Genomic DNA, 57,184 nt, shown 5'->3' with positions numbered 1-57,184 from the left:
TGGCGAGACGGATCTCTGGTGGTACCGCATCGATCTCGCCCCGTGCGGTGGCGAACACCTGAAGATCAACGGCACGCCGTTCCTGCACGGCCACACATACAAGTTCGACACGGACACCCTGCGCTCGATCAAGGAAATGGTCGCGCGCACCTGGGTCCACGAGAACGACATCAATGGCCACGCATTCAATCCGTATCGGCAAGCACAGAACAAGGTGCTCGGAGGCGGACCTGTGCCGGCTTGGGCACGATCGTAATTCACCACTCAGAAAGGAAGACCATGTCGCAAGCCTCTCAGGAAGTTACGGCTGCAACGGTGATCGGAAACTTCACGATCACTCTCCCGGCGCCAAACCAGGCGCAACTCTCGGCCAGCGGATATCTGGTCGAGGGCGAATCGAAGGATTCCCTCGACGGCCGTATGGACATGGTGCGTGAAGCGCTCCAACGTCAACAGCGCATGCTCGAAATCCCGATCCTCGAAGCTCATATCGAACAGTGGGAAAAGGCGCGCGATGATGTCGCACGCTCGTATGCGGATCTGCTCGAACGGCAGAACGCGAAGAGCACCGGAAAGCCCGGCGCGAAGGCGCTGTCCAGCCAGGAGCAGGCGAACCTGAAAAACGCTCCGCAACAGCTGAAGGGCATCGAGACCGAACTCGAAAAGGCGCGCAAGAAGATTGCGGACGCGCGCGCAGGTGCCTGATCATGGCCTACCTCCAGGCCCAACAAATCGTCGCGCGCGCATGCGCGATTGCAAAAGCTCCTGGTTGGCTCTTGCAAGGCGGCGTCTATCTGAACATGGTCCTGGAGGATCTCTGGCTACATCGTGACCTGAAGATCAATCGGATCGTCGAGTTCGTGACGGTGCAAGCGAACAACTACGGTCCGTTCATGTTGCCGTTGAACTACCTGAGAACGTACGACCTGTTCTTCCAACAGAACAATCTGCCGTATTTCCTGCACCCGATTTCTCCGGAAGAGTGGGACCAGGAATTCAAAGACCCCTCGATCGCGAACTACCCATACGAGTTCATGACGCTGCTGAACGACGAGACGACAGCGCAGGCTAACAACTCGGCGGGGCAGCTCTTCATCTATCCGCAGTCGTCCGGTCAGATCGTTCTGACTCACCGGTACATGGTGAAGCAGCCGGATATCACGACGCCTGAAACGTCGACGGTGATCCCGTGGTTCCCGGACCAGAATTACCTGATCAAGGCCACAGCAGCCGAGCTGATGAGCGAGACTGACGACGTCCGTCAGGAATCGTTCCGCGCTCAGTGCGAGGCAATGCTACGCACGCACCTGATCATGGAGGGCGACGAACAACAAGTCGTCAAGTCGGTACGGCTCGATCCGCGGCGTTTCCACACGAACCGCACGCTGAAGCCGACGAAGATCACGGACTAGCGCCATGGCGATCCGCAACGCGAAGCCGATCCGCTTCACGCCGAAGGGCCTTTGCGATGCGTTCGACGCAACGGACGCTTTCGCTGGCGCGTGCCAGCTTCTGACGAATCTCGTATTCGATCAAGGGAACCCCGAAATCATTGTCGGCAGGCCTGGAGTAGGCGCCGCTGTTACGAATTTCAGTGGCTTTACGGCGCCTACATTCGTCTCGGTTTATACCGTGATTGGCAACGTAGCGTACGGTATGGTATCGAGCGGACGCAACGCCGGATTCGATGAACCGTTCGCGTACAACGTCGCAACGAACTCGTTCATTACGATTAGTGGCGTGACATCGGGAAACGTCCCGTCATCTCCAACGACCAGTGGCGTCTGGACGCCGCCCACCATTGCAGTTGTAGGCACGAAGATTTTGATTACGCACCCAGGTTTTAGCGGAACGGGATCGAACTTCTTTGGCGTGATTGACATTGCAACGCCAGCTACGCCCGCGTGGTCCTCGTCGAATTTGGCTACCAATCCGCTGACAGCGGTGCCGACGTCGGTTGCGAATTTCAACAATCGCGCATGGTTTGCGGTTGGAAATACGCTCGGATTCAGTGACCCACTGAATCCTCTGACTCGCACGAACGCAACTCAAGCCGTGACGGTTGGCGACACGACACCGATTACCGCACAGTCGGGCCTGCCGATTCAGACCACGACTGCCGGCGTAATCGGCGCCTTGGTCGTGTTCAAGGCGAGTCAGGTCTGGCAGATTACGGGCGACCCGACGACGAACAATCTGGCATTGAACTACATTTCGCTGACGACTGGCTGTATCGCGCCGCGCAGCATTGTGCAGGGCCCATTCGGCATCTTCTTTGCTGGCGTCGACGCTCCATACATCCTGAATTTTCTCGGCACGCTGGTGCCGCTGTCGAGCCGGCCTGGAACGGATTTTCCAGCCGATCTGCAGGTGCCGTTCCAGAATGCGACCCAGGCTTCTCGAATCAGCGCATCGTTTGCCGGAAACATCTATCGGGTGTGCGTACCCACGTTGATTCAGGGCATCCAACAGACGAACGACTACTGGTACGACATTCGGCGTAAGCGCTGGACCGGTCCCCATTCATTCGCCTATGACTGTGCCTCGCAATATGGAGAGTCGTTCGTATTGTCGAGCGCGTCTCAGGGTGCTGCGTTGTTTGTCAGCACGACAATCCCCTCGTCTAACTCGAGTTATCTGGATGCCGGTGCGCCATTCATGTGCCACTTGCGGTCGAGCGATTTCCCGAAGACCGGCCACATGCAACAGATACAGGTCGTCGAATCGACGATCGAACTCGGAGCGACTGGTAATCCGATCGTCTTCAATCTGACTGCGCTGAACGACCAGAACAACACGATTACGTCTACGTTTGTGAAAACCCCGTCATCGGGAGCGGTGTGGAACGCGTTCCAGTGGGGGCAGGCGAACTGGTCATCGAACGCCAACATCGCTCATGTGTATTCGGTTCCGTGGCCGATCGCTCTTGTCTTTCAGAAAATGTCCCTGGATGTGACGGTCACGCCAGTCAACGAAATCCTAATCGGCACTTTCTTCGCCCGGTATCAGGACGCCGGCTACACGAATCAGGGGTGACCATGTCCAACATCATCGGGACTCTTCCCGCCAACCTACAGAACGGAACGAACGCAGATGCGTCGCAGGTCATGGCGAACCTGAACTTCATCGTCAATCAGGTCAACGCAAACGCGACGCCGAACGGAACTACCTCGCCCGGTTCTTTCTTGAAGGTCCAGATTTTTACGGCGTCCGGATCCTATACACCGACTGCCGGCGCGACCAAAGCCATCGTCGAAGCGGTCGGTGGGGGCGGTGGTGGCGGCGCGGCCGCGGCTACGAATTCGGCTCAATGGTCATGCGGTGGCGGTGGTTCATCCGGTTCCTACGGAAAGATCTATATCTCGTCCGGCCTCGCTGCGCAAACCGTCACGGTTGGTGCTGGGGGCGTCGGCGCAGTGGGTGCGAATGGCGGCGCGGGTGGACAAACGAGCTTTGGAGCGTTGTTGGTTTGCCCGGGGGGGCCGGGTGGAGGCCAGAGCGCGACTGGCGGTGCGGGCGGCCCCGGAATCTTTGTAGCCCAAGCCGCCGCCGCCGCCGGCCCTTCGGGAAGCGGGTTGTTTCTGGTTTCGACAACCGGCGGGAGTGGATTGGCATCTTTTGCGTTGCCGAATTACACCATCGGTGGCGATGGCGGATCCAATCCATTGGGGCAAGGAGGATCAGGGAATTTTGGATCTTCTGCCACTGGGTACGGGGCGGGCGGCGCCGGCGCCAACAATTTCGCATCACAACCAGCGCGCGCCGGGCTAAACGGAGCCGGAGGTGTGGTCTTCGTCTTCGAATTCGAGTAGCGATGGGAAACAGAACCACAATTCCACCACCACTTGGGGAAACCATGGGAAACCGGACTCTTACCGAAGACGACGTCAAGGCGATTGCCGCGCAGATCGAAAGCGGCATCACCCAGCGTTTCCAGCTCAATGTCGGACGCGGAATTCTCGGTCTGGCGTGGCGCGTTTTCATGTACGCCTTGGTTGCCGTCGCCGCCTATGGAGCGGGTGGCGGCCTGAAGAAATTCTTCTAGGAGATGGGCATGCTCGAATCGATCAAATCCGCCGTTGAGGCACGTTTCCAGGCGCTCGCGAATGAAGGCCGTGCTTTTGTCGACAAGGTCGAGGAAATCGTGGGTCTCGGCAACGCTGCAAGGGAACTCAGCGATCTCGAATTGCGCATGACGACGATCGTCAACGATACCGAGGCCACCGCTGAGCAGAAGGTCGAACAGATCTTGCGCGCGGTAGGCAAGCTGTGAGCAGCTTCGACGACGCTTTCGAAGCCCTGATGGGTAACGAAGGCGGGTATTCGAACAACCCCGCCGACCCTGGCGGAGAGACGATGTGGGGCATCACGGCCCGCGTCGCTCGCGCGAACGGATACGGTGGGGACATGCACGCACTGGCGCAGGCGACCGCGAAGCAGATCGCGAAGCGGGTCTACTGGGATCCGTACTACTGCGACCAGTTTGACCCACGTGTGGCCTTCCAGGTATTCGACGCCGCATATAACGGGGGCTTGCCGGTGACGTGGCTGCAGCGTGCTGCAGGTCTGGAACCGGACGGTCGTATCGGACCGGTCACGATCGCGAAAGTGAACGCGACTGAGCCTCTGCGCATCGTCTCGCGTTTCCTTGCTTACCGGCTGAAGTATCTCGCTGACCTGCACAACTGGCCGGCGTTCAGCCATGGGTGGGCGAACCGCATCGCCAACAACCTTTTGAAGGGAGCCGCGTGATGGGATTCCTCGATCCGATTTCCGCAGTCTCCGACGTCGTCGGGAAGATCATCGATCGCGTCTGGCCGGATCCGGCGCAGGCTGCCGCGGCGAAACTTCAGTTGCTTCAACTTCAACAGACGGGCGAGCTCGCACAGATCACCGGCCAGATGCAGATCAATCAGGCCGAAGCGCAGAGCACCGATCCGCTACAACATTGGCGCGGCGGAATGGGCTGGGTGTGCGTATGTGGATACGCCTGGAACTTCGTTCTGCGCCCGGCGATGAGTGACATTTCTGCGCTTTTCGGGCATCACATCGTTCTGACGGAAATGGATCTGACGCAGCTCGCCACGATCACGATCGGCATGCTCGGTCTTGGTGGCATGCACGTTTATCAGCAGGTCAAAGGCAAATGAACAATCTCGTCCGGATCGCCGCTGGCATTGACACCGCGCCGCTGTTGCTTGCCATCGCTCGGCAGCCAGGCCTTTGGAATCGCCATACCGCACGTACTACAGCGGAGGGCAGTCCGCACGCCGACGTGTCGGATATCTGGCTGCGCTACAACGACGAGAAGCCGTACAAGGCGGCGGGCGACTATACCGGGTTCAACGACGCGCACGATGCGATCTTCTACCCGGAGTGGTACGCGCTTCCGCAGGTGCGCCCGATTGTGTTCGGTCTGATGACGCGCGTCGAAGGTACACGCCTGGGCGGAATCCTCATCACGAAAGTGCCGGCCGGGAAGCGCATCCTTCCCCATGCAGATGATAGCTGGCATGTGAAGCACTACAACACGAAGCTATATGTGCCGCTGCAGACGAACCCGAAATGCATGAACCGTGTCGAGGATGACGTCGTCGTGATGGCTCCGGGTGACGTCTGGTACTTCGACAACACGAAGGAGCACGAGGTGGTGAACGATGGCGACGATGATCGAATCACGCTGATCGTGTCGATTCGGTGCGAGAAATGACCATCAAACATCACTTCACTGCCGGCGGCGTGTACGCGCGTGAGCAGACGCTGCGCGCGGGCGAAGAAGTGCGGAAGCACGTGCACGACTACGACCATTTGAGCTACCTCGCGCATGGAACGGCGATGCTCGACGTCGACGGCGAATTGAGCGTGCTGCATGGCCCATGCATGCTTGAAGTGAAAGCAGGTCGAGAGCATCGCATCTCCGCTCTGACTGATCTGACGTGGCTCTGCATTCACGCTGAGAGCGCGGCGGATCCCGAAACCTTGATGAAGGGGTGAACCATGCCATTTGCTGCGGTTGCTGGCGGTCTGGCCGCAGGCGTTGGCGGCTCGCTCGTCTCCGGACTGATGTCCCCCGGTACGTCGGGGGGTAACAGCGGAGGTAGCTATTACGTCCCGACGGGATTGACCAGCGCCGATCAAACGTGGCAGAGCCTGCTCTCCAATCTCAACTGGTATTCCCAGAACACACCGTTGAATCAGTACGGACTCGACTCGCTGCAGGACGGAATGACTGCATTGAGCCGGTACGCTCCTGGGTACCAGAACGCAGCGAATGCTGCGGGCGCCGGCTATACCAACGCCGGGAACGCGCTAACGAATCTCGGGAATCTCGATCTCGCAACACAGCGGCAACTGCTTGGTGCAGGGCAGAACGTCTACAACCTGGGATTGGATCCGCAGAACGCTCTCTATGCCCGCACGGTGCAGCAATTGCAGGATCAAACGGGAGTGACGAACTCAATGTATGGTCTGGGTTCGTCCGCCGCAGGCGCCGGCGTGGCGAATCAGGCGCTGTCGAATTTCAATATCGACTGGCAGAACAACCAGCTGTCGCGTGCTTTGCAGGGCTTGCAGGGCTACACCGGCGCGGCGAATACGGCGGGCAGCTACGGGCAGGCCGGTGCCAATGCGCTCACGCAAGCACCGCAATACACGCTGGCCGGCGGGGCTTTGCCGTTCAACGTCTCGCAATCTCTCGCCGCGGTACCGGGGCAACTCGCCGATACGTACGGTTCGTTCATGAATCGGAACATCTACGGTCCGGCGGAAGGAATCATGTCGTCGATCATTCCGTACATGAACTACGGGCAGGGCGCACAGCAGGTGCCGTTCCAAAGCCAGGCGCAAGGGGCTGGCGCCGCCGGGAGTCTCGTATCCCAAGGGATTCAGGGAATTGGAAACGCCATCCAGAACGCAGGCGGCTTCGGCAACTTCTTCAATGGGACGACGGGTTCTTTCGGTGGTGGTGATTTCAGCGGCGCATTCAATGCGAACCCGTACTACTCGGGCGGCGGGAATTCGTACGGTTTCACGATGGGGTAAGCCATGGCCGGACTCGCAGGGCTTCCATATTTCCTTCAATACCAGAAGCAGGCTCAGGACGAAGCGTTGCAGCGTCAGTATGCGCAGATTCAGCTCGCCCAGTTCCAACAGGCGCAGCAAGATCGGCAGCGGCAGCAGGCCGCACTGACAGCTGCGGGCAATGCACTACCGCAGCTGATCGCAGGTCAGCAGCAGCCAGCGCAGATGACGCCCCCGCCACAAGCGCCGAATCCGGGCCAACCTTCCGCGCCGGCGCAGTCGGTCGCTGCGGGCGGAACTTCGGGCCAGGTGCCGCCGCTTCCCCCAGGGATGCCTCCGGGCATGAGTACTGGCGCGCCCGGCAAACCGCCGCTGCTCCCTTTCCAGCCCATGCCGACGGCAGGAGGGCCTGCTCAGCCCGCGCCGTCCCAGATCCCCGCACCACCGGCAGCGCCGTCCATCCCTCAGCAACTGGGGGGGCCGCTTACGCTCGACAGTGCGATCAAGGTCCTGAAGGACCAAGGCTTATCCGGTGCAGATCTGATGATGGGCTTGCAGCAGCTGACACCCATCCTCGACTCGCAAGCAAAAGGGCAGGCGGCGCAGATCCAGCAACAGTTCACGCGTCAGTTGCAGCTTGCGCAATTGCAGGAGCGCTATGACTCGCTGCATCAGCGTGCCGAGGACAACGCGCTGAATCGTGAAGACCGTCGACAGGCGCGCGCCGAGTCGAATGCCCTACGCGCAGAATCCATCGCCCTCCGCCGGCAGTCGATCGCCATGGCAAACGGAGACGATGCGAAATTCTCGGCGGAAGACCTGAAGTTCCTGGCCGAACAGGCGCGCGCCGGTGATACATCCGTCTACCAGAACCTCGGTCGCGGTGCGCAGGGCGCGAAGAACATCATCGCGCTGCGTCGTGAAGTGATGCGGCAGGAGCGCGAAGCGGGCGGAACCGGCGCGGATATCGCCGCCGCGAACGCCGGCTTCCAGGGCGAGAAGGCGGCCGCGCGGACGGGCGCCACGCGCGCAGCGAACATCGGCATGGCCGTCGCGGAAGCGCAGAAGACTTTCCCGCTCGTGCGCGAAGCGTCAGCCGCACTGCCGCGCACCGAATTTCCGGGCGTGAACCGCGCGATGCAGGCGGCCCAAACGGGCACCGGCGACCCCCGTATCGTTGCGCTCGGCACCGCACTGAACACGTCGGTGAACGCCTACGCTCGCGCGATCAGCCCGACCGGCGTGCCCACGGTGTCCGACAAGGAGCATGCGCGTGAACTGCTGTCTACCGCCAGCACGCCCGAGCAACTCAACGCGGTGCTGTCGATGATGGAAAAGGAAATGTCCGCGGCGCGCCAGGCGCCGACCGAAGTGCAGGCACAGCAGAAGGCGCGCATCTCGGGTCGCGGCGAGGGCGCTCCCGCTGTCGGCACGGTCGAGGGCGGATACCGGTTCAAGGGCGGCGATCCGTCTAAACAAAGCAACTGGGAGAAGATGTAATGGCCGGCCCGTGGGAAAAATACGCGCAGGACACGGCCGCATCCGCTACGGGGCCGTGGGATAGGTACGGCGCCGCACCGGCGCCGCGCGACCCCGTCTCGCCTCTCGAGCGCCTTCCGCCTGATAGCGCGACACCGATCACGATGCCGCAGCATGCCGACACCATCGCGGAGCGCCTGCTCGGACTGGGTAAGAGCGCAGTCGGGCTCGGGGAGGCCGGGCTGTCGGCCGCAACCGGCGCATTGGCCGCGCCGGTGGGTGCTGCATACGGCATCCGCAAGACTCTGACGAGCGGCAAGTACGGCACGCAGCAGGGCATCGAGGAAGGTGACCGGGCGGGCGCCGCGCTGGCCAGCAAGCTGACGTATCAGCCGCGCACCGAGGCCGGCCGGAACGACGTCGAGGCGCTCGGCCAGATGATGGATGCCAGCAAGCTCGCGGGTCTGCCCGTGGAAGGGCCGATGCTCTCGCGGATCCCGGAAGTGCCGCGCGGCGTACTGGCGACCGGGGAAGGCGCGAGTGGCGCCGCACGTGCCGGCACGCAGGCAGCTGGCCGAGGCGCCGCGCGTGCCGCTGCTCGCGCGTTTCCGGAAGTCGATCCGGAAACGCTGCGGCTCGCACGCGAGGCCCACCAGATGGGCTTCCGCTTCCGGCCGGACCAGATGTACGAGAATAAATTCGGGCGCATCGCCGGGCAGCTCTCGTCGGACGTGCCGTTCTCTGGCGAGACGTCGGGCGCGAATCAGCGCGTGTTCAACCAGCGCTTGATCCAGGCGATCGGGGGCGAAGGCGACAAGCTGACGCGCTCGGTGTACGCCAACGCGATGAAGAAGTCGGGAACCGAGATCGACGCGATCACGGCCGCGCACAGCATCCCCGTCGACAACGCATTCCTGAACCGTCTGCAGCGCGCCAAGGGAAACCAGCTGCCGGAAGTGCAGGGCGTCGTGCAGGGGTATATCGACGACCTGGAGGCGCTGGCCGGTTCTCGCCAGACGCTCGCGGGCGGCGGAGCGACGTCAGCCGCTCGGCAGCTGCCTGGCGCGAAGCTGCGCCCGTTCCTGACCAAGCTGAAGTCGACGATCCGTAGCACGTCGAACGGCGATTTGCGGCATGCGCTGAGCGACCTGCAGGGCGAAATCGAAGATGCATTCCTGCCGCAGTTGTCGCCGGACGAGGCTGCACGCTACGCGAACGCGCGCCGACAGTATGCGATCGGGAAGACGATCGAGCCACTCGTGGCGAAATCCCCGGGCGGCAACATCAGCCCGAAGGCGCTGATGGGCGCGGCCACGTCGAACGCATTTGGCAAGCGGGCGATGGCAATGGGCCAGGGCGGTGAGCTCGGCAAGCTGGCGGACATCGGCTCGCTGTTCCTGCGTGAGCCGGGTACGTCGAACACGGCCGAGCGCGGCATCGTGGCCGGTCTGCTCGGCGGTGCCGGTTTCGGGGTCAACCCCGCCGCAGCGGCCGTGCCTTGGGCCGCTGCGAATCTGTACAACCGCGCCGGCCCATCCATCACCGAGCAACTTCTACAGCGACCGCCTGCCCAATGAGAATTCTCGCGATCGACGTCGGTTCGAACTGCCTTGATTGGCTGATGCGCTGCCAGGAGTGGGGGCACCAGGTTCTCTGGTACGACAAGCCGCGCGCGGACGGTACTGATCGGCATGCGGGAGAGGGCTTCGTACCGAAGATTCGCGACTACGACGAGTTGCGCCGGAAGTGGCTCGGCTGGGCTGACCTGATCTACACGCCCGACAACGTGTCGTATCTCGAGATGCTCGAGCCGTACCGCCGGATCGGATACCCGATCTATGGCTGCAACCTGGCCGCCGTGGAGTGGGAGCTGGACCGTGAGGCTGGGCAGAAGGTCATGGAGGAGTGCGGGATGCGCATCATCCCGGGCAAAACGTTCCACGACTACGATTCTGCGATCGCCTACGTGAAGAAACAGGGCAAGGCGTTTGTGTCGAAGCCGTCCGGCGACGGCGAGCGTGCGATGTCCTACGTCGCTGACAGCGCGGCCGACATGGTCTACATGCTCGGCCGGTGGAACAAAATCGACAAGTACCGGTCGGCGGCACGCAAGGACGGCTTCATCCTGCAGGAGAAGATCAGCGGCATCGAGATGGCCGTGGGCGGCTTCTTCGGTCCGGACGGCTGGTCGCGCGGCTGGGTCGAGAACTGGGAAAACAAGAAGCTGATGAATGGCGACCTCGGTGTGAACACCGGTGAGATGGGCACCACGGTGCGAGTCGTCCGACAGTCGAAGCTGGCCGACGAGGTGCTGAAGCCCGCCACGGAGCACCTGAAGCGAATCGGGTACGTCGGGTACGTCGACGTGAACTGCATGATCCCGGCCGACGGGAAGGGCCCGTATCCGCTCGAGTGGACGATGCGCGATGGCTGGCCGATCCGACACAACCTGACCGCGCTGATCGAGGGCGACCCGGCTCAGTGGATGGCCGACAAAATCCAGGGCCGCGACACGCTGAAGATCCGCGTGGACGAGGTGTGCATCTCGGTCCTGATGGCGCTGCCCGACTTTCCGTACTCGAAGATCACGAACAAGGAGCTGTGCGGAATCCCGATCTACGGGGCCGAGGACATGGAGCACCTGCACTTCTCCGAGGTCATGATGGGCACGGCGCCGCGCGAGGTGAACGGCAAGGTGGTCGATCTCCCGGGCCCGGTGACGGCCGGCGACTACGTGCTGATCGCGACGGGTACCGGCGAGACGATCACCGGCGCTCGCCGGTCTGCGTATAGTGCGATCAAGAAGGTGAAGATCCCGAATAGCCCGTTCTACCGGACGGACATCGGTGTCGGCAGGTTGAAGAAGCAACTGCCCGAACTACAGCAGATGGGTTACGCGAAAGGGCTGAGCTACTGAAATGAGACGATCTATGCGTGCCGGTTTGATCTCTGAGGATACGATCAAGATCGCCTTGACAGAGGCTAAGGGGGACATATTCTTAGCTGCGTCGACGCTCGACTGCACAGCTCATGAGCTCGATGGATACATCCGTGCTTCAGCCGAACTCCAGGGATTTGCCGCAGCGATCGAAAAGGTCAAGATCGATCCAGCGTACTCGCGCATGAGTAGCGAGCAGTTCGACGCTCGAGTAGCGGATCTCACGCGCGCATACAAGGTTGTCGGCCTCGAGGAGCTTCACGGTCTAGCCACCATTGACCATAAGGACAGTGCGGCGATGGCCAAGGTCAAGCTGCAGGCTGCGATCGCATTGCGTGGCGGCGAACAACGCGCCGTCGGTGATCGAGAGATCGAGCACGCTCTGTCTGAGCTCAACCAGCTGTATCACGCAAATGCCCCTCGCATCAAAGAAATCCGCCAGACTGTCGTTAAGCTTGAAGATGGTCGGGAAGCGACTCAACAAGTGATCGAACTTCAGCAAGATGCTCAATAGCGGCTGTACGTTTGCGTTCGAGCACGTCCCAATCAGGTTCTTCGCGTCGATAGACCTGCCACTTTGTCATTGAGATGTGTCCCAGGCGCGCCATCTCCTTGACAGCGGCTTTGTGACCTTCCTCCCGGATGTTCTTCTTGAGCTCGGTACGTCCGCTTGCAATCCAGTTCCAGGCGGGCAACAAACCAGGCGCGTCAGGGGCGAGCCGCGGACGCATTTCCCATTCCTCGGCTGGCTTCAGACTCTTGCGCATGTAGGTCACCCGCTGGCGAGCGATGCCGGTCTCGGATTCGAGTTGTTCATCGGTCAGCCGCCGCCCGTGGCATGCGTTCCAAATCGCGCGAAGATCTGCCGCACTCGGTGTGCGCAGATCGATGCATTCCTCGTGTACGCGCCACGTATGGGGGACAGGAATCACCGTGTATTCCGATGTATTGGAGTGAGAGCGGATCAATCGCTCCATTGTCATCGGACATTCCACGAATACGAGCACATCGGCTGGACCAGCTCGGTCGGAATACGTGTACCGATCCAGAAGTACGCCTCCGCTGTCTTGCCACCTTGCCAACTGTCCATCGCTCGCGCGGTCCCACCACGCCCACATGTAGACTGGGAGATCAGCAATGGTGGCACTGTTGAAAAACACGGGCTTGATCGTCGTATACCCTCGATTTACGAGGATGTGCGTATAGCCATTGAACGCTTTGCGGATCGATTGGCCGACGTCACTGGTCGCTAGGTATCGCACGTGCGCACCCGTTAAATCGACTCGCGCTGCAAGCTGCGGACGAGTATGGCGGCGTCACGACGGATCTCGATCGGGATGTGCTTGTTTGCGACCAATTCGCGAACGAACTTCCCGAGGAGAATGACGGCCGACACGTCACTTCGAATCGGCTCAGTGCTACATGTTGGTTCGCCACCACACTGCTTTTCGTTTCGCATATGATTTCCCCACACATTGAGTCGGATCACGGTCCTGAATTACAGTTAAATTGTCTGGGGGCATATATGGGGGCATTCGTATAATACGAACTCGCTGAATCCCTTCGAAATCAAGGCAAGATGCGACTAATGTGGATCCGGCCTCAGCACCAGAAGTCGAACATGCACTCGTCAGGGTGCTGTTCCCGAAAAAGCGCTGCCGGTCGGCTGACCGGCAGCGCTTTTTTGTTGATGCCTGTCTTGTTCGCGGACGTGCAGCCCGTACGAGGAGCGCACCCTCAAATTCGGCCGCATGTAATATCGTCAGCGCGATCGAATACAGGAAGTACGACAACACCGAGGGGCCGCCGATGAAAAACACCGTACGCATCACGATTTCCGTTCTGGCGCTGATGCTGGCCGCGCCGGCTTTTGCCAATACACCTGCCGACAACGTCGCATGGAGCGCCAGGCCGCTGCACGCGGCTGCATCGACGTCGGCGTGCTCTGCGTACTCGGGGCGGGTGATGTCGGGCGGCGAGTCGCTGTCGACCGAAAACGTGCTGAAAGCGCTCGGCACGTCGCTGGCCGGCGCCGTGCTGGGCGCCGTCACCGGAGGGTATCAGGGCGCGGTCTCCAATCCGTGCCCGCGTCCCGGCCTGTGACCGGCGCGCAGGCGAGTCGAGGGGCTCGCCGCGTTTTCCAGAACAAGCCCGACGAAGCGCCGCGCGTCACCCGACTCGCGGCGCTTCGCCGTTTCAGGCGCGTCTACTCCCAGAAACTCCGGATCGCGACCGCCACGATCACCGGCACCGAAAAAACCAGCGGGATCGCGAAATACTGCGCTTCGCGATCGACGATCCAGCTATAGATCACCCACGCCGCGCCGAGCGCGAACGTGATGAGGCCGACCGTCACGGCGGCGATGTTCAGGGCCAGCTTCGAAGGCTGGCGGCGCGTCTTGGCATCGTCATTGTTGTCGCGCGGGGACGATTTCATCGGAAGAGTACGGCTTCGGGCCGGAACGGGGATAAAGGCACAGGAGACCCCATCCGCTCCGATCGCGCAAGAGGGCCGCCGCCCGCCGGCCCCGGCGCATTCGTCAGCGCGCATTACAACCCGAACGACGCCGCCAGCTCGTCGAGCAGCCCGCGCTGGAACGCGATGAACCGCTCGCCCGGCTGCTGCGCGATCGCGAGGTCGAGCATCGGATCGGCGACGTCGGTACGAATGCCGGCCAGTTCCTCGACGATCGCGAGCCCGCAGAACGGCACGTATGCCTCCGAATAGCCGCCTTCGTGAACGATCACGAGCCGCCCGCCGCAATGGCGCTGCGCGGCATCCTTCACCGCACGCGTCATGAACCGGTAGCTGTCGGTATGCAACTGCATGCGCGCGAGCGGATCGACCGCGCTCGCGTCGAGGCCGCTGGCGACGACGATCAGCTCGGGCCGGAAACGCGCGAGCGCCGGCAGCACGATCCGCTCGAACGCGTAGCGATAGGCATCGTCGCCGCTGCCCGCGAGCAGCGGCACGTTCAGGTTCGCGCCGACGCCCGCGCCTTCGCCGCGATCGTCCGCGCCGCTATAGCCGGGCGGGAAACAGCGGTCCTGGTGCAGCGAGATCGTCAGCGTGTCCGGATCGTCGTAGTAGATCGACTGCGTGCCGTTGCCGTGATGCACGTCCCAGTCGATCACCGCGACGCGCTCGATGCCGTGTTTCGCGCGGGCGGCCTCGATCGCGATCGGGATGTTCGCCAGCATGCAGAAGCCCATCGGGCGATCGCGCAGGCAGTGGTGACCGGGCGGCCGCGACAGCGAGAACGCGTTGGCCGCGCGCTCGCCGACGACCGTATCGACGGCCGCGATCGCAAGGCCGGCAGACAGCGCGGCGATCTCGTAGCTACCTTTGCCGAATGGCGCGAGATCGCCGAGGTCGCCGCCGTTCGCGTCGCTCAGTGCGCGGAACGCATCGAGATAGTGCGCGGGATGAATGCGCAGCAGGTCGGCGGTCGTTGCCGGTTCGGCGCCGCGCAGGTCGAGCTGCGCGGCCAGGCCCGAGGCCTGCACGAGCGACAGGAAACGGCGCTTCGAATCGGGCGATTCCGCGTAGCCCGCGCTCGACGGCGGCTGGACCCAGCCGCCGACCGGGAAGAACAGCGCATGCGTGCCGCCGGTGTGCCAGAAAGTGCGTTCGTCGGTGAAAAAGGCAGTGCGATTCATGGATGTGCGAGACCTGTCACGGTTGGGAGGAAACGGAGGCGTGCGTGCGGCGATCGATGTGGCGCAGCGCGGCGAAAGACACGATCGCGACGGCCGTCGCGGCCGTGAACAGCGCGTGCATCGTGCCGCCGGCGTCGAGCATCAGCCCGGCGAGCAACGGGCCGGCAGCAAGGCCGGCACCGATCACGAAATTGAGCGTGGCCACGAGGCGGCCCGACGTATCGATCTGCGCGACGGTCGCGAGGATGAACGGCAGGACGAACGTCCACGCGAACTTGAACGCGAAGATCGCCGCGCTGTAACCGCCGGCTTGCCGCATCACGGCGAGCGCGACGAGCGAGGCCGCCAGCAGCGCGTAACCGGCCGTCAGCATGGCGCGCCGCGCGAGCCGGCCGCCCGCGCACGACGCGAGCGCCGCGCCGGCGATGCCCATCACGCTCGCGATCGCGAGCACGTTGCCGGTCGACTGCGGATCGAGCCCGGCTTCGGCCGCGGCACGGCTTGCGAACGTCCACACGCTGCCGATCGCGAGATAGAACGTCAGCACCGCGCCGATCGCGAGCACGATCGAGCCTTGCGGCGTCCGTGCCGCCGCGCCGCGCGCGTGTTGCGCAGGCGCGGTTCGCGCGCCCAGCGACGACGGGAAGCCGCGCGACAGCGGCGCCGCGAGCAGCGCGAGCCCGGCGAGCGCGACGTACAGCGCGCGCAGCCCGAATGCCGCGAACACATGCGGCAGCACGAACAGGCCGATCGCGCCCGCGATCAACTGGCCGACGACCCACAGGCCGTACACGCGGTCGCTGTTCTCGCTCGTTGCGGCGCTCGTCATGCAGAGCACCATCAGCGAACCGCCGCCGAGCGCGGTCACGGCGCGCAGTGCGAGCAGCGCGACGAAGCCCGGCATCCACAGCGCGGTCAGCAGGTTGCCCGCGCCGAACAGCGCGATGGCGAACGCGGCCACGCGGCGTGCGTCGATGCGACCGAGCCACAGGTACGACGGCACGGTCGCGAGGCTGAACGCGCCGAGTTCGACGAAGAAGTAGGTGCCGATCTGCGAGGCGGACAGCCCGAGCTGCGTCGCGAGCTGGCCGGCGACGGCGGGCGCCACGAGCAGCAGCAGCGGCGTGATGGCCGCGAACACGACGAGCGCGACGAGCGTCGAGCGCGCGAAGGTCGATGCGCGGCCGTCGGGCGGGAGTGCGGCATCCGGGGACAGGGTTTTCATGGCGGGGTCTCGTGTGGGGAATCAGAACAGGTGGTACATGCCGACCATCGCGCCGAACTGCGATGCGCCGGCGAGCGGCGTCGGGTCGTATTCGTAGACGGTCTGCGAACTCTGGCCGCTGTTGCGTGCATAGCCGAGGTTCACGTAGGCGACGGTGCGTTTCGACAGCGCATACGTGGTGCTCGCGATGAACAGCGTCGGGTGGCCGATGGCCGGCGCGCGCGAGTCGGTGTGGTAGACGCCGGCGTTCAGGCCGATCCCGTTCGGTGTCAGGTAGCGCGCACCGCCCCAGACGATCGTGCGCGCGGCGTCGAGGTCGCCGGTCAGTCGTTCGACACCTGCGTAGACGGTGAGCGGCAGCGTGGCGAACGCATAGCGCGCGGCGAGCGTGCCGAGTTCGCGGCGGTGCGCCGACGTGTTGTCGGCCGCCGATACATCGCCGTATGCCTGATGCAGCACCGCGCTGACCGACAGGCCGTTGCTCGTGTACTGGCCGCCGAGTTCGAGCACGCGTCCGGCGCGCGTATTGCCGGCGACGCCGGACGTCGCGGCAAGCGCCTCGACGTCGAAGCCGGCGAAGGTCGGCGACTGGTACTTGACGGAGTGGTCGATGAAGTTCGCGTTCATCGGCACGATGACGCCCTGGCCGCTGTACGACGCGTACCAGAGCGGGTCGTAGAACAGCGTCTTGTCGAACAGCACGCTGAACTGACGGCCGAGCGTGACGGTGCCCACGGGCCCGGCGATGCCGACGTACGCGCCGCGGAAGAACGCGTAGCCGGGCGCGGTCGCGGTGCCGTCGTTGAGGTTGAGGCCCTGTTCGAGCTTGAACAGCGCACGCCAGCCGCCGCCGAGATCCTCGTTGCCCTTCAGGCCGACCTGAGAGGGCAGGATGCCGTAGTTCTGCAACTGCACGGCCGAATGGCGCCCGTCGGCATGCGTCAGGTATTGCACGCCGGCATCGAGCGCGCCGTACAGCGTGAGGGTCGACTGCGCATGCGCGGCGGCGCCGCACGCGGCAAGCGTCGCGACGGCCGCGGCCGTGCGGATGAAGCGGGGTTTCGTCACGTGGGGTTCTCCATACCGTCCTGCATCGGTTTGTCGTTGGTGTTGTCGCGATGCAGTGTCCGCAGCGGGAAAACCTTCGAACAGTCGTACAGATGAACGGTGCGGAAAACCCGAGGTGCGCGGCATGGTCGCGACGCGCTGGCGTCGCGCGGCGTGCTGCGGAGCAGCAACGTGCCGCGCACCGTTCAAATGGATGGGGCTGGTGCCGGTTCCGGCACCGGGGCCCGTCAAAAAAGCCGGTCGCTATAATCGGCCGGTGTCGTTGGGCACGTCAGCAGCCCGATCGGGCAGGGGAGCGGAAGGTGAGGATCACGACGGATATCGGGCAGGATCTCGAAGCGCTGCGTGACGTGCCGGCAGCCATCGTGCTCGACGACTTCGCCTGGCCGCCGCTGCCGTCCCGGCGTGCGGATTTCGACGGCGTCACGCGCGGCGACGCATCGCAGCGCGAACTCGGGTTGATGCTGCTCGACCTGTACGCGGTTGCCGCGCGGTCCGGCATCGGCGAATTCGAATACCGCTTCTTTTCGCTGCTGCAGGCGCTCATTCCGTTCGACGCCGCGTGGACAGGCGTCGCGACGCATGTGCCGACCGGCCCGGTGATGCACAACAGCTTCCTGTACCGTCTGCCGCACGCGTTCTTCAGCGACTGGAAGCGCGTGCGCGATTGCGACCCGCTCGCGCACCGCACGCTGCACGGCGCGCACGGCCACGCGGTGCGGCTGTCGGTCGTCGAGCCGGGGCTCGATGCACGGTTTCGCGACTGGTGCGTGAAGTACGGGCTCGCGCAACTGATGTGCGTGTGCACGCTCGATCGCCGTTTCGGCCTGACGACGTTCATGTCGATCTACCGACAGGGCCTGAACCGTCCGTTCAGCGATGACGATGCGCGCCGTTTCGAGGAAGTGATTCCGCATCTCGCGGCGGCGCTGACCATCAATCGCGCCGCGCAGCTCACGCGCGAGCGCGGCGATGCGGTTGCGCCGGCCGCCCGCGCGTTGTGCGACAACTTCGGTGTGCTGCATCACGCCGATCATGGTTTCGACGACGTGCTGCGCACCGAATGGCCGGCATGGGCCGGTGCACGCGTGCCGGAGCCGCTCGTTGCGCACCTGCGGCGCCAGCCGGCCCAGCCGTTCGTCGGCGATGCGTTGCGGATCCAGTGCGTGCCGGTTGCGGGGCTGTTCCAGATCGAGGCGCGGCCGCGCTCGCTGCTCGACCGCCTGAGCCCGCGCGAGCTCGCGGCGATCCGCCATTACGGCGCCGGGCGCTCGCACAAGGAAGTCGCGCAACAGATGGCGATTTCTCCGACGACCGTGCGCCATTACCTGCGCTGCGCATACCGCAAGCTCGGCATGCACGACAAGAGCCAGATCGCCGGCGTGCTCGGCGCGACGGGCGGCGCGGCCGATGACGAACCGGTGGAAGCCGGCGGCGAGCCGCGCTGATGCATGCGAACGCCGTGCGTCGCACGGCGGCGCGTGAATGGTTGTGCCCGCAACCATTGGGCGTTATGCTCGTCAGCTCCCAGGAGACGGAATTCCATCATGAACGACACGAATTCAGGGTCGGTGCGCGCGGCGGTGGTCGGGGTCGGCGCGATCGGCGGATTGCTCGCGGCCGCGTTGTCGCGAGCCGGGATGACCGTGAGCGCGTACGCGCGCGGCGCGACGCTCGACGCGCTGAATGCGCACGGCGTGCGCGTGATCGACGAGGCGGGCACGACGTCGTCGGTTCCGATGCGAGCGAGTGACGATGCGGCAGCGCTCGGCGTGCAGGATTACGTGGTGATCGCGCTGAAGGCACAGGCACTGCCGGCATTGGCCGCGCGCATCGCGCCGCTGGTCGGGCCGGACACCGTGATCGTCGCGGCGATGAACGGGCTGCCGTGGTGGTTCACGCACGGGCTCGAAGGGGCGCTCGACGGCGTGCCGCTCGACGCGGTCGACCCGGCCGGTGCGGTGTCGGCGGCGTTGCCGCCCGGACAGGCGATCGGATGCGTCGTCCACCTGTCGTCGAGTACCGATGCGCCGGGCATCGTGCGCCGCGGGCGCGGCAACCGGCTGATCGTCGGGGCGCCCGATGCGCGGCTCGATACGGCTACTGCCCGGTTCGCCGCGGCGCTCGCGGCGGGCGGTTTCGACGTCGAGTCGACGCCGGCGATCCGGGCCGAGATCTGGACGAAGCTGTGGGGCAACATGAACATGAATCCGCTGAGCGCGCTGACGGGGTCGACGGCCGAGCAGCTGCTCGACGATCCGTTCACGCAGGGTCTCGCGCTGCGGATGATGGAGGAGGCGGCCGCGATCGGCGCGAAGCTCGGCCTGTCGACGGGGATGAGCGGGCCCGAGCGGATCGCGGTCACGCGCAAGCTCGGTGCGTTCAAGACGTCGATGCTGCAGGATTTCGAAGCGGGCCGCGCGCTCGAGATCGGGCCGATCCTCGGTGTGTTTCCCGAGCTCGGGCGCAAGCTCGACGTGCCGACTCCGTATTGCGACGCGGTGCTCGGGCTGCTGCGCCAGCGGGCGACGAACAGCGGGCTATAAGTGCGGGCGGGGCCGCTGCATGCGCGATGCCGGCGAGGTGGCGCGCTGCAATCCGGTTGCCGCGCGCAACGCATCACGCAAAGCGGGCCGCCCGCGTCGCTGGTGTGGCGACCGGGGCGGCCCGTCGAATTCATCGGATCAATACTGCGGGCGTCGTGCCCGCGTGCCGGTCAGTCGTCCCGCTCGATCGCGTGCGCGACGACCTTGTCGAGCAGCCGCTCGAATGTCTGGCGTTCGCTGTCGGACAGGCATGCGAGCAAGCCATCGTTCCACTTGCGCACGATCGGCATGATCTTGCGATGCAGCGCGCGGCCGTCGGCGGTCAGCGCGATCAACACGATCCGGCCATCCTCCTCGCTTGCGCTACGTTCGAGCAGCCCCTGGCGCAGCAGCGCCTCGGCTGCCCGGCTCGCCTGGCTCTTGTCGAGATTGGTGTGGCGCGCCAGATCCATGATCGAGAACGGGCCGAAGGCGCCGACGGCAGCGATCACGCGCGCCTCGGGCAGCGAGATGTCGAGCTTGTGCCGGTACACCTCGCCGATCCCGCGGTCGGATCGCTTCGTGAGCGCGTGGAGGCGATAGGTCAGAAACTGATCGAGCCCGGCTTGACGGCCTTTCATGTCGAATCCTGAAGAAAAAGGGCGGGCCCGATTGTTCCTGTATCGCGCGCTCGGGTCAACGGTCAGTGTGCGCCGTACTTCAGGCGTGTCAATTGCTCCGCTTCGTTCGCGAGCAGATTGGCCGCGTCGCGGATCGCGACGTCGAGCGTGATCGGCCCGGGAGCCGGCGAGAAGCAGCCGGAAAAATGTTCGGACAGGCGTGGCAGCGCGGCCGGGTCGACCGCACCGGACAGCAGCGACGCGGGTACGCCCGCGGCTTGCGCGTGGCGGCACGCGATGAACGGCGCCTTGCCGTGCAGCGTCTGTACGTCGGAGCGGCCTTCGCCGGTGATCAGCCAGCCCGCGCCGGCGAGCGCCGCGTCGAGCCCGACCTGCCGCGCGACCACCTCGGCCCCCGCTTCGAATTGCGCGCCGAGCATGTGCAGCGCGAATCCGAGGCCGCCCGCGGCACCGGCGCCCGGCAGGTCGCGGCCGCGACGGTCGAGCGCGCCTTCGAGCAGGTCGGCGAAGCGGGCGAGTGCGGCGTCGAGGGTGGCGACCTGCTCGGGCGTCACGCCCTTTTGCGGACCGAACACGGCGGTTGCGCCGTGCGCGCCCGTCAACGGGTTGTCGACGTCGGACATGCCGATGAATTCGGTTTCCTTCAGCCGCGGGTCGAGCCCCGACGCGTCGACGCGCGCGATGTCGGCGAGCCGCGACGGCACGGGATCGACCGGCTGGCCGCCCGCGTCGAAGCACTGCAGGCCGAGGCCGGCGAGCAGCCCGGCGCCCGCGTCGTTGGTGCTGCTGCCGCCCAGCGCGACGAAGAAGCGGCGCACGCCTTCGTCGAGCAGCGTGCGGATCGCCTCGCCCATCCCGCGCGTGCTGCGCGCGTCGACCGGCACGCTCATGCCGACTGGATCCGTGATGCCGACGATCTCGGCCGTTTCGACGATCGCGGTGCGCGCGTCGATCACGCCGACCGCCGCGTCGCGTGCCGCGAGCGACGCACCGGCCACCCGCAGCGTGCGCCGCGTGCCGCCGCCTGCCAGCATCGCGTCGAGCGTGCCTTCGCCACCGTCGGCCATCGGGCAGCAGCGCACGACGGCGTCGGGCCGGGCGCGGCGGATGCCGGTGGCGATCGCGTCCGCGACCTGCTCGGCGGAAAGCGAGCCTTTGAACGAATCGGGCGCGATGACGACGACAGGCGCGGACGGGTGTTGCGGCATGGTGTCTCCGGAAGGCGTGATTGGTGTGAAGAATATTGGGGCGCGACGGCGGCGCACCCTCATTCGGAGCTTACAGGATGGCGGGCCCGTGGTGGATACGGCATGCGGCATAGCGGCGATCCGCGCGCATTGCCGTGCGAAGGGCTGCCGGCGCGGTGCGGACGCACGCGCGTCGCGCCGATCTGGCGGTGTGAGGAAAATTGTTTGCTAGAATAGTCGATTCTTCCGGCCAAAGCCGTGCTCCGAGCCGCTTGCGCTAGCCATCCGGCGCGTGCAGGGATGGCGTGGCGCTCCGGCGCGGCGAGTGTATGTGACGCACATCACGCCGCAGGCAGGCACGGCAAGGAAAACCCGATTCGCTCGAATAATTTTAGGACGATTGAAGCCATGGCTAACGTTGTTGAGAACCTCGGCAAGCTTGAACGCCGCGTGACGATTTCCCTGCCGAAAGACACCGTGCAGAAGGAAATCGACGCCCGTATCCAGAAACTCGCGAAGAACGTGCGCATGCCGGGTTTCCGCCCGGGCAAGGTGCCGCTGAAGATGGTCGCGCAACAGTACGCGGGTCAGGTCGAAGCGGAAGTGCTGAGCGACAAGATCGGCCAGGAATTCTTCACGATCAGCCGCGCGGAAAACCTGCGCGTCGCCGGCCAGCCGAGCTTCGAGCCGAAGCAGGAGCAGGCTGAAGATGCATACGCGTTCGACGCGACGTTCGAGGTCTACCCGGAAGTCAAGATCGGCGATCTGGCGACGGCTGAAGTCGAGCGCTCGACGACGTCGATCGGCGACGCTGAAATCGACCGCACGCTGGACATCCTGCGCAAGCAGCGCGTGCACTTCCACGCACGCGGCGAAGCCGGCGAGCACGGCGACGGCGGCGCGGACACCGCAGCGAAGAACGGCGACCGCGTGACGGTCGACTTCGTCGGCAAGATCGACGACGTCGCGTTCCAGGGCGGCACGGCCGAAGATTTCCCGTTCGTGCTCGGCGAAGGCCGCATGCTGCCGGAATTCGAAACCGCGGCGCTGGGCCTGAAGGTCGGCGAAGCGCGCACGTTCGACCTGAAGTTCCCGGACGACTACCACGGCAAGGACGTGGCAGGCAAAACGGCCCAGTTCACGGTCACGATGAAGAAGATCGAGTGGCCGCACCTGCCGGAAATCGACGGTGAATTCGCGAAGTCGCTCGGCATCGAAGACGGCGATCTCGCGAAGATGCGCGCCGAGATCAAGGAAAACCTCGAGCGTGAAGCGAAGCGCCGCACGCAATCGATCGTCAAGAACCAGGTGATGGACGCGCTGCTGAAGATCTCCGAACTCGACGTGCCGAAGGCGCTGATCGAGCAGGACCAGCAACGCCTCGTCGAAATGGCTCGCCAGGATCTGGCGCAGCGCGGCGTGCCGAACGCGAAAGACGCACCGATCCCGGCCGAGATGTTCACCGAGCAGGCAGAGCGCCGCGTGAAGCTGGGTCTCGTGCTGGCCGAGCTGGTGAAGTCGAACGGCCTCGAAGCGAAGCCGGAACAGATCCGCGCGGAAGTCGACGAGTTCGCGAAGAGCTACGAAGACCCGAAGGAAGTGGTCCGCTGGTATTATTCGAACCAGCAGCGCCTCGCCGAGATGGAAGCGTTCGTCGTTGAAAGCAACGTCGTCGATTTCGTGCTGGGCAAGGCGAAGGTGACGGACAAGGAAGTGAGCTTCGAAGCACTCGCGAGCGCATCGGCGCAAGCGTAAGTGTTGCTCTAGCGGCGTGCCGGCTGTCGGAGCGACGGCCCGCACGCCGTTTTTACGTCAAGCGCACGGTTGCCATTAATATGGCGATTGAGCGGGCGGCTTCCTTCCGTTCAATTTTCCATTCGAACAAGGTTCATTGAATGATCACTCGCGCTGAATTGCTGGACATGCTTGCTTCGAACGCGCCGCAAGGTTTCGAGGCGCAAGCGCTGGGGCTGGTGCCGATCGTCGTCGAAACGAGCGGCCGCGGCGAGCGTTCGTACGATATCTATTCGCGTCTCCTGAAGGAGCGCCTGGTGTTCATGGTCGGTGAAGTGAACGACCAGACCGCCAACCTCGTGGTCGCGCAGTTGCTGTTCCTCGAGAGCGAGAATCCCGACAAGGACATCAGCCTGTACATCAACAGCCCGGGCGGGTCGGTGTCGGCCGGCATGGCGATCTACGACACGATGCAGTTCATCAAGCCGGACGTGTCGACGCTGTGCATGGGCCTCGCGGCCAGCATGGGCGCGTTCCTGCTCGCGTCGGGCGCGAAGGGCAAGCGTTTCGCGCTGCCGAACTCGCGCGTGATGATTCACCAGCCGCTCGGCGGCGCACGCGGCCAGGCATCGGACATCGAGATCCAGGCGCGCGAAATCCTCTACCTGAAGGAGCGGCTGAACCAGTTGCTCGCGCAGCACACGGGCCAGGACGTCGAACGCATCGCGCGCGACACCGACCGTGATAACTTCATGTCGAGCGAGGATGCGAAGGCGTACGGGCTGATCGACCAGGTGCTGCTGAAGCGCCCGTGAGCTTAAGTGGGGTGCCGCCCCGATTCGTGCGGCGCCCCTGCGACTTCCCGAACGCCCAGAGCATCTGCGGCAAGCGCATCCGGTCGGCTCCGGTCGCGCCCTAGGCGCGGTGCCCGGAGCATTCGGCGTATCATGTCATTTACCTGTCCGGAGGCTCTACATTCATGGCGGACAAAAAAGGTTCGAACAGCGAGAAGCTGTTGTATTGCTCGTTTTGCGGAAAAAGCCAGCATGAGGTGAAAAAACTCATCGCGGGCCCGTCGGTGTTCATCTGCGATGAATGTATCGACCTCTGCAACGAAATCATTCGCGACGAGGCGGCTGCCGCCGGCGTCGAGGCCAGCCTGTCCCGGTCGGATCTGCCGAGCCCGCAGGAAATTCGCGACATCCTCGATCAGTACGTGATCGGCCAGGAGCGCGCGAAGAAGATCCTCGCGGTGGCCGTGTACAACCATTACAAGCGCCTGAAGCATCTCGACAAGAAGGACGACGTCGAGCTGTCGAAGAGCAACATCCTGCTGATCGGCCCGACGGGCTCCGGCAAGACGCTGCTCGCGCAGACGCTCGCGCGGTTGCTCAACGTGCCGTTCGTGATCGCCGATGCGACGACGCTGACCGAAGCCGGCTACGTCGGCGAGGACGTCGAGAACATCATCCAGAAGCTGTTGCAGAACTGCAACTACGAGGTCGACAAGGCCCAGCGCGGGATCGTCTACATCGACGAAATCGACAAGATCAGCCGCAAGTCGGACAACCCGTCGATCACGCGCGACGTGTCGGGCGAGGGCGTCCAGCAGGCACTGCTGAAGCTCGTCGAGGGTACGATGGCGTCGGTGCCGCCGCAGGGCGGCCGCAAGCACCCGAACCAGGATTTCATCCAGGTCGACACGACCAACATCCTGTTCATCTGCGGCGGTGCATTCGACGGCCTCGAAAAGGTGATCACCGATCGTACCGAGAAAACCGGTATCGGCTTCGGTGCGACGGTCAAGAGCAAGCAGGAGCGTGACGCGGGCGAAGTGCTGCGCGAAACGGAGCCGGAAGACCTGATCAAATTCGGTCTGATCCCCGAATTGATCGGCCGCCTGCCGGTGGTCGCGACGCTCGGCAAGCTCGATGAAGCGGCGCTGATGAAGATCCTGGTCGAGCCGAAGAATGCGCTCGTCAAGCAGTATCACAAGCTGTTCGCGATGGAGCGCGTCGAGCTGGAGATCCGGCCGGGCGCGCTGCAGGCAGTCGCCCGCAAGGCGATCCGCCGCAAGACCGGCGCGCGCGGTTTGCGTTCGATCATCGAACAGGCATTGCTCGACGTGATGTACGAGCTGCCGACGATGAAAGGGGTCAGCAAGGTCATCATCGACGAAAACGTCATCGATGGCGACGGCAAGCCTTTGCTGATCTACGAGGACACGCCGAAGGTGGCGGGTTCGAACTGACCGGCTTGCCGACGATGTTCTGCGAAAAAGGCCGTTCATGAGTCCGTGGGCGGCTTTTTTTCGTTTATCTTGTGGGTAACTCTGACTCGACTCGCGGTGGTTACTTTCTTACCGAATATTTCCCGCACTTGAAGGCTTGCAATTCGTTGTGGCGGCCTCAATTACCGAACAATTGATTCCACTCATGGGGAAATGAAATGTCAGGCACCCAACTTCTTCCGCCGGAACGCATCACGCTCCCGCTGCTGCCGCTGCGGGATGTCGTCGTTTTCCCGCACATGGTCATTCCGCTCTTCGTGGGCCGGCCGAAATCGATCAAGGCCCTCGAAGCAGCGATGGAAGGCGGCAAGCACATCATGCTTGTCGCCCAGAAAACCGCGGCCAAGGACGAACCGACCGAAAAGGACATGTACGAGGTCGGTTGTATCGCCAACATCCTGCAGATGCTGAAGCTGCCGGACGGCACCGTGAAGGTGCTCGTCGAGGGCCTGCAGCGTGCGAAGGCGTTGTCGATCGAAGAGCAGGAAACGCAATTCTCCTGCGAAGTGATGCCGCTCGAGCCCGATCACGCCGACAGCGCTGAAACGGAAGCGCTGCGCCGCGCGATCGTGTCGCAGTTCGACCAGTACGTGAAGCTGAACAAGAAGATCCCGCCGGAGATCCTCACGTCGCTGTCGGGCATCGACGAAGCGGGCCGCCTCGCCGACATGATCGCCGAGCGCCTGCCGCTGAAGCTCGACCAGAAGCAGCACATCCTCGAGATGTTCCCGGTCATCGAGCGCCTCGAGCACCTGCTCGCGCAGCTCGAAGCCGAGATCGACATCCTGCAGGTCGAAAAGCGCATCCGCGGGCGCGTGAAGCGCCAGATGGAAAAGAGCCAGCGCGAGTACTACCTGAACGAGCAGGTCAAGGCGATCCAGAAGGAACTGGGCGAAGGCGAAGAGGGTGCGGACCTCGAGGAACTCGAGAAGCGCATCAACGCCGCGCGCATGCCGAAGGAAGCGAAGAAGAAGGCCGACGCCGAGCTGAAGAAGCTGAAGCTGATGTCGCCGATGTCGGCGGAAGCCACCGTCGTGCGCAACTACATCGACACGCTGATCGGCCTGCCGTGGCGCAAGAAGAGCAAGGTCAACAACGACCTGTCGAACGCCGAGCAGGTGCTCGACGAAGATCACTTCGGCCTCGAGAAGGTGAAGGAACGCATCCTCGAGTATCTCGCGGTGCAACAGCGCGTGGACAAGGTCAAGGCGCCGATCCTGTGCCTCGTCGGGCCCCCGGGCGTCGGCAAGACCTCGCTCGGCCAGTCGATCGCCCGTGCGACGAACCGCAAGTTCGTCCGGATGGCGCTCGGCGGCGTGCGTGACGAAGCCGAGATCCGCGGCCACCGTCGCACGTATATCGGTTCGATGCCGGGCAAGATCCTGCAGAGCCTCACGAAGGTCGGCGTGCGCAATCCGCTCTTCCTGCTCGACGAAGTCGACAAGATGGGCATGGATTTCCGCGGGGATCCGTCGTCGGCGCTGCTCGAGGTGCTCGATCCGGAACAGAACCACACGTTCGCCGACCACTACATCGAAGTCGACTTCGACCTGTCGGACGTGATGTTCGTCGCGACGTCGAACTCGCTGAACATCCCGCCGCCGCTGCTCGACCGGATGGAAGTGATCCGTCTGTCGGGCTACACGGAAGACGAGAAGGTCAGCATTGCCCAGCGTTACCTGCTGCCGAAGCAGAAGAAGAACAACGGGCTGAAGGAAGGCGAGATCGAGGTCACCGAGCAGGCGATCCGCGACATCATCCGCTACTACACGCGCGAAGCTGGTGTGCGTTCGCTCGAGCGGGAAGTGTCGAAGATCTGCCGCAAGGTCGTGAAGATGCTGCTGCTGAAGAAGGCATCGGGCGCGATCAAGGTCGACGGCGAGAACCTCGATACCTTCCTCGGCGTGCGCAAGTACGACTTCGGCCTCGCGGCGAAGGAAAACCAGGTCGGTCAGGTGACGGGCCTCGCGTGGACGGAAGTCGGTGGCGATCTGCTGACGATCGAAGCCGCGGTGATGCCGGGCAAGGGCAACGTGATCCGCACGGGTTCGCTCGGTGACGTGATGAAGGAGTCGGTCGAGGCGGCACGTTCGGTCGTGCGCTCGCGTTCGCGGCGTCTGGGCATCAAGGACGAAGCGTTCGAGAAGCAGGACATCCACATCCACGTGCCGGAAGGCGCGACGCCGAAGGACGGTCCGTCCGCCGGCGGTGCGATGACGACCGCGCTGGTGTCGGTGCTGACGGGTATCCCGGTGCGTGCCGATGTCGCGATGACGGGCGAAATCACGCTGCGTGGTGAAGTCCTGCCGATCGGCGGCCTGAAGGAGAAGCTGCTCGCAGCGCATCGCGGTGGCATCAAGCTCGTGCTGATCCCGGAAGAGAACGTCAAGGATCTCGCCGAGATTCCGGACAACGTGAAGAACGCGATCGAGATCGTGCCGGTCCGCTGGATCGACAAGGTGCTTGAACTCGCGCTCGAGCGTTCGCCGACCCCGCTGCCGCCGGAAGAAGAGGCGAAGGCGGCGGCACCGGTCGCCGATGCGGCGAAGGATGCCGGCTCGACGGAATTCGTCAAGCACTGAGCATCGGAGCGCCGTTCGTTCTGACGGTTGTTCACGAAACCCGCGGCCTGGCCGCGGGTTTTTTTATGCGTCCCGGAATCGTATGCACGAGCGTGGAAAATATTCGCGTCGGGGCTTTGCAAAATGATCGGGGATGAATTAAACTTGCGGGCTCGCTGGTTGTTGATGCCGAAACGCAGATCGCAGCCAGAACGAATCGGAAACGGGTGCTTAGCTCAGCTGGTAGAGCGGCGCCCTTACAAGGCGTAGGTCGGGGGTTCGAACCCCTCAGCACCCACCAGTTTCCTGATTCAGCCAGACCAAGGAGCGGTAGTTCAGTCGGTTAGAATACCGGCCTGTCACGCCGGGGGTCGCGGGTTCGAGTCCCGTCCGCTCCGCCAGAAAATGAGAAAGCCCGCCTTGTGCGGGCTTTTTCATTTGTATCGCCGATTGCGCCCGCTGGCGGGCGCGTGACCGCGGAGCGGAGGAAGCCGCCTGCGCGGCTTCCGGCGGGGCTCGAAGGGATGCGCGTGCACGCGCATCCGCGGCCTGCAGGATGTAGGCGAGTCCCGTCCGCTCCGCCAAACAAACAACAATGCCCGCCTTGTGCGGGCATTGTTGTTTGTGCGTCCGGTTTGCGCCCGGGATCTGGCGCAAACCGGACGCACAAACGGCGGGAGAAATCGTCTGCGCAGCTTCCGGCGGAGCGCGACCTTGCGATGCCGGGCGGGCGGTATGGCAGCAGGCAATACGACAGGAAATGCCTCTGGGGCGCGCAGCCGTCGGAACGGAAAACCCGCGACGGCTCGAACGCGGTCGCGGGTTTTTCATGCTTTCTCGCCGCGGAGGCGCCGGTTTTTCCGGCTCGCGCGGAGCGGTATTACTGAACGCGTATTACCGGCGGCAACTTGTAGGTTGCGTTCAGGAGCGGGGCGTCCGGCAAGTAGGTGCGCAGCGTCAGATTGAACGCGCCGGCAGGGGCCGGCAGCCAGTTGCTGGCGGGTACACCCGCGGGTCGCACATGGCTGATGGTGAGCACGAGCGAGCCGTCGCTCGCGAACTGAAAGTTCGACGCCGGATAGGACAGCGCATAGATTCCATCGGGATTCGGATAAAAGAAAGCCTGCGCCTGGTTCGTGCCGGCGTACAGCGTCAATGACCAGAAGGCGCGCGCCGGAGGAAGCTGTCCCGCCGGGAACGTCATCTGATAGACGCCGCTGCCGTCGTAATTCGCCCCCGACGTGTTCGCCGCTCCCGTACTGGTGTAGTAGATCGCTTCGCTGCCGGGCAGTGCACCGAGGCCGTTCAGCGCAACGCGCGCCCGTAGCGTGTACTGGGTTCCGTAGTTGCCGACGTTGGCCGGGCCGCCTGTCCAGCCATTCGAGCCGGTACTCGCCTGGGCGGCGGCTTGCTGCGTTCCGCCGCCCGTCAGGCTCGCCAGCGCCCGGGCCGCGCCCGCGTCGATCGATGCGACGTCGGCGGACGACGCGTTGAAGGTCTGCGCCGGGCCTATACCTATCACGTCGAGCGCGTTCGTCGCCTCGGCCGTATCCTGCGGCGTCGGCGGACTCTTTTTCAAGAGCCGGTTCACGTACTGAAAATACGCCGGCCAGTTGGCATAACCGGGCGGCTTTTGCGTGTCCACGCTGTCCCACGCAGCGACACCGGTTCCAGCGGGGCGCGACACGACCAGTTGATTCTGAACGGCCCACGCGGCGGGATAGTCGTTCGCATCGCTCACGTAAGTCCGCGCCAACGCCCACACCGCGTTGGTCGACGAGTGGAGTACGGTGACGCCTGCCGGGGCGGTTCCCTGCCAGTTCGGCCCCACGACCCAAAAGACCTTCGCGACACCGTTGTCGGCGCTCGTGCCGCGAATCGCGAAGTTGTTCGTATAGGCGTCCATCAGCGCGAGGGAGAAGTAGCGGGTGCCGCTGGCGGGCGTGTCGATCTGAATTGGGCCCGCGTCCAGTTGAAGCATGGCGATGGAGTACAGCGTGTCGTGATTGGGCTTCGTCACCGAGGTGGACGAAGCATCGGACAGCTGGCGATTGTGTAGAAACGTATTCGGCGCAAGGCCTTGGGCGATGTAGCTCTGTCGGGTTGCGTAGAACTGGTACAGCGCAATCGTGAATTGCGTGGCACTGTTTGCGGCATTTTCCGTCGCGACGGGCGAAACGCCCGAGCTATCGACACTTTCCCCATTGCAGCCCGCCAGAAGGCCGACGGAGGCAGCGAATGCGACGAGGCGCGCGTGGTGAAGAAAACTCATCGAGTGGTGCGGTAGGGTTGAATGGTCGAATGGGCCGCACCCGTTCATCGTTCCGTCGATGAGCGTGGCACGGATTGCACGGCGCGAAAAGCGTATCCGGCTTGCGATGCGGCACGAACGATCTATTTTCGATATGCAAAGTCCGACGACTCGTTAGGGCGGTGTCGACCGATCGGCATCGTGCGGTTGATCCTTGTCGTCTTTCCGGCCGTCACGTTTCTCGCGGCCTATGCCGGGACGTACAGGCCAGGCTTGTGCCGTGTGCTCCCGTGTCGGGCAACCTTCCATTGGCTCGATTCGCTGCCCCGGCGGTGCCGTGCGGTCGCCGGTGCGAATGACGCCAGCGCCGCATCGGGCAAGCCGCTCGGCGAACGAATGGATCCTATGCTGCCGCGAGCCTGGGCGGCCGCGATGGGGGCGATCATTGGGCGAGCTGCTTTCGGAACTTCGCGAGGAGGGGCGGGTGACGGCGTGTGCCCGGTTCTGGAAGACCGGTATTTTTGCCTGTCCTTCCGGTGGTGATCGCCGCGGGCGGCGCCGCTTTTCTCCCGTCCCACCCCGTATGTTGTAATATCGGGCGTTTTGTCCAATTTTCCCGTCACGCATGCTCGATTTCTTCCGTAATCACCAGCGCCTGATGATGGCGCTCCTGCTCCTGATCGTGTTGCCGGGGCTGGGTTTCGTCGGGATCCAAGGCTTCCGCGGCTTCTTCGACGATAGCGCGAACGTCGCGGCAGTCAACGGGCACAAGATCACGCGGGTCGAATTCGACGGCGCGTTCCGCCAGCAGATCGACCAGGCGCGCCAGGCACTCGGCGGGCAGTTCGACATCAAGATGTTCGATACGCCCGAGCATCGCAAGCAGGTGCTCGACGGCCTGATCCAGCAACGCGTGCTGGCCGACGAGACCCAACGCCTGCACCTGACCGCATCGGACAACGCCGTGCGCGATGCACTGATGAGCGACCCGATGATCGCGTCGCTGAAGAAGCCCGACGGGTCGATCGACGTCGAGCGCTATGCGCAGCTGCTGTCGTTCCAGGGGATGACGCCCGAGCAGTACCAGGAGCGCGTGCGCTACAGCCTCGCGCTGCAGCAGATTCCGGCCAGCATCGTGTCGAGCGCATTCACGCCGAAGAGCCTCGCGCAACGTCTGTCCGAACTCGCCGCGCAGCAGCGCGAAGTGCAGGCGCTCGTGCTGAAGACGAGCGACTTCGCCGCGAAGGTCCAGCCGACCGACGCGCAGCTCACCGCGTATTACGACGCGCACAAGCAGAGCTTCGCGACGCCCGAGACCGCGACGATCCAGTACCTCGTCTATTCGCCGGCGGCAGCGGCCGCGAGCGCGCAGCCGACCGACGCGGACATCAAGAAGTTCTACGACGACAACCCCACGCACTTCCGCACCGAAGCGCAGGTGCGCGTGAGCCACATCTTCATCGCCGCACCGGGCAGCGCAAGCGCGGCCGACAAGACTGCAGCGAAGACGAAGGCCGAGCAACTGCTCGCCGACGTGAAGGCGCACCCGGACCAGTTCGCGCAGATCGCGCAGAAGGACTCGCAGGATGCACCGTCGGCCGCGAAGGGCGGCGACCTCGGCTTCATCACGCGCGGCTCGACGGCGGGCGGCAAGGCGTTCGATGATGCCGCGTTCGCGCTCAAGCAAGGTGATGTGAGCGGTGTCGTGCAGTCGGATCTGGGCTTCCACATCCTGAAGGCAACGGAAGTGAAGCCGGCGGCCGTCAAGCCGTTCGCGGAAGTGAAGGACCAGATCGCGGCCGACCTGAAGCAGCAGTACGCATCGAAGGCGTTCACGGACAACGCGGAAGGCTTCACGTCCACCGTCTACGAAAAGGCGAAGACGCTGCAGCCGGCCGCGGACAAGTACAAGCTGACGATCCAGACGGCCACCGTCACGCCGACGCCGAATCCGCAGTTGCCGCCGACGAGCCCGCTGAACAATCCGAAGTTCCTGGCCGCCGTGTTCGCAACCGACTCGGTGAAGAACCAGAACAACACGCAGGCGATCGACGTCGGCAACAACACGCTGATCTCGGCGCGTGTGACCGACTACAAGCCGGCTGCCGTGCCCGCGCTCGACGCGATCAAGGACGTCGTGCGCCAGAAGGTGGTCGCCGAGCAGGCTGCCGAACTCGCGAAGAAGGACGGCGCGGCGAAGCTGGCCGAACTGCAGAAGTCGAAGTCGACCGACGGGTTCGCGGCCGCGCAGAAGGTATCGCGTACGCAGTCGCAGGGCCTGACGCCGGCTGCGCTGAGCGCCGTCTACAAGGTCGACGCGAAGACGCTGCCGGCCTACGTCGGTGTCGATCTCGGCGCGGACGGCTATGCGATCTATCGCGTGAACGCGGTGATCCCGGGTTCGGCGGTCGATCCGCAGCAACTGGCGGCCGCGCAGCAGCAGATGGCGCAGGTCGACGCGCAGAGCGAAGGCGAAGCGTATCTCGCCGCGCTGCGCGATCGCTCGAAGGTGAAGCTGTACGGCTCGACGGCCAGCCAGTCGTCGGACGGCGACAACTGAGCGTCGTTTCGCCCGCAACAAAAAGCCCCGCTTCACGCGGGGCTTTTTGTTTTCCGGCGGGGCGAGGCGGCGTCAGCCGCGCGGCTTGCCGAGCAGCGGTTTCAGCGCCGGCCAGACGTTGTCGAGCAGAATGCCCTGGGCCTGCTGCGTCGGATGCATCTGGTCGGCCTGGAACATCTCGGGCTTGTTCTCGATGCCGGCCAGCAGGAACGGCACGAGCGGCACGCCGAGATCCTTCGACAGCCGCGTATAGACGGCGTGGAACTTCTGCGTGTAGTCCGGGCCGTAGTTGGGTGGCACGTACATGCCGACCAGCACGACCCTGGCCCGCGCTTGCCGCGCACCGGCGATGATGTCGCGCAGGTTCTGTTCGGTCGTCGCGAGCGGCACGCCGCGCAGTGCATCGTTCGAGCCGAGCTCGATGACGACGATCGACGGCTTGAGCCGCTGCAGCACCGCAGGCAGCCGCGCGCGGCCGCCGCTGGTGGTGTCGCCGCTGACGCTGGCGTTCGCGACGCTATAATCGATTCGCTCGGTCGTGAGCCGTTGCCGCAGCAACGCCACCCAGCCGGTGTCGCGCGGCAGCCCGTATTCGGCCGACAGGCTGTCGCCGAGCACGGCGATCACGGGCTGGCCCGATGTCGCGGCCGGCGTCGTCGCGGCGCGTGCAGGCATGGCGGCGGCCAGCAGCGTACCCAGCAGCGCGGCGATCGCCGCGCGTCTTTTCCAGCGAAATGTCGTGTCCATGTTCAAGATTACCGATCCGATCATCGAAGTCCATGACGTGTGCAAGCGGGTCGCCGACGCAACCGGCGAGCTGACGATCCTCGACGGCATCACGCTCGCCGTGCGGCCGGGCAGCAGTCTCGCGATCGTCGGCGCGTCGGGGTCGGGTAAATCGACGCTGCTCGGCCTGCTTGCGGGGTTGGACAGCGCGACGAGCGGCACGGTTCGCCTGCTCGGTCGCGCGCTCGACCAGCTCGACGAGGACGCGCGCGCGGCGCTGCGCAACGGCGCAGTCGGGTTCGTATTCCAGTCGTTCCAGTTGATGCCGCACCTGACCGCGCTCGAGAACGTGATGCTGCCGCTCGAACTGCAGGGCGGCATCAGTGCGCGCGATGCCGCCGATCGCGCCCGGGCGCTGCTCGTGCAGGTCGGCCTCGGCGAACGCACCGCGCATTATCCGAAGTTGTTGTCCGGCGGCGAGCAGCAGCGCGTCGCACTTGCGCGCGCATTCGTCACGCGCCCGGCGATCCTCTTCGCCGACGAGCCGACCGGCAGCCTCGATGCGGCCACGGGCCATGCGGTCATCGACCTGATGTTCGAACTGAACCGCACGAACGGTGCAACGCTCGTGCTCGTGACGCACGATGCCGAACTGGCACGCCGCTGCGCGACGACGGTGACGCTCGACGCCGGGCGCATCGTCGAGCCGCGCGCGGCGCAGCGCAACGGCTGAATGCTTTTGCCGGCCGCGCGGCGTGCGCCGAGCGGCCGGCATGGGCATGACGCCGCTGCGTCAGTGCCTCACAGTGCCTCAGCGCTTCAACGCCGCGCGGGCGCGCTCGATCAGCGCGGTGGTCGACGAGTCGTGCTTCGCCGGATCGACCGACTCGGCCGACAGGTCGGCTTCCACCACCTTGCCGAGAATCTTGCCGAGCTCGACGCCCCACTGGTCGAACGGGTTGATGTCCCACACCGTTGCCTGCACGAGCACCTTGTGTTCGTACAGCGCGATCAGCGCGCCGAGCGTGCGCGGCGTCAGCGCATCGACGAGCAGCGTCGTCGTCGGGCGGTTGCCCGGGAACGTCAGGTGCGGCGCGAGCGCCTCCTTGCCCGGCCCCGCGACCTTGCGTGCTTCCTCCAGCGTGCGGCCGAGCATCAGTGCCTCGCTCTGCGCGAAGCAGTTCGCGAGCAGCTTCGGGTGGTGGCTCGCGAGCGGATGCTCGGGCGTCAGCACCGCGATGAAGTCGATCGGCACGATCGTCGGCCCCTGGTGCAGCATCTGGAAGAACGCATGCTGGCCGTTGGTGCCCGGCTCGCCCCACGTGACGGCCGACGTCGGGTAGTCGACGAAGGTGCCGTCGAGGCGCGCGGATTTGCCGTTGCTTTCCATTTCGAGCTGCTGCAGGTACGACGGCAGGTAGTGCAGCGCTTCCGAATACGGCGCGACGAGATAACTCTGCGAACCGAAGAAATTCCGGTACCAGATGCCGATCAGGCCGAGCAGCACAGGCAGGTTGCGCTCGAGCGGTGCCTCGCGGAAATGACGGTCCATGTCGTTCGCGCCGGCCAGCAGCTCGTCGAACTGCTCGGGGCCGATCGCGATCATGATCGACAGCCCGACCGCCGACCACAGCGAATAGCGGCCGCCGACCCAGTCCCACATTTCGAACACGTTGTCCGCGGCGATGCCGAACTTCACGACTTCGGCCGGGTTCGCCGACACGCCGACGAAGTGCTTTGCAAGCGCGTCCTCGGGGCAGCCGCGCGCGACGAACCAGTCGCGCAGCGAGCGTGCGTTCGTCATCGTCTCGAGCGTCGTGAAGGTCTTCGACACGATGATCGCGAGCGTTTCCTCGGGATCGACCTGTTCGAGCACGCGTGCGAGATCGGCGCCGTCGACGTTCGACACGAAGTGCGTGGAAATTTCGGGCGTCGCGACGTGGTGCAGCGCGTGTACGACCATCTTCGGCCCGAGATCGGAGCCGCCGATGCCGATGTTGATCACGTGGCGGATGCGTTTGCCGGTGTAGCCCGTCCAGGTGCCGCTGCGCACGGCGCGAGCGAACGTCGCCATCTTCGCGCGCTCGGCGCTCACCTGCGCGTGGAACGGCGCTTGCGGATCGGTCGCGCGCAGCGCGGTGTGCAGGGCGGCACGGCCTTCGGTCGGGTTCACGATTTCGCCCGCGAACATCGCGTCGCGGCGCGCCTCGACACCCGCGTCGCGCGCGAGCTGGACGAGCAGGCGCAGCGTTTCGTCGTTGATGCGGTTCTTCGAGAAATCGGCCGCGAGACCGCCGCCCGGAATCGTGAAGCGTTCGGCGCGGGTCGGCGCGTGGTCGTGTTCCGGCGCGAACCAGTCGCGCAGCCGGGCGTGACGGATCTGTTCGAAGTGGGATTGAAGGGCAGTCCAGGCGGGGAGCGAATTCAGCGTCATGGCGGTTCGAGTGAAGCGTGAATCGGGAGGAATGCCGCGCCGGCTCATCGGGATCGGAAGGCCGGCGGACGAGAGGGCCCGCCGTGCGGCGGGGCAGTCAGTATAGCGGCGTTATGTGCCGGCGCGCGGCGACGCATAAAAAAGGCGATTGACCAGCGTGCGCACCATCGGCGCGAGTTCGCCTGCCGTGAGTCCGGCCGGGCCGGTTCCGTTCGCGGTCAGCGTGTCGGCCGCGAGGCCGTGCAGGTAGACGCCTGCCAGCGCCGCTTCGTACGGCGCGACGCGTTGCGCGAGCAGCGCGCCGATCAGGCCGCCGAGCACGTCGCCGGTGCCGCCCGTGGCGAGCGCCGCGTTGCCGGTCGGGTTGATCGTCATGCGGCCGTCGGGCGCCGCGATCACCGTGCCCGAGCCTTTCAGCACGACGATGGCCCCATAACGTGACGCGAGCGCCTGCGCGGCCGCGAGGCGGTCGCGCTGAATCGCCGCCGTGTCGCAGCCGAGCAGCCGCGCGGCCTCGAGCGGATGCGGCGTCAGCACGCACGGATAACCGCGCGCACCGCGCGTGGCGACGGCGGCCGCGAGATCCGCGTGCGTCGCGACGAGGTTCAGCGCGTCGGCATCGAGCAGCGTCGCGGCGTCGTGGGCAAGCACGTCGCGCACGAGCGTCGCCGCGGCCTCGCGCGTGCCCAGCCCGCAGCCTGCGGCGATGGCGGTCATCGCGCCAAGGTCGAGGGTGTCGGCCGCGTGCAGCATCAGTTCGGGAAACGGCGGATCGTACGGCGGCGCGCCGGTGCCGAGGAAGCCGACATGCACCTTGCCGGCACCGGCGAACAGCGCGGCGCGGGCGGCCAGGATCGGCGCGCCGCACATGCCGGTGTCGCCGCCGAGTACCGCGAGGCTGCCGTATGTGCCCTTGTGGGATGCGAATGCGCGCGCGGGCAGGGCGGCGGCGAACCGCGCGGGCGCGTTCAGTACGATGGCCGGCGCGGCGGGTGGCGCGACGTCGAGCGATTCGACGTCGATCGCGCCGGCAAGATCCCGGCCTTCGCCCGTGTAGAGGCCCGGCTTCGCGCCGATGAAAGTGAGCGTATGGGTGGCGGCGACGGCGACGCCCGCGCCGACGATCTGGCCCGTATCGCTGTCGAGGCCGCTCGGCACATCCAGCGCAAGCACGCGGCCGCCGCTGCGCGCATGCGCGGCGATGCGCGCGGCCTGCTCGGCGAACGCGCCGTCGAGCGCGCGGCCGAGACCGATGCCGAACAGTCCGTCGACCACCCACGCATAGCCGTCCAGCGAAGCAGGCGGCGTGGCCGACAGCGGCACGCCGGCGGCGCGCGCGAGGCCGAGCGCCCATTGCGCGTCGTCGGGCTTCACCGGCACCGGCATCCACGCCTGGGTCGCGACGCCGAGCTGCTGCAGGTGCGCGGCGGCAACGAGCGCGTCGCCGCCGTTGTTGCCCGGGCCGACCGCGAACCAGACGGGGCGGTCGTCGCCGGCCGCGCGTTCGGACAGCCAGCGCGCGGCGGCGGCGCCTGCGCGACCCATCAGCGTATGCGGCGGCAGCGCCGCGGCTGCGTCGGCTTCGGCCGTGCGCAGGTCGGCGACGCGCAGCAGCGCGATCGGAGCGGAATCGGGAAGCGGAAGGGTAACGGTCATCGCGGGGTCATCGCCGGGTCGCGGCGGCTGGCAAGGCGGCCGCCGGGGACGGGCCCGCGGCGGTCAGGTCGTGAAGCGCCCGGCGCTTAGCGCGGCGAGCGTGTCGGCGCGCCAGTGCTGCACGTCGCCGCCCAGGTAGTCGGTCACCACTTTAGCAGACCCGCATGCGAGCCCCCAGCCGGCCGGGCCATGCCCGAAATTGACGAATACGCGCGGATGCGGGGTCGGACCGACGACCGGCAGACCGTCCGGCGACAGCAGTTGCGTACCTTGCCAGGACAGCGCGGCCGAGATCCTCGCGGCACCGGGCACCCAGTCGTGGACGGCCTGGCCGAGCAACGCGAGCGCGGCCTCGGACAGCGGCTCGGCGAGCGGCTTCGCGGTGTCGGGCAGGCTCTGCAGCACGGCGCCGCCGCCGACGCGCAGCCGCTGGTGGGTGCGCGTGATCGAGATGCGCTTGATCGAATCGATGACGTTCAGGTGCGGCGCATGTTCTTCGTAGGCGACCGGCGCGGTCAGCGCGTGGACCCGCACCGGGTGCAGCGGCAGGCGCCAGCCGAGGCGGTCGAGCAGCGGCAGGCTGCCGGCGCCGGCGGCGACCACGATCGCATCGGCGGAAATCACGTCGACGTCGCGGGCGTTCGAAGCGCGGCGGTCGCCGGGCGGGACGAGCTCGACCGCGGCGCGGCCGTTGTCGACGCGGATCGCGGCGACTTCCGCGCCGAAGCGGAACTGCACGCCGTGTTCGTCGAGCGTCTGCTTGACCAGTTTCGCGAACAGCGGGCAATTCCCGGTGCGCTCGGTCTCGAGCAGCACGCCGCCGGCGAAACCGGGCTCGGCCGGCACCGACGGCTCGAGTGCCGCGCATTCGTCTGCGGAGAGCAGGCGGTACGGCTGGTCGAGCGTGCGCAGCAGGTCGAGCGCGGGCTGCATCGCTTCCCAGTCGCGCGGATCGCGCACGACGTGCAGGATGCCGGGCTTCTGCTCGAACTCGAGCTCGAGGCGCGTCTCGATGTCGGCGAGCGCGTCGCGCGACGCGTCGATCAGCGGGCGCAGCCGCGTGTACTGCGCGGCGAACGCGTCGGGCTCGCGCAGCCTGCCGAGCTGCTTGACGAAGCGCCGCACGCCGCCGTTGAAGCCGGGCTTGTAGACGATGCCGCTGTCGCGCGGCTGGCGCTGGCGCATGAAGGTCGGGCCGAACCAGACGTCGAGCGGGCTCGGCAGCAGCGCGCCGCCGTCGCCGTAGGTCGCACCCTGCGCGACGGTCGCGTGGCGTTCGACCACGCATACGCGATGGCCGGCCGCGCGCAACTGGTAGGCGGTGGCGACGCCGCTGATTCCGCCGCCGATGACGATGACATCCATGGATTGCTTCGATGACGGGCGGCGCGCAGGCGCTGCCCGGTGAGAATTCGCTGAGGGCCCGGGCCCGGTGAACCCGGAATGATAGCGCCAAAATCGCGGGAGCCGGCGCCGCGGTGGCACGGGCCGTGCCGCTGGGCCGCGGCCGCCGGCTGCCGCGCCCGCGCGGGGCGGCCCGGCGGGCAGGCCGTGCGCGGTGGACATCGCGGCACCGATGCGGTGCATGCGGGTTGCCGATCGGCCGGTCTTGGGCGACCGACTTCCGGGTATAATTACGGCCTTCCTTTCGCCCCACGTCGCCACCTCGCGCGACTCATCGACGTCAGTCCAGCCCATGGCTCACTTCTCGTGTTTTCCCGGCGCTTCGGCCCTCTCCGATTTCCGTCAAACCCGTCTGCTCGACACGCTCAGGCAAATCGACGCCAACATCGTCGCGGTGCGCGGGCAGTTCCTGCACTTCGTCAATGCGGCCGAGCCGCTGTCGGCCGACGACAGCGCGCGCATCGACGCGCTGATGCACTACGGCGCGCCGTTCGAGCCGGCGGCCGAGAAGGGCACGACCGAGACCTTCGTCGTGCTGCCGCGTTTCGGCACGGTTTCGCCGTGGGCGAGCAAGGCGACCGACATCGCCCAGCACTGCGGCCTCACGCACGTACGCCGCATCGAGCGCGGCGTCGAATTCACGGTCACGCTGAAGTCGGGCCTGCTCGGCGGCAAGAAGGCGCTGTCGGACGACGCGCGCGCGGCCGTCGCGGCCGCGCTGCATGACCGGATGACCGAAAGCGTGGTCGCGGCGCGCGACGACGCGCAGCACCTGTTCGACGAACTGCCGGCCAAGCCGCTCGCGACCGTCGACGTGCTGGGTATCGGCCGCGGCGCGCTCGAGCGCGCGAACGTCGAGCTGGGCCTCGCGCTCGCCGACGACGAGATCGACTACCTGGTCGACGCGTTCCGCAAGCTCGAACGCAACCCGACCGACGTGGAACTGATGATGTTCGCGCAGGCGAACAGCGAACACTGCCGCCACAAGATCTTCAACGCGCAGTGGACGATCGACGGCGAAGCCCAGGACATGTCGCTGTTCGCGATGATCCGCAACACCGAGAAGCTGAGCCCGCAGGGCACGATCGTCGCCTATTCGGACAACTCGTCGATCATGGTCGGCGCCGAAGCCGAACGCTGGTTCCCGCGCAACGCAGGCGCGGCCGGCGAGCCGGGCGAGCGCTACGGCCGCCACACCGAGCTCACGCACACGCTGATGAAGGTCGAGACGCACAACCACCCGACGGCGATCTCGCCGTTCCCGGGTGCGGCGACCGGCGCGGGCGGCGAGATCCGCGACGAAGGCGCGACGGGCCGCGGCGCGCGTCCGAAGGCCGGCCTGACGGGCTTCACCGTGTCGAACCTCGACCTGCCGGACGCCCGCCAGCCGTGGGAAAACGCGCGCGACGCCGCGCAGCCGGTCGGCGAGCGCAACCCCAACGACGCGTACGGCCCGTACGGCCGTCCGGATCGCATCGCGTCGCCGCTGCAGATCATGATCGACGGCCCGCTCGGCGGCGCCGCGTTCAACAACGAATTCGGCCGCCCGAACCTCGGCGGCTACTTCCGCGTGTACGAGCAGAACGTCGGCGGGAAGGTGCATGGTTATCACAAGCCGATCATGATCGCGGGCGGCCTCGGCAACATCGCGGATCAGCATACGCACAAGCACGACGTGCCGGCCGGCTCGCTGCTGATCCAGATCGGCGGCCCCGGCATGCGGATCGGGATGGGCGGCGGCGCCGCGAGCTCGATGGCGACCGGCGCGAACACGGCCGAACTCGACTTCGACTCGGTGCAGCGCGGCAACCCGGAAATCGAACGTCGCGCGCAGGAAGTGATCAACGGCTGCTGGCAGCTCGGCGCGGAAAACCCGATCCTGAGCATCCACGACGTCGGCGCGGGCGGCCTGTCGAATGCGTTCCCCGAGATCGTCGACGGCGCGGGCAAGGGTGCGCGCTTCGAGCTGCGCAAGGTCGCGCTCGAGGAATCGGGCCTGTCGCCGCGCGAAATCTGGTCGAACGAAGCGCAGGAGCGCTACGTGCTGGCGATCGCGCCGGCCGACCTGCCGCGTTTCGAGGCGATCTGCGCGCGTGAGCGCTGCCCGTTCGCGGTGGTCGGCGTCGCGACCGACGAACGCCAGCTGAAGCTCGTCGACGACGAAGCGACGGGCGCCGACGAATACCCGGTCGACATGCCGATGGAAGTGCTGCTCGGCAAGCCGCCGCGCATGCATCGCGACGTCACGCGCGTGACGACCGAACGCGCGCCGGTCGACGTGACGGGCATCGCGCTGTCGGAAGTCGCGATCGACGTGCTGAAGCACCCGACGGTCGGCAGCAAGTCGTTCCTGATCACGATCGGCGACCGTTCGGTCGGCGGCACGTCGGTGCGCGACCAGATGGTCGGCCCGTGGCAGGTGCCGGTGGCCGACTGCGCGGTCACCGCGCTCGACTACGCGGGTTTCAAGGGCGAGGCGATGACGATGGCCGAGCGCACGCCGCTCGCGGTGATCGACGCGCCCGCATCGGGCCGCATGGCGGTCGGCGAGGCGATCACGAACATCGCGAGCGCGCCGATCGCGTCGCTCGACAAGCTGAAGCTGTCGGCGAACTGGATGGCCGCGTGCGGCACGGCCGGCGAGGACGCCGCGCTGTTCGACACGGTCAAGGCGATCGGCATGGAGCTGTGCCCGGCACTCGGGATCGGCATCCCGGTCGGCAAGGACTCGCTGTCGATGAAGACGAAGTGGGACGAGCAGGGCGTCGCGAAGGAAGTGGTGTCGCCGGTGTCGCTGATCATCTCCGCGTTCGCGCCGGTCGAGGACGTGCGCCGTCACCTGACGCCGCAACTGCGCCGCATCGCCGATGCGGGCGACAGCGTGCTGATCGCGATCGATCTCGGCCGCGGCAAGAACCGGATGGGCGGCAGCATCTTCGCGCAGGTCACGCAGCAGGTCGGCGACACGACGCCGGACGTCGACGATGCGGAAGACCTGAAGCGTTTCTTCAACGCGATCCAGTCGCTCAATGCGCAAGACAAGCTGCTCGCGTACCACGATCGCTCGGACGGCGGCCTGTGGGCGACGGTGTGCGAAATGGCGTTCGCGGGCCACGCGGGCGTGTCGCTGAACGTCGACATGCTGACGCTCGACCCGAATCACGAATCCGACTACGGCGACGCGAAGGACTGGGCGAAGCAGACGAGCGGCCGCCGCGAGGATCGCACGCTGCGCGCGCTGTTCTCCGAGGAACTGGGCGCCGTCGTGCAGGTGCGCGCGACCGACCGTGACGCGGTGCTGGGCGCGCTGCGCGAGTTCGGCCTGTCGGCATGCTCGCACGTGATCGGCTCGGTCAACGATCGCGACGTGATCGAGGTGTACCGCGACGCGAAGAAGATTTTCGACGCACCGCGCGCCGAACTCCATCGCGCGTGGAGCGAAGTAAGCTGGCGCATCGCGCGCCTGCGCGACAACCCCGCATGCGCGGATGCCGAATACGACGCGCTGCTGGACGTGGCCGACCCGGGCATCTCGCCGGTGCTGAGCTTCGATCCGGCCGACGACATCGCGGCGCCGTTCATCGCGACGGGCGCACGGCCGCGTGTCGCGATCCTGCGCGAGCAGGGCGTGAACTCGCATCTTGAAACGGCCTACGCGTTCGACCGCGCGGGCTTCGATGCGCACGACGTGCACATGAGCGACCTGCTGGCCGGCCGCGCGAATCTTGCCGATTTTGCGGGGGCGGTCGCGTGCGGCGGCTTCTCGTACGGCGACGTGCTGGGCGCGGGCGAAGGCTGGGCGAAGACGATCCGCTTCAACGCGAATCTCGCCGACATGTTCTCGGCGTTCTTCGCGCGTCCCGACACGTTCGCGCTCGGCATCTGCAACGGCTGCCAGATGCTGTCGAGCATCTCGTCGATGATCCCGGGTGCGGAAGCCTGGCCGAAGTTCACGCGCAACAAGTCCGAGCAGTTCGAGGCGCGTTTCTCGTTCGTCGAAGTCGAGAAATCGCCGTCGATCTTCTTCGCGGGGATGGAAGGCTCGCGGATTCCGGTCGCGGTCGCGCACGGCGAAGGTTATGCGGACTTCTCGCAACAGGGCGACATCGATCGCGTCGCGGTCGCGATGCGTTTCGTCGACCACCGCGGCGAAGCAACCGAGCGTTATCCGTTCAACCCGAACGGCTCGCCGGCCGGCATCACGTCGGTCACGACGGCCGACGGCCGCTTCTCGGTGCTGATGCCGCACATGGAGCGCGTGCATCGTACGGTCGCGATGAGCTGGCACCCGGAAAGCTGGGGTGAAGCGAGCCCGTGGATGCGCGTGTTCCGCAACGCGCGCCGCTGGATCGGCTGATCGGGATGATGTTCGATCCGAACGCGCCGGTCGAGGTCGTCACGCTGCGCGACGAGCGCGCGAGCGAGGCCGACGCGATCGGCCGCGTGATCGTCGCCGCGTTCGCGGGCGAGCCGGAAGGCGGGCAGTTCGAACGGCGGATCGTCGATACGTTGCGTGCGGACGATGCGTTGAGCGTCTCGCTCGTCGCGGAACGCGACGGCCGGCTGATCGGGCACGTCGCGTTCTCGCCGGTGTCGATCGGCGGCGAGGCGCCCGGCAGCCAGGGCTGGTACGGGCTCGCGCCGCTCGCGGTGCTGCCCGACTGCCAGCGGCAGAGCATCGGCACGGGGCTGGTGCGCGCGGGGCTCGACGCGTTGCGCCGCCTCGGTGCGCGCGGCTGCGTCCTGCTCGGGGAGCCCGCGTACTACACGCGTTTCGGCTTTGCGCCGTCCGGCGACATCGTGTTCCCGGGCGTACCGCCCGAGTATTTCCTTGCGCTGTCGCTCGACGACTCGGCGCCGCGGCCGTCAGGCGACGTTCGCTATCACGACGTGTTCCATCCCGCGTAAGTCCGCGGCGCGAGCCGATCAGGCATACGGCAAAGGCCGCTCTTCGGAGCGGCCTTTTCTTTGGTGGGAACGCCGCACATCGTGATGCGCTTGCGGCCAGCCTGCGGGCAACAAAAAAGCCGCTCCGGGGAGCGGCTTTTCGATGCGCGAGCGGCGAGCGCCTGCGTTACTGGATCTTTGCCTGCTGACGCAGACCTTCCTCGAACGCCTGCAGCTTCTGCTGCACGAGCTGCTGCGCGATCTGCGCCTTCACCTGCTCGAGCGGCGGCGGCGCGATGTCGCGGATGTCGTCGACGCGGATGATGTGCCAGCCGAACTGCGTCTTCACCGGCGTGTCGGTCATCTGGCCTTTCTGCAGCTTCTGCGCGGCCGCCGCGAATTCCGGCACGTACGCCTTCGGGTCGGACCAGTCGAGATCGCCGCCGTTCTTGCCCGAGCCCGGATCCTTCGAGAACTGCTTCGCGAGATCCTCGAACTTCGCGCCGGCCTTGATCTTCGCGATCAGGTCCTTCGCCTGCTGCTCGTCGCTGACGAGGATGTGGTGCAGGTGGTATTCGCGGTTGCCGCCGGCGCCCTTGACGAGGTCGTCGTAGCGCGCCTTCACTTCGGCGTCGGTCGGCTGGTTCTTCTTCAGGAAGCTCTCGATCATCGAGCGCAGCACGACGGTCTGCTGCGCGACGGCGACCTGCGCCTTCACGTCCGGACGGTTCGGGATGCCTTCACGGATTGCTTCCTGCATCAGGATTTCGCGGTTCACGAGTTCCTGGCGCACGGCCTGCTGCAGCTGCGCGTTGTCGGTCTGGCCTTGCTGCACGAGCTGGGCGACCATCGCGTCCGCGCGCGACTTCGGAATCGGCGTGCCGTTGACGACGGCGATGTTCTGGGCAAATGCCGGTGCCGCTGCGAAAGCAGCCGCCGCGACCCACAGGCGGGGGGATTTCAGGATCATCGGGAATTCCTAATGAGACTAGATTGAAGATTCGTTGAATTCTTCGGGCGTGTAAGCCACGATCGCGAGCGCGTGAATGCCGCGCTGCATCGCATCAGCGAGCGCATCATACACCAGCCGGTGCCGCGCGACGCGCGGCTTGCCCGCGAACGCGGCCGACACGATCGTGACCGTGAAGTGGCCGCCGGCGGTCGCGCCGGCGTGGCCCGCGTGCTGCGCGCTGTCGTCGCGCACGGTGAGCGACAGCGGGGCGAGCGCTGCGGTGAGGCGCGCTTCGATCAGCGCGATGCGTTCGTCGGGCGACGCGTGGAGAAAGGCGTCCGTCATGTCACTCGTCCTTCAGGTATTTCGTGAGCCACAGGCTCTGCAGGATGATGAATACGACCATCGCGCCCGTCGTGCCGAACAGCTTGAAGTTCACCCATTGCGACTCGGTGAAGTTGTGCACCACGTACAGGTTCGCGACGCCGAGCACCGCGAAGAACAGCGCCCACGCGACGTTCAGTTTGTCCCACACGGGGTGCGGCAGCGTGAGCTGCTTGCCCATCATCTTTTCGATCAGGTTGTTGCCGAACGCATAGCGCGCGGCGAGCAGCCCGATCGCAAACAGCCAGTACAGCACAGTCGGTTTCCATTGAATGAATTTCTCGTCATGCAGGACGAGGGTGGCACCACCGAAAACGACGATCACGCCCAGGCTGACCCACAGCATCGTGTCGACCTTCCGGTGCCGGAAGGCGACCCACGCGACCTGGGCCAGCGTCGCGACGATCGCGACGGCGGTGGCGGTAAAGATGCCCCAGACCTTGAAGGCGGCAAAAAACAGGATGATCGGAAACAGATCGAACAGGAATTTCATGGCGCTCGCAGCTGCGTGAAAGGCCGCTTGCGCGGCCTTTCACCGTTGTAGGGACCCGCCAGGCACCGCCGGAGCGGATCGGGGCGGCGGCGCGGGGTGCCCCGCCGATCCGCCCGGCGCCGCTCATTCGTTTTCGGGTCGGGACTCGAAGTTTAACGCAGCCGAATTGATGCAGTAGCGCAAACCGGTCTTGTCGCGCGGGCCGTCCTCGAAGACGTGGCCGAGATGCGCGCCGCAGTGGTTGCAGCGGACCTCGACGCGCACCATCCCGTGCGAGTAGTCGACCTTCTCGTCGATCACCTCGCCGTTGAGCGGCTTGAAGTAGCTGGGCCAGCCGCAGCCCGAATGGAACTTGGAGCCGGATTCGAACAATGGCGTGCTGCAGACGACGCACTTGTAGATGCCGGCGTCTTCGGTGTCGGTGTATTCGCCGGTGAACGCACGCTCGGTTGCCGCGTGCTGCGTGACTTCGTACTGCATCGGCGTGAGCCGCCGGCGCAGCTCGGCGTCGTCCTTCTGGTACGGGAAGGTCTTGTCGTCGGAATCGTGGGACATGGGGTTCTCCTGATCGGTCTGTCGATACGCGCGGGTTGCGGGCTTCAGGACGAGCAGCTCACTTCGAGCGACCCGGCCCAGTCGGGCGGCAACGCCGCGTACGCTTCATGCTCCGGTTGTTCGTCGAACGGCCGGCGCAGGATCTGCGCGAGCCGCTCGACCTCCGAAAAATCCTTTTCCTTCGCGCGCCGGATCGCGACTTCGGCCAGATGGTTGCGCAATACGTATTTCGGGTTCGCGCGATTCATCGCGGCCGCGCGTGTCGCGTCGTCGCGCGTTTCCTCGGACAGCCGCGCGCGGTAGAGGTTCGCCCACGCATCGAACGCATCGCGGTCGATGAACAGGTCGCGCACGGGGGCGTCGCGGCTCGCGTCGTGCTTCGAGACCTGTGCGAGCCGGCGGAACGTCAGCGTGAAATCCGCGTGGCTCGCATGCATCGTCTCGAGCAGCTTGTTCGCGAGGTCGGCATCGTTCTCGCGCTCGAGCTCGAGGCCGAGCTTCGCGCGCATCGCGCGCTCGAGCGCGGGGCCGAAACGTTCCGGGAATTTCGCGAGCACGGCCTGCGCGTCGTCCACCGCGCGCTCGGCGCGCGCATCGTCGTCGGCGATGCCGTGCTGCAGCCCGATCAGCGGCAGCAGCGCCTGCGCGAGGCAGTAGCAGTTCCAGTGCGCGATGCGCGGCTGCATCCGGTACGCATAGCGGCCGTTCGTATCCGAGTGGTTGCAGATGTGGTTCGCATCGAACGCATCGACGAAACCGAACGGGCCGTAGTCGATCGTCACGCCGAGGATCGACATGTTGTCGGTGTTCATCACGCCGTGGCAGAAGCCGACGGCCTGCCACTGCGCGACGAGATCCGCCGTGCGCAGCGTCGCGGCTTCGAGCAGCGCGAGGTACGGATCGTCGGCGTGGCGGCAATCCGGATAGAAGCGGTCGATCACGTGATCGGCGAGCTGGCGCAGCAGGTCGGGGCGATCGTTCGAGAAGAAGTGTTCGAAGTGGCCGAAGCGCACGAAGCTCTCCGACACGCGCGTGACGACGGCCGACGTCTCGATTTCCTCGCGCACCACCGGCTGGTCGGAACCGATCACCGTCAGGGCGCGCGTGGTCGGGATGCCGAGGTGATGCATCGCTTCCGAGCACAGGAATTCGCGGATCGACGAGCGCAGCACCGCGCGGCCGTCGCCCATCCGCGAATACGGCGTGCGGCCGCTGCCTTTCAGCTGCAATTCGTAGCGGCGGCCGTCGGTGCCGGTGCGCTCGCCGATCGTCAGCGCGCGGCCGTCGCCGAGCTGGCCCGCCCACACGCCGAACTGGTGGCCGGAATACACCGATGCGTACGGCATCGCGTGCGCGGGCCAGTCGCGTGTCGGGTTGCCGGCGAACAGCTCGGCGAAGCCGGGCTGCGCGACGAGCGACGGCGGCAGGTCGAGCAGGTGCGCGACTTCGCCGGAAAAGCCGACGACGTACGGCGCGGCAAGCGGCGCGGCCGGCAGCCGCGTATGAAACGCGTCGCCGAGCGCGACGAACGCGCCGGCGGCGGGCGCGCCGAGCGTGGCGGCGAGGTCGGGGAGGGTGTCAGCCGTATCGGCTGCGCTTCGGGAAAACGACATGTTGAGCGCCTCTGGGTAAGCCGATATTGTAAGGCGGCGCCGCGCCGCCCGCATGGCGGCCCGCGCGCCATGCGCGACGCCCGTCCGGGGCCGCTGACGGGCGCGCCGCAGAGGCTGGTCACCGATTCGCATCCTCACGGAGAACAAGACGATGGGTAAGCCGTTGCTGGGCCAGATGATGGACATGCCGTTGCTGGTGTCCTCGCTGATTTCTCATGCCGCGCGACATGCCGGCGACACGGAGATCGTATCGAGGCGCGTGGAAGGCGATCTGCATCGCTACACGTACCGCGATTGCGAACGCCGCGCAAAGCAACTGGCGCAGGCGCTCGCGCGGCTCGGCGTCGAAACCGGCGATCGCGTCGGCACGCTGGCGTGGAACGGCTACCGGCATCTGGAAGCGTATTACGGGATCGGCGGCATGGGTGCCGTGTGCCACACGATCAACCCGCGCCTGTTCCCCGAGCAGATCGCGTACATCGTCAATCACGCGGAAGACCGCTACGTCTTCTTCGACCTCAATTTCGCCCCGCTCGTCGATGCGATCGCGCCGCAATGCCCGCACGTGAAGGGCTGGGTCGCGATGACGGACGCCGCGCACCTGCCGTCCGGCACGACGCCGTTCCTGTGCTACGAAACGCTCGTCGAAGCGGAGGACGGCCGCTACGACTGGCCGCGCCTCGACGAGCAGCAGGCGTCGGGGCTCTGCTACACGTCGGGCACGACCGGCAACCCGAAGGGCGTGCTGTATTCGCACCGCTCGACCGTGCTGCACGCGTACGGCGCCGCGTTGCCGGACGCGATGAACCTGTCCGCGATGGACGCGGTGCTGCCCGTCGTGCCGATGTTCCACGTCAACGCGTGGGGGCTGCCGTACGCGGTGCCGCTCACGGGCGGCAAGCTCGTGCTGCCCGGCAAGGATCTCGACGGGAAATCGCTGTACGAGCTGATGGAAGCCGAGCGCGTGACGTTCTCCGCGGGCGTGCCGACCGTGTGGCTCGGCCTGCTCAACTACATGCGCGAGGCCGGTGTGCGCTTCTCGACGCTGAACCGCACGGTGATCGGCGGCTCCGCGTGCCCGCCCGCGATGCTGCGCACCTTCGAGGACGAATACGGCGTGCGCGTGATCCATGCCTGGGGGATGACCGAACTGTCGCCGCTCGGCACGCTCGCGAAGCTCAACTGGGCGCAGTCGCAGCGGCCGCTCGACGCGCAGCGCAAGCTGCTCGAGAAGCAGGGGCGCGTGATCTGCGGCGTCGACATGCGCATCGTCGGCGAGGACGGCCACGAGCTGCCCTGGGACGGCGTCGCGTTCGGCGAGCTGCAGGTGCGCGGCCCGTGGGTGATCGACCACTACTTTCGCGGCGATACGTCGCCGCTGTCGGACGGCTGGTTCCCGACCGGCGACGTCGCGACGATCGACCCCGACGGTTTCCTGCAGATCACCGACCGCAGCAAGGACGTGATCAAGTCGGGCGGCGAGTGGATCAGCTCGATCGACATCGAGAACGTCGCGATCGCGCACCCGGGCGTGGCCGAGGCCGCCTGCATCGCCTGTGCGCACCCGAAATGGACCGAGCGCCCGCTGCTCGTCGTGGTGCCGCGCGAAGGGACGAACCTGAACCGTGACGCGCTGCTCGCGTTCTATGAAGGCAAGGTCGCGAAATGGTGGATTCCCGACGACGTCGTGTTCGTCGACTCGCTGCCGCACACCGCGACCGGCAAGCTGCAGAAGCTGAAGCTGCGCGAGACATTCCGCGATTACGTGTTGCCGACGGCGGTCGGCGAGTCGTAACGCGAGCCGTAACGTCTGCGCCCGGGCCGCAAGCGGCTCGCGAAACGGTCGCCCGATCCGTCCCCGGATCGGGAACAAAAATCAAATTGAACGACCGTGCTTTTTCGTTGTATGCTGCCTGCGTTCAACCGGACATGCGGCTGTTCGACCGCGCACAATGAAGCGCAGCCACCCCGGCGCGCGATGCATGGAGGCAGGCAGATGGCAGTGGATTACTCGACTCGCGACGGCGTGGCCGTCCTTACGCTCAACAATCCGCCCGTCAACGGGCTCGGCCTGTCGACCCGTCAGGGCGTCATGGACGCGCTCGATCGCGCCGCGCAGGACCCGTCGGTCACGGCCATCGTGCTGACCGGCGCGGGACGCGCATTCTCGGGCGGCGCCGACATCACCGAATTCAATACGCCGAAGGCGCTCCAGGAGCCGACGCTGCACACCGTGATCCGCGCGGTGGAGGCGAGCGCGAAGCCCGTCGTCGCGGCGCTGCACAGCGTCGTGATGGGCGGCGGCCTCGAGCTCGCGCTCGGCGCGCATTACCGTGTCGCGGCGCCCGGCGCGCAGGTCGCGCTGCCCGAGGTGAAGCTCGGCCTGCTGCCGGGCGCGGGCGGCACGCAGCGCCTGCCGCGCGCGGTGGGGCTCGAAACCGCGCTGAACATGATCGTGTCGGGCGCGCCCGTGCCGTCGGAGCAACTCGCGAAGAGCGGGCTGTTCGACGAGATGGCCGACGGCGACCTGCTCGACGCGGCCGTCGCGTTCGCGCGCAAGGCCGGTGCGCAGAAGGGGCAGCATCCGCGCGTGCGCGATCGCAAGATCGTCCACGCGAACGCCGCGGGCTTCATCCAGTTCGCGCGCAACTCGGCCCGGGCCGCCGCACCGAATTTCCCCGCGCCGCACAAGTGCATCGACGCGATCGAGGCCGGCGTGCTGCACGGCTTCGACAAGGGCAGCATCGCCGAGCGCGAGGGTTTCGTCGCGCTGATGATGACGCCGGAAAGCCGCGCGCTGCGGCACGCGTTTTTCGGTGAGCGCGCGGCGAGCAAGATTCCCGACGTGCCGTCCGATACGCCGCTGCGCGAGATTCGCCGTGTCGGCGTGATCGGCGCGGGCACGATGGGCGGCGGCATCGCGATGAACTTCGTGAACGCAGGGCTGCCCGTCACGCTGCTCGAAACGAAACAGGAAGCGCTCGAGCGCGGCGTCGCGACGATCCGCAAGAACTACGACGCGCAGGTGAAGAAGGGCAAGCTCACGCAGGAGAAGCTCGACGCGCGCATGGCGCTGATCACGCCGACGCTGTCCTACGACGACCTGAAGGATGCCGACCTGATCGTCGAGGCCGTGTTCGAGGAACTCGGCGTGAAGGAGCAGGTGTTCAGGAAGCTCGACGAAGTCGCGAAGGCGGGCGCGATCCTCGCGTCGAACACGTCGACGCTCGACGTCGACAAGATCGCGGCATTCACGAAGCGTCCGCAGGACGTCGTCGGCATGCATTTCTTCAGCCCGGCGAACGTGATGAAGCTGCTCGAGGTCGTGCGCGGCGCGCAGACCGCGAAGGACGTGCTCGCCACCGTGATGGCCGTGGCGAAGAAGATCCGCAAGACGGCGGTCGTGTCGGGTGTGTGCGACGGCTTCATCGGCAACCGGATGATCGAGCAGTACATCCGCCAGGCGCTCTTCATGCTCGAGGAAGGCGCGCTGCCCGCGCAGGTCGATCGCGCGATCGAGAAATTCGGTTTCGCGATGGGCCCGTTCCGGATGAGCGACCTCGCCGGCAACGACATCGGCTGGGCGATCCGCAAGCGCCGCTATGTCGAGCAGCCCGGCCTGCAGTACTCGAAGATCGCCGACCGCTTGTGCGAGCAGGGCCGCTTCGGCCAGAAGACGGGCGCCGGCTGGTACGACTACGTGCCGGGCGAGCGCAAGGCAAAGCCGTCGTCGCTCGTCGACGAGATGGTCGTCGCGTATTCGAAGGAGCGCGGCGTCGAGCGGCGCAAGATCGGCGACGACGAGATCGTCGAGCGGCTCGTGTTCGCGCTGGTGAACGAAGGCGCGAAGATCCTCGAGGAGAAGATCGCGTCGAAGGCGTCCGACATCGACATGGTCTACCTGACCGGCTATGGCTTCCCGCTGTGGCGCGGCGGCCCGATGCTGTACGCGGACGTGGTCGGCCTCTACAACGTCGAGCGCGCGATTCGCCGCTACGCGGCCGCGCCGAACGGCGACGCATGGCAGCTCGCGCCGTCGATCGCCGAGCTCGCGAAGGCCGGCCGCGGGTTCAACGGCTGACGCGCCGGATCGCGGCGCGACGAACACCCGGAGAAACGCAATGAGACACACCGACGACGTACTGCTCGTGATCGACGTGCAATACGACTTCATGCCGGGCGGCGCGCTCGCGGTGCCCGACGGCGACGCGGTCGTGCCGGTGATCAACGCGCTGGCGCAGCGCTTCGACCAGGTCGTGCTGACGCAGGACTGGCACCCGCGCGAGCACGTGTCGTTCGCGGCGAACCATCCGGGCCGCGAACCGTTCTCCACGCTCGCGCTGCCGTACGGCGAGCAGGTGCTGTGGCCCGTGCACTGCGTGCAGGACACCGACGGCGCGGCGCTGCATCGCGACCTCGACATCCCGCATGCGCGGCTCGTCATCCGCAAGGGCGGCGACGCGCAGGTCGACAGCTATTCCGCGTTCGTCGAAGCGGATCGCACGACGCGCACGGGGCTCGCGGGCTATCTGCGCGAGCTCGGCGCGAAGCGCGTGTGGTGCTGCGGGCTCGCGACCGACTATTGCGTCGCGTGGTCGGCGCTCGACGCGCGTGCGGCCGGTTTCGACGCCGCGGTGATCAACGATGCGTGTCGCGCGATCGACCTGAACGGGTCGCTCGCCCACGCATGGCAGCAGATGCAGGCAGCGGGCGTCGCGCATGTGACGTCCGCGGGCGCGCGCCCGGCGGCGTAGCGCATTTTCCCCATTCGATGCAGGACATGAAGCAGGACCGAAGGAGACTCGCATGACCGAAGCCGTAATCGTATCGACCGCCCGCACGCCGCTGGCGAAATCCTGGCGCGGTGCTTTCAACATGACGCACGGCGCGACGCTCGGCGGCCACGTGGTCGCGGCCGCACTCGAACGCGCGAAGCTCGACCCCGCGCGCGTCGAGGACGTGATCATGGGGTGCGCGAACCCCGAAGGCGCGACCGGCGCGAACATCGCGCGGCAGATCGCCTTGCGCGCGGGGCTGCCCGTGAGCGTGCCGGGGATGACGGTGAACCGCTTCTGCTCGTCGGGGCTGCAGACCATCGCGCTGGCCGCGCAGCGGATCATCGCGGGCGAAGGCGAGGTGTACGTCGCGGGCGGCGTCGAATCGATCTCGTGCGTGCAGAACGAGATGAACCACCACATGATCCAGGAAGGCTGGCTCGCGCAGCACAAGCCCGAGATCTACTGGAACATGCTGCAGACGGCCGAGAACGTCGCGAAGCGCTACGGCATCTCGAAGGAGCGGCAGGACGAGTACGGCGTGCAGTCGCAACTGCGTGCCGCGGCCGCGCAGGAAGCCGGACGCTTTCGCGACGAGATCGTGCCGATCACGGTGCTCGCGGGCATCGCCGACAAGGCCACGGGCCGTCTGTTCACGAAGGAAGTGACGGTATCGGCCGACGAAGGGATCCGCCCGGACACGACGCTCGAAGGCGTGTCGAAGATCCGGTCGGCCGTGCCGGGCGGCGTGATCACCGCCGGCAACGCCAGCCAGTTCTCGGACGGCGCGTCGGCCTGCGTCGTCATGAGCGCCGACGCCGCGCAGCGCGAAGGGCTGCAGCCGCTCGGCGTATTCCGCGGTTTCGCGGTGGCGGGCTGCGAGCCGGACGAGATGGGCATCGGCCCCGTGTTCGCGGTGCCCAAGCTGCTGAAGCAGGCGGGGCTGAAGGTCGACGATATCGGCCTGTGGGAACTGAACGAAGCGTTCGCGGTGCAGGTGCTGTACTGCCGCGACACGCTCGGGATTCCTGAGGATCGCCTGAACGTGAACGGCGGCGCGATCGCGGTCGGCCATCCGTACGGCGTGTCGGGCGCGCGCCTGACGGGCCACGCGCTGATCGAAGGCAAGCGGCGCGGCGTGAAGTACGTGGTCGTCACGATGTGCATCGGCGGCGGGCAGGGTGCGGCCGGCCTGTTCGAAATCCTCTGATCTTTGGCGGGCGGCGGCCGCGGCTTCGCTTCGGCGAGGCAGGCGGCCGCGATGCGAATCGGCGCGACTGAACCGCCATTCGAAACAATCGGGAAGCAAAAGGCGTGTGCCGGGCAATGCCGTTTCCCCTTACTTGTCAAACAATTTGCCCCACCTATACTTGCTCTGACATTTGCCTTTCGGCACGATGGGCCGGATCGTGCGTCGCACGATCCGTGCCGCGAAGGTTCGAACCAACGCAGCAGACCGACCGGGGACCGAATGAGTACGACCTATGCAGCCGGGGAACCGCCGCGCGTCGTCAGCGCGGCCGCGAGGCTCTACGCGAAATGCCTGCTGGTCGGATTCGCGTTGCTGCCCGCCTATCTGATCGCCTATCTGTGGTTCTTCAGCGACCCGCACGCGGTGTTCGAGAACCACGCGTTCCATGAAATCGCGATCGCGGCCGCGACCCTCGAGGGCGGGTTCGTTACCTACGTGACGTGGGTGTGCTACCGGTCGTCCGGCGAACCGCTGCTGCGCTGGCTGACGCTCGGCTTTCTCGGCTTCGCGATGATCTACGCGCTGCACGGTGCGTTCACCGGGATGGCGCATCACAATATCTGGCTGTTCCTGCTGTACGGGCCCGCGTCGCGGCTTGTGATGTCGATCCTGCTGCTCACGGGCCTGCTGTCCTATGCCCGTCCGCCCGATCGCTTCGACAAGCGCACGAGCGTGCGCACGTGGCTGCCGTGGATCGTGTTCTTCGTGATCGTCAACGTCGTCGTGGCGTACATCGCGTATTCGCCGGTCGCGGGCGCGCCGGGCACGCGGCTGTCGATGGAAGGCGGCGCGCTCGTGTTCTCGCTGCTGAACGTCGCCATGCTGCTCGCGCGCCGGATCCGCTCGCCGCTGATGGTGATCTACGGCGTGTCGATCATGGCGTTTGCGCTGTCGTCGCTGGCGTTCATTCTCGGCAAGCCGTGGAATCACATGTGGTGGCTCGCGCACGCGATTTTCGCGGGCGGCTTCTTCCTGCTCAGCTACGGCGTCGTGCAGGCGCTGCAGACGACGCGCTCGTTCTCGGCGATCTACAGCCAGGAAGACCTGATGAGCCGGCTGTCCGAATCGATGGCGCGCACCGAAAGCGCGCTGCAGGAATTGCGGCGCACGAACCAGAAGCTCGAGTACATGGCCGCGACCGACCCGATGACGGGCGCATCGAACCGCCGCCAGTTCATCGCGCAGGTCGAGCGCGAAATCGTGCGGGCCGAGCGCGACGGCACGCCGTTCTGCCTGCTCGCGCTCGATCTCGACAATTTCAAGAACATCAACGATGCCTATGGGCACCAGATCGGCGACGAGGTGCTGCGCGGCGTCGTGCGTCAGTGCCTCGACGCGATCCGGCCGGCCGGCGGGCTCGCGCGGGTCGGCGGCGAGGAGTTCATGGCGCTGCTGCCCGAGATGCCGCTCGAAGGCGCGCGGATGACGGCCGAGCGCGTGCGCTCGTCGATCGCGAGCTCGCCGTTCGGGCTCGATTTCAAGCGCGTGCAGGTGACGGTCAGCGTCGGCGTCGCGCAATACGGGGTCGACGGCAGCACGGTCGACGCGTTGCTGCGCGTCGTCGACGAACGGTTGTACCAGGCGAAGCGGGAAGGGCGAAACCGCGTCGTGTCGCGGTGACGCGGGGTGGCGCGGCACGCCGGACGTTCGGCAACGCGGCCGTGCCGAAGGCGTGTCGATCGTTTCGATTTCCGCCCAAGCCCCGGGCGAGGTAACGTACCCGGGGCTTCAGCATGCCCGGTCGGCATGCGACGGGCGATACGCAGCTAGCGCGATGCCAGGGCCGCCGCGTTTTCCGGCTGCGCATCCTGCATCTGCCGCGACGCCTGCCACCAGTACTTGCCCGCGCGCTGCTGCGGATCGCGGATCGCGAGATACGTCGTACTCCAGAGCTGCGCCGCGTTGGCTTCGGTCGCATCGGCGCTGCGCGTGCCGAACGCGTCGGTCTGGTACTTGCCGTTCACGTAGGACCACGTCCACATCTCCGACGTCCGCATGTCGCGCCCGTTCGAGATCACCTGCCAGATCGTCTGTCGTGCCTGCGCGAGCAGCGTGCGGGTCGCGGCCGACAGGTCCTGACGCGCGAGCTGGCGATCGAGCCCGGCCACCCACATCGCCTGCTGCCACGACCAGATCACCGTGCCGTGATAGGCGGAACTCGTGAACTTCGGCCACAGTGCCTGGCTCGCATACGCAGGGTTCGCGATCAGCATGCCGGCATCGGTCACGAGCCCGGTCGGGAACGGCCGCGTGACGTCGGCGACGATCCGCTGGAGCTGGTCGTCCGGCGGTGTGCCGAACAGCAACGCGAAGCCGCCATCGGAGTTCATCACCGGAATCGGGTTGCCCTGCTGATCGAGCGACAGCGCGTAGAAGGCCAGCGGCGCGCCAGGCGCGGCACCGGCCGGCACGCCGGCGGACGGCGCATAGGCCGACACGTCGGCGGTCGCCTGCGCGGCCGGCACGCTGACCTGGAACAGTGGCGGCGCCTGCGTTTCCCATGTGGCCGCCTGGTTAGCCGTATTGGCGAGCGTCGCGCGCTGTCCGGCATCCAGGTACGGATCGAGCAGGCCGCGCGTGAGGAATGCGTTCGCCGCGCGCAACGCGGCCGGCACGAGCACCGCGTTCACGTCGTACGGGTAGACGCCGCCGCCGAGCCCGTCGGTGCTGTCGCGCCAGTTGCCGACGATCTCGCCGGGCCGCAGGTGGATCAGGTTCGCGACCGACGGCTGCTGCGCGAACGGCTGCGCGGTGGTCGCGACGTGCAGCAGGTTGACGATCAGGCGGGCGCCGTTGGTCTGCCCGTCGCTGCCGCGCTGGGCCAGATACGCAGCCGCACGCGCCTGGCCGCGCGTATCGTCGATCAGCCACGCGGCCGCGATCGGCGCGAGCAGATAGTCGCTGTCGATCATCT

The 57,184-nt window shown here is 66.1% G+C and carries 50 protein-coding genes and 2 tRNA genes (2 of these 52 running past the window's edge); 34 read left to right on the top strand and 18 right to left on the bottom strand.

What is annotated here, in order from left to right:
* The 16 genes in view from PQB87_RS10860 to PQB87_RS10785 are tightly spaced (at most 23 nt apart) and all read left to right on the top strand, a layout consistent with a single transcriptional unit that may run on beyond the window.
* Positions 1–256, top strand: the end of a protein-coding gene (locus tag PQB87_RS10860) for a hypothetical protein (RefSeq protein WP_489241731.1). Its footprint begins 260 nt before the window's first position; only the last 256 of its 516 coding nucleotides appear in the window; the start codon falls outside the window, past its left edge; it ends in the stop codon at positions 254–256.
* A 23-nt stretch (positions 257–279) separates the two neighbouring features.
* Positions 280–705: a hypothetical protein gene (locus tag PQB87_RS10855; RefSeq protein WP_489241729.1), complete on the top strand. Its 426-nt coding sequence runs from the start codon at positions 280–282 to the stop codon at positions 703–705.
* Positions 706–707: 2 nt separating this feature from the next.
* A complete protein-coding gene (locus tag PQB87_RS10850; RefSeq protein ID WP_489241727.1) occupies positions 708–1,412 on the top strand; it encodes a hypothetical protein in 705 nt (234 codons plus the stop codon).
* 4 nt (positions 1,413–1,416) lie between these two features.
* Complete coding sequence (locus tag PQB87_RS10845; RefSeq protein ID WP_489241725.1) at positions 1,417–3,036, top strand: hypothetical protein; 1,620 nt, start codon at positions 1,417–1,419, stop codon at positions 3,034–3,036.
* A 2-nt stretch (positions 3,037–3,038) separates the two neighbouring features.
* Positions 3,039–3,812, top strand: a complete 774-nt coding sequence (locus PQB87_RS10840; RefSeq protein WP_489241723.1) for a glycine-rich domain-containing protein — start codon at positions 3,039–3,041, stop codon at positions 3,810–3,812.
* Positions 3,813–3,814: 2 nt separating this feature from the next.
* Positions 3,815–4,045, top strand: a complete 231-nt coding sequence (locus tag PQB87_RS10835; protein ID WP_489241721.1) for a hypothetical protein — start codon at positions 3,815–3,817, stop codon at positions 4,043–4,045.
* Between the two features lie 9 nt (positions 4,046–4,054).
* Complete coding sequence (locus tag PQB87_RS10830; RefSeq protein ID WP_489241718.1) at positions 4,055–4,273, top strand: hypothetical protein; 219 nt, start codon at positions 4,055–4,057, stop codon at positions 4,271–4,273.
* Positions 4,270–4,752 carry a glycoside hydrolase family 108 protein gene (locus tag PQB87_RS10825; protein ID WP_489241716.1) on the top strand — a complete coding sequence of 161 codons (483 nt, stop codon included), beginning with the start codon at positions 4,270–4,272 and terminating at the stop codon, positions 4,750–4,752. The genes PQB87_RS10830 and PQB87_RS10825 overlap by 4 nt, the downstream gene beginning before the upstream one ends.
* Positions 4,752–5,150, top strand: coding sequence for a 3TM-type holin (locus tag PQB87_RS10820; protein ID WP_105818585.1), 399 nt, complete (start codon positions 4,752–4,754; stop codon positions 5,148–5,150). The genes PQB87_RS10825 and PQB87_RS10820 overlap by 1 nt, the downstream gene beginning before the upstream one ends.
* The gene (locus tag PQB87_RS10815; protein ID WP_489241714.1) at positions 5,147–5,710 is read left to right on the top strand and encodes an aspartyl/asparaginyl beta-hydroxylase domain-containing protein; all 564 of its coding nucleotides are present in this window, start codon (positions 5,147–5,149) and stop codon (positions 5,708–5,710) included. Before PQB87_RS10820 ends, PQB87_RS10815 begins: the two co-directional genes overlap by 4 nt.
* A complete protein-coding gene (locus PQB87_RS10810; protein ID WP_489241712.1) occupies positions 5,707–5,994 on the top strand; it encodes a cupin domain-containing protein in 288 nt (95 codons plus the stop codon). Before PQB87_RS10815 ends, PQB87_RS10810 begins: the two co-directional genes overlap by 4 nt.
* Before the next feature lie 3 nt (positions 5,995–5,997).
* Positions 5,998–7,041, top strand: coding sequence for a hypothetical protein (locus PQB87_RS10805; protein WP_489241710.1), 1,044 nt, complete (start codon positions 5,998–6,000; stop codon positions 7,039–7,041).
* A gap of 3 nt (positions 7,042–7,044) precedes the next feature.
* Positions 7,045–8,520 carry a hypothetical protein gene (locus tag PQB87_RS10800; RefSeq protein WP_489241708.1) on the top strand — a complete coding sequence of 492 codons (1,476 nt, stop codon included), beginning with the start codon at positions 7,045–7,047 and terminating at the stop codon, positions 8,518–8,520.
* Positions 8,520–10,076 (top strand): hypothetical protein, encoded by a 1,557-nt coding sequence (locus tag PQB87_RS10795; RefSeq protein WP_489241706.1) that lies wholly within the window; start codon positions 8,520–8,522, stop codon positions 10,074–10,076. Before PQB87_RS10800 ends, PQB87_RS10795 begins: the two co-directional genes overlap by 1 nt.
* Positions 10,073–11,416: a phosphoribosylglycinamide synthetase C domain-containing protein gene (locus PQB87_RS10790; RefSeq protein ID WP_489241704.1), complete on the top strand. Its 1,344-nt coding sequence runs from the start codon at positions 10,073–10,075 to the stop codon at positions 11,414–11,416. Before PQB87_RS10795 ends, PQB87_RS10790 begins: the two co-directional genes overlap by 4 nt.
* Before the next feature lie 13 nt (positions 11,417–11,429).
* Positions 11,430–11,951 carry a hypothetical protein gene (locus PQB87_RS10785; RefSeq protein ID WP_489241702.1) on the top strand — a complete coding sequence of 174 codons (522 nt, stop codon included), beginning with the start codon at positions 11,430–11,432 and terminating at the stop codon, positions 11,949–11,951.
* On the opposite strand, the gene PQB87_RS10780 is transcribed toward PQB87_RS10785, so the two are convergent.
* Positions 11,887–12,420 (bottom strand): hypothetical protein, encoded by a 534-nt coding sequence (locus PQB87_RS10780; RefSeq protein WP_489241700.1) that lies wholly within the window; start codon positions 12,418–12,420, stop codon positions 11,887–11,889. The genes PQB87_RS10785 and PQB87_RS10780 overlap by 65 nt on opposite strands.
* A gap of 652 nt (positions 12,421–13,072) precedes the next feature.
* On the opposite strand from PQB87_RS10780, the gene PQB87_RS10775 reads away from it, so the two are divergent.
* Entirely contained in the window at positions 13,073–13,540 is a 468-nt protein-coding gene (locus PQB87_RS10775; protein ID WP_489241698.1) for a hypothetical protein, read from the top strand.
* Between the two features lie 103 nt (positions 13,541–13,643).
* Here PQB87_RS10775 and PQB87_RS10770 read toward each other — a convergent pair whose 3' ends face one another.
* The 4 genes from PQB87_RS10770 to PQB87_RS10755 all read right to left on the bottom strand — a co-directional run bounded on the left by PQB87_RS10770 (position 13,644) and on the right by PQB87_RS10755 (position 17,390).
* Positions 13,644–13,874: a hypothetical protein gene (locus PQB87_RS10770; protein WP_021160392.1), complete on the bottom strand. Its 231-nt coding sequence runs from the start codon at positions 13,872–13,874 to the stop codon at positions 13,644–13,646.
* A 113-nt stretch (positions 13,875–13,987) separates the two neighbouring features.
* Positions 13,988–15,097: a histone deacetylase-like amidohydrolase gene (locus PQB87_RS10765; RefSeq protein ID WP_021160393.1), complete on the bottom strand. Its 1,110-nt coding sequence runs from the start codon at positions 15,095–15,097 to the stop codon at positions 13,988–13,990.
* A 16-nt stretch (positions 15,098–15,113) separates the two neighbouring features.
* The gene (locus PQB87_RS10760) at positions 15,114–16,322 is read right to left on the bottom strand and encodes an MFS transporter (protein ID WP_060057496.1); all 1,209 of its coding nucleotides are present in this window, start codon (positions 16,320–16,322) and stop codon (positions 15,114–15,116) included.
* Between the two features lie 21 nt (positions 16,323–16,343).
* Entirely contained in the window at positions 16,344–17,390 is a 1,047-nt protein-coding gene (locus tag PQB87_RS10755; RefSeq protein ID WP_489241695.1) for a porin, read from the bottom strand.
* A 302-nt stretch (positions 17,391–17,692) separates the two neighbouring features.
* On the opposite strand from PQB87_RS10755, the gene PQB87_RS10750 reads away from it, so the two are divergent.
* Together PQB87_RS10750 and PQB87_RS10745 are read left to right on the top strand one after the other, a co-directional pair.
* Entirely contained in the window at positions 17,693–18,838 is a 1,146-nt protein-coding gene (locus PQB87_RS10750; protein ID WP_233344668.1) for a helix-turn-helix transcriptional regulator, read from the top strand.
* A 99-nt stretch (positions 18,839–18,937) separates the two neighbouring features.
* Positions 18,938–19,936 (top strand): 2-dehydropantoate 2-reductase, encoded by a 999-nt coding sequence (locus PQB87_RS10745; protein WP_233344667.1) that lies wholly within the window; start codon positions 18,938–18,940, stop codon positions 19,934–19,936.
* 170 nt (positions 19,937–20,106) lie between these two features.
* Here PQB87_RS10745 and PQB87_RS10740 read toward each other — a convergent pair whose 3' ends face one another.
* Positions 20,107–20,556 (bottom strand): MarR family winged helix-turn-helix transcriptional regulator, encoded by a 450-nt coding sequence (locus PQB87_RS10740; RefSeq protein ID WP_021160399.1) that lies wholly within the window; start codon positions 20,554–20,556, stop codon positions 20,107–20,109.
* Between the two features lie 62 nt (positions 20,557–20,618).
* Positions 20,619–21,764, bottom strand: a complete 1,146-nt coding sequence (locus PQB87_RS10735; RefSeq protein ID WP_489241692.1) for a glycerate kinase — start codon at positions 21,762–21,764, stop codon at positions 20,619–20,621.
* Positions 21,765–22,151: 387 nt separating this feature from the next.
* Between PQB87_RS10735 and tig the strand changes: the two genes are divergently transcribed.
* From tig to PQB87_RS10705, 6 genes are all read left to right on the top strand, one after another.
* The gene (tig, locus tag PQB87_RS10730) at positions 22,152–23,498 is read left to right on the top strand and encodes a trigger factor (protein WP_027787157.1); all 1,347 of its coding nucleotides are present in this window, start codon (positions 22,152–22,154) and stop codon (positions 23,496–23,498) included.
* A 140-nt stretch (positions 23,499–23,638) separates the two neighbouring features.
* Positions 23,639–24,292 carry an ATP-dependent Clp endopeptidase proteolytic subunit ClpP gene (gene clpP / locus PQB87_RS10725; RefSeq protein ID WP_010092137.1) on the top strand — a complete coding sequence of 218 codons (654 nt, stop codon included), beginning with the start codon at positions 23,639–23,641 and terminating at the stop codon, positions 24,290–24,292.
* 164 nt (positions 24,293–24,456) lie between these two features.
* Complete coding sequence (gene clpX / locus PQB87_RS10720; protein WP_006489345.1) at positions 24,457–25,728, top strand: ATP-dependent Clp protease ATP-binding subunit ClpX; 1,272 nt, start codon at positions 24,457–24,459, stop codon at positions 25,726–25,728.
* Between the two features lie 197 nt (positions 25,729–25,925).
* Positions 25,926–28,349 carry an endopeptidase La gene (gene lon / locus PQB87_RS10715; protein WP_011352361.1) on the top strand — a complete coding sequence of 808 codons (2,424 nt, stop codon included), beginning with the start codon at positions 25,926–25,928 and terminating at the stop codon, positions 28,347–28,349.
* 204 nt (positions 28,350–28,553) lie between these two features.
* A tRNA-Val gene (locus tag PQB87_RS10710) sits at positions 28,554–28,629 on the top strand.
* Positions 28,630–28,652: 23 nt separating this feature from the next.
* A tRNA-Asp gene (locus tag PQB87_RS10705) sits at positions 28,653–28,729 on the top strand.
* 479 nt (positions 28,730–29,208) lie between these two features.
* Here the strand turns inward: PQB87_RS10705 and PQB87_RS10700 are convergent.
* The gene (locus tag PQB87_RS10700) at positions 29,209–30,600 is read right to left on the bottom strand and encodes a DUF1254 domain-containing protein (protein WP_489241688.1); all 1,392 of its coding nucleotides are present in this window, start codon (positions 30,598–30,600) and stop codon (positions 29,209–29,211) included.
* A 604-nt stretch (positions 30,601–31,204) separates the two neighbouring features.
* Between PQB87_RS10700 and PQB87_RS10695 the strand changes: the two genes are divergently transcribed.
* Positions 31,205–33,139 (top strand): SurA N-terminal domain-containing protein, encoded by a 1,935-nt coding sequence (locus PQB87_RS10695; RefSeq protein WP_489241686.1) that lies wholly within the window; start codon positions 31,205–31,207, stop codon positions 33,137–33,139.
* Positions 33,140–33,211: 72 nt separating this feature from the next.
* Here the strand turns inward: PQB87_RS10695 and PQB87_RS10690 are convergent, their stop codons facing one another.
* Positions 33,212–33,886 carry an arylesterase gene (locus PQB87_RS10690; RefSeq protein WP_489241684.1) on the bottom strand — a complete coding sequence of 225 codons (675 nt, stop codon included), beginning with the start codon at positions 33,884–33,886 and terminating at the stop codon, positions 33,212–33,214.
* Here PQB87_RS10690 and PQB87_RS10685 point away from each other — a divergent pair.
* A complete protein-coding gene (locus PQB87_RS10685) occupies positions 33,885–34,598 on the top strand; it encodes an ABC transporter ATP-binding protein (RefSeq protein WP_021163968.1) in 714 nt (237 codons plus the stop codon). The genes PQB87_RS10690 and PQB87_RS10685 overlap by 2 nt on opposite strands.
* Positions 34,599–34,676: 78 nt before the next feature.
* Here PQB87_RS10685 and pgi read toward each other — a convergent pair whose 3' ends face one another.
* The 3 genes from pgi to PQB87_RS10670 form a co-directional block, all read right to left on the bottom strand.
* The gene (pgi, locus tag PQB87_RS10680; RefSeq protein ID WP_059687372.1) at positions 34,677–36,299 is read right to left on the bottom strand and encodes a glucose-6-phosphate isomerase; all 1,623 of its coding nucleotides are present in this window, start codon (positions 36,297–36,299) and stop codon (positions 34,677–34,679) included.
* Positions 36,300–36,410: 111 nt separating this feature from the next.
* Positions 36,411–37,955, bottom strand: coding sequence for an NAD(P)H-hydrate dehydratase (locus PQB87_RS10675; RefSeq protein WP_489241681.1), 1,545 nt, complete (start codon positions 37,953–37,955; stop codon positions 36,411–36,413).
* A gap of 63 nt (positions 37,956–38,018) precedes the next feature.
* Positions 38,019–39,320 carry an FAD-dependent oxidoreductase gene (locus tag PQB87_RS10670; RefSeq protein ID WP_060067682.1) on the bottom strand — a complete coding sequence of 434 codons (1,302 nt, stop codon included), beginning with the start codon at positions 39,318–39,320 and terminating at the stop codon, positions 38,019–38,021.
* A gap of 331 nt (positions 39,321–39,651) precedes the next feature.
* Between PQB87_RS10670 and purL the strand changes: the two genes are divergently transcribed.
* Positions 39,652–43,716 (top strand): phosphoribosylformylglycinamidine synthase, encoded by a 4,065-nt coding sequence (gene purL, locus PQB87_RS10665; protein WP_489241679.1) that lies wholly within the window; start codon positions 39,652–39,654, stop codon positions 43,714–43,716.
* Positions 43,717–43,721: 5 nt separating this feature from the next.
* Positions 43,722–44,267, top strand: a complete 546-nt coding sequence (locus tag PQB87_RS10660) for a GNAT family N-acetyltransferase (RefSeq protein WP_059687433.1) — start codon at positions 43,722–43,724, stop codon at positions 44,265–44,267.
* 166 nt (positions 44,268–44,433) lie between these two features.
* Here PQB87_RS10660 and PQB87_RS10655 read toward each other — a convergent pair whose 3' ends face one another.
* From PQB87_RS10655 to PQB87_RS10635, 5 genes are all read right to left on the bottom strand, one after another.
* A complete protein-coding gene (locus PQB87_RS10655) occupies positions 44,434–45,216 on the bottom strand; it encodes a peptidylprolyl isomerase (RefSeq protein WP_048021011.1) in 783 nt (260 codons plus the stop codon).
* Positions 45,217–45,234: 18 nt separating this feature from the next.
* Positions 45,235–45,543 (bottom strand): BolA family protein, encoded by a 309-nt coding sequence (locus tag PQB87_RS10650; protein ID WP_489241676.1) that lies wholly within the window; start codon positions 45,541–45,543, stop codon positions 45,235–45,237.
* Position 45,544: 1 nt separating this feature from the next.
* Positions 45,545–46,075 (bottom strand): septation protein A, encoded by a 531-nt coding sequence (locus tag PQB87_RS10645; protein ID WP_011352350.1) that lies wholly within the window; start codon positions 46,073–46,075, stop codon positions 45,545–45,547.
* 123 nt (positions 46,076–46,198) lie between these two features.
* The gene (msrB, locus tag PQB87_RS10640) at positions 46,199–46,630 is read right to left on the bottom strand and encodes a peptide-methionine (R)-S-oxide reductase MsrB (protein ID WP_021163396.1); all 432 of its coding nucleotides are present in this window, start codon (positions 46,628–46,630) and stop codon (positions 46,199–46,201) included.
* Positions 46,631–46,674: 44 nt separating this feature from the next.
* Positions 46,675–48,243: a protein adenylyltransferase SelO gene (locus tag PQB87_RS10635; protein WP_174413445.1), complete on the bottom strand. Its 1,569-nt coding sequence runs from the start codon at positions 48,241–48,243 to the stop codon at positions 46,675–46,677.
* Between the two features lie 151 nt (positions 48,244–48,394).
* On the opposite strand from PQB87_RS10635, the gene PQB87_RS10630 reads away from it, so the two are divergent.
* From PQB87_RS10630 to PQB87_RS10610, 5 genes are all read left to right on the top strand, one after another.
* The gene (locus PQB87_RS10630; RefSeq protein WP_059553271.1) at positions 48,395–50,038 is read left to right on the top strand and encodes a 3-(methylthio)propionyl-CoA ligase; all 1,644 of its coding nucleotides are present in this window, start codon (positions 48,395–48,397) and stop codon (positions 50,036–50,038) included.
* Positions 50,039–50,239: 201 nt separating this feature from the next.
* Positions 50,240–52,324 carry a 3-hydroxyacyl-CoA dehydrogenase NAD-binding domain-containing protein gene (locus PQB87_RS10625; RefSeq protein WP_489241672.1) on the top strand — a complete coding sequence of 695 codons (2,085 nt, stop codon included), beginning with the start codon at positions 50,240–50,242 and terminating at the stop codon, positions 52,322–52,324.
* A gap of 40 nt (positions 52,325–52,364) precedes the next feature.
* Positions 52,365–52,997, top strand: a complete 633-nt coding sequence (gene pncA, locus PQB87_RS10620) for a bifunctional nicotinamidase/pyrazinamidase (protein ID WP_060067674.1) — start codon at positions 52,365–52,367, stop codon at positions 52,995–52,997.
* Positions 52,998–53,049: 52 nt separating this feature from the next.
* Positions 53,050–54,228: an acetyl-CoA C-acyltransferase gene (locus PQB87_RS10615; protein WP_027787172.1), complete on the top strand. Its 1,179-nt coding sequence runs from the start codon at positions 53,050–53,052 to the stop codon at positions 54,226–54,228.
* Between the two features lie 261 nt (positions 54,229–54,489).
* Positions 54,490–55,890 carry a GGDEF domain-containing protein gene (locus PQB87_RS10610; RefSeq protein WP_489241669.1) on the top strand — a complete coding sequence of 467 codons (1,401 nt, stop codon included), beginning with the start codon at positions 54,490–54,492 and terminating at the stop codon, positions 55,888–55,890.
* 146 nt (positions 55,891–56,036) lie between these two features.
* On the opposite strand, the gene PQB87_RS10605 is transcribed toward PQB87_RS10610, so the two are convergent.
* A protein-coding gene (locus PQB87_RS10605) for a glucosidase family protein (RefSeq protein WP_489241667.1) crosses the window boundary here: on the bottom strand, positions 56,037–57,184 show its 3' portion. 994 nt of this gene lie beyond the right edge of the window; 1,148 of the gene's 2,142 nt are visible here — the last part of the coding sequence; the start codon falls outside the window, past its right edge; its stop codon occupies positions 56,037–56,039.

The organism is Burkholderia sp. KL41, assembly GCF_057005415.2.
Note: the sequence above shows the minus strand (reverse complement) of the source record. Positions and strands in the feature narration are given on the sequence as shown.

Excerpts from the sequence above, each read along its gene's own strand:
- PQB87_RS10675 (WP_489241681.1), bottom strand. The coding sequence starts at position 37,955 with ATGACCGTTACCCTTCCGCTTCCCGATTCCGCTCCGATCGCGCTGCTG.
- PQB87_RS10810 (WP_489241712.1), top strand. The coding sequence starts at position 5,707 with ATGACCATCAAACATCACTTCACTGCCGGCGGCGTGTACGCGCGTGAG.
- PQB87_RS10855 (WP_489241729.1), top strand. The coding sequence starts at position 280 with ATGTCGCAAGCCTCTCAGGAAGTTACGGCTGCAACGGTGATCGGAAAC.
- PQB87_RS10660 (WP_059687433.1), top strand. The coding sequence starts at position 43,722 with ATGATGTTCGATCCGAACGCGCCGGTCGAGGTCGTCACGCTGCGCGAC.
- tig (WP_027787157.1), top strand. The coding sequence starts at position 22,152 with ATGGCTAACGTTGTTGAGAACCTCGGCAAGCTTGAACGCCGCGTGACG.
- msrB (WP_021163396.1), bottom strand. The coding sequence starts at position 46,630 with ATGTCCCACGATTCCGACGACAAGACCTTCCCGTACCAGAAGGACGAC.
- PQB87_RS10770 (WP_021160392.1), bottom strand. The coding sequence starts at position 13,874 with ATGAAATCGTCCCCGCGCGACAACAATGACGATGCCAAGACGCGCCGC.
- PQB87_RS10785 (WP_489241702.1), top strand. The coding sequence starts at position 11,430 with ATGCGTGCCGGTTTGATCTCTGAGGATACGATCAAGATCGCCTTGACA.
- PQB87_RS10765 (WP_021160393.1), bottom strand. The coding sequence starts at position 15,097 with ATGAATCGCACTGCCTTTTTCACCGACGAACGCACTTTCTGGCACACC.
- PQB87_RS10760 (WP_060057496.1), bottom strand. The coding sequence starts at position 16,322 with ATGAAAACCCTGTCCCCGGATGCCGCACTCCCGCCCGACGGCCGCGCA.
- pncA (WP_060067674.1), top strand. The coding sequence starts at position 52,365 with ATGAGACACACCGACGACGTACTGCTCGTGATCGACGTGCAATACGAC.
- PQB87_RS10630 (WP_059553271.1), top strand. The coding sequence starts at position 48,395 with ATGGGTAAGCCGTTGCTGGGCCAGATGATGGACATGCCGTTGCTGGTG.
- PQB87_RS10645 (WP_011352350.1), bottom strand. The coding sequence starts at position 46,075 with ATGAAATTCCTGTTCGATCTGTTTCCGATCATCCTGTTTTTTGCCGCC.
- PQB87_RS10695 (WP_489241686.1), top strand. The coding sequence starts at position 31,205 with ATGCTCGATTTCTTCCGTAATCACCAGCGCCTGATGATGGCGCTCCTG.
- clpP (WP_010092137.1), top strand. The coding sequence starts at position 23,639 with ATGATCACTCGCGCTGAATTGCTGGACATGCTTGCTTCGAACGCGCCG.
- PQB87_RS10820 (WP_105818585.1), top strand. The coding sequence starts at position 4,752 with ATGGGATTCCTCGATCCGATTTCCGCAGTCTCCGACGTCGTCGGGAAG.
- clpX (WP_006489345.1), top strand. The coding sequence starts at position 24,457 with ATGGCGGACAAAAAAGGTTCGAACAGCGAGAAGCTGTTGTATTGCTCG.
- PQB87_RS10745 (WP_233344667.1), top strand. The coding sequence starts at position 18,938 with ATGAACGACACGAATTCAGGGTCGGTGCGCGCGGCGGTGGTCGGGGTC.
- PQB87_RS10830 (WP_489241718.1), top strand. The coding sequence starts at position 4,055 with ATGCTCGAATCGATCAAATCCGCCGTTGAGGCACGTTTCCAGGCGCTC.
- PQB87_RS10790 (WP_489241704.1), top strand. The coding sequence starts at position 10,073 with ATGAGAATTCTCGCGATCGACGTCGGTTCGAACTGCCTTGATTGGCTG.
- PQB87_RS10840 (WP_489241723.1), top strand. The coding sequence starts at position 3,039 with ATGTCCAACATCATCGGGACTCTTCCCGCCAACCTACAGAACGGAACG.
- PQB87_RS10685 (WP_021163968.1), top strand. The coding sequence starts at position 33,885 with ATGTTCAAGATTACCGATCCGATCATCGAAGTCCATGACGTGTGCAAG.
- PQB87_RS10635 (WP_174413445.1), bottom strand. The coding sequence starts at position 48,243 with ATGTCGTTTTCCCGAAGCGCAGCCGATACGGCTGACACCCTCCCCGAC.
- PQB87_RS10740 (WP_021160399.1), bottom strand. The coding sequence starts at position 20,556 with ATGAAAGGCCGTCAAGCCGGGCTCGATCAGTTTCTGACCTATCGCCTC.
- PQB87_RS10835 (WP_489241721.1), top strand. The coding sequence starts at position 3,815 with ATGGGAAACAGAACCACAATTCCACCACCACTTGGGGAAACCATGGGA.
- PQB87_RS10795 (WP_489241706.1), top strand. The coding sequence starts at position 8,520 with ATGGCCGGCCCGTGGGAAAAATACGCGCAGGACACGGCCGCATCCGCT.
- pgi (WP_059687372.1), bottom strand. The coding sequence starts at position 36,299 with ATGACGCTGAATTCGCTCCCCGCCTGGACTGCCCTTCAATCCCACTTC.
- PQB87_RS10735 (WP_489241692.1), bottom strand. The coding sequence starts at position 21,764 with ATGCCGCAACACCCGTCCGCGCCTGTCGTCGTCATCGCGCCCGATTCG.
- PQB87_RS10805 (WP_489241710.1), top strand. The coding sequence starts at position 5,998 with ATGCCATTTGCTGCGGTTGCTGGCGGTCTGGCCGCAGGCGTTGGCGGC.
- PQB87_RS10800 (WP_489241708.1), top strand. The coding sequence starts at position 7,045 with ATGGCCGGACTCGCAGGGCTTCCATATTTCCTTCAATACCAGAAGCAG.
- PQB87_RS10690 (WP_489241684.1), bottom strand. The coding sequence starts at position 33,886 with ATGGACACGACATTTCGCTGGAAAAGACGCGCGGCGATCGCCGCGCTG.
- lon (WP_011352361.1), top strand. The coding sequence starts at position 25,926 with ATGTCAGGCACCCAACTTCTTCCGCCGGAACGCATCACGCTCCCGCTG.
- PQB87_RS10625 (WP_489241672.1), top strand. The coding sequence starts at position 50,240 with ATGGCAGTGGATTACTCGACTCGCGACGGCGTGGCCGTCCTTACGCTC.
- PQB87_RS10845 (WP_489241725.1), top strand. The coding sequence starts at position 1,417 with ATGGCGATCCGCAACGCGAAGCCGATCCGCTTCACGCCGAAGGGCCTT.
- PQB87_RS10850 (WP_489241727.1), top strand. The coding sequence starts at position 708 with ATGGCCTACCTCCAGGCCCAACAAATCGTCGCGCGCGCATGCGCGATT.
- PQB87_RS10815 (WP_489241714.1), top strand. The coding sequence starts at position 5,147 with ATGAACAATCTCGTCCGGATCGCCGCTGGCATTGACACCGCGCCGCTG.
- PQB87_RS10610 (WP_489241669.1), top strand. The coding sequence starts at position 54,490 with ATGAGTACGACCTATGCAGCCGGGGAACCGCCGCGCGTCGTCAGCGCG.
- PQB87_RS10650 (WP_489241676.1), bottom strand. The coding sequence starts at position 45,543 with ATGACGGACGCCTTTCTCCACGCGTCGCCCGACGAACGCATCGCGCTG.
- purL (WP_489241679.1), top strand. The coding sequence starts at position 39,652 with ATGGCTCACTTCTCGTGTTTTCCCGGCGCTTCGGCCCTCTCCGATTTC.
- PQB87_RS10655 (WP_048021011.1), bottom strand. The coding sequence starts at position 45,216 with ATGATCCTGAAATCCCCCCGCCTGTGGGTCGCGGCGGCTGCTTTCGCA.
- PQB87_RS10670 (WP_060067682.1), bottom strand. The coding sequence starts at position 39,320 with ATGGATGTCATCGTCATCGGCGGCGGAATCAGCGGCGTCGCCACCGCC.
- PQB87_RS10700 (WP_489241688.1), bottom strand. The coding sequence starts at position 30,600 with ATGAGTTTTCTTCACCACGCGCGCCTCGTCGCATTCGCTGCCTCCGTC.
- PQB87_RS10615 (WP_027787172.1), top strand. The coding sequence starts at position 53,050 with ATGACCGAAGCCGTAATCGTATCGACCGCCCGCACGCCGCTGGCGAAA.
- PQB87_RS10780 (WP_489241700.1), bottom strand. The coding sequence starts at position 12,420 with ATGACAATGGAGCGATTGATCCGCTCTCACTCCAATACATCGGAATAC.